Genomic DNA, 54,434 nt, shown 5'->3' with positions numbered 1-54,434 from the left:
AGCACCGAAGAAGAGAAAATTCTGGAGGTTCTGGAACAGGCCAAGGAGTGCCGGTGGTTCAGTGAGCATGATGTCAAACAGGCACTGACGTCAGAAGCTGTCAGCAGCACCAACCGCAAGGCGGTGTTTGTGGGGCAGGATGCTTATGTTGAAGCAGGTGGCACGGTCACCGCTGATCTCTTTGCTGATGAGGCCCTGTTCAATGACGGCGCGCTACTGGATCGCCTGTTTGCCGAGAAGCTGGTGGCAGAAGCAGCGAAATTGCGCGAAGCGGAAGGCTGGGAATGGGTGGAGACCCATGAAGACAGCTACATTCCCTATGGGTTCTCGGGAAGTGAAGGCATGCACCGTCTGGGCATGGTGAGCCGGGACTTCACCGAAGAACAGTCTGAGCGTTATGACGAGCTTGCCGAACTCTATGAGGCTGAGGCTCTGGACGAGGCTGGCGAGAAGGAGCTCGCTGCGCTCGAAGACTATGCCGCGCCGTTCTATTCCGACGCGCAGCGCAAGCTGTCCGGCGTGTTCCTCTATGTCGGCAACACCGGTGAGATCAAAACATCCCCGGCCTATGTCGCGGCAGAACATGTACAGGCTGCCATTGAGGCCGGTGTTCTGGCCCCTGTCAAAGAGCCAGAGATCGTCGAGACACCAAAACCGGCCTACTCACAAAAGTTCATCGACGACATGGTGGCGATCCGGCTGGCAGCCGTTCAAACGGCCCTGCTGGACAAGCCTGATTATGTGCTGAGCCTGTTTGCTTTCTCCGCCACCCCGGCCTCCGGTCTGACCAGCAACCTGTTTGGGTTTGGCTATGGTGGCGCTGAGCGGAACACACCCGAGATCGATGACCAGTTCACTCTCGACCCGCGCCTTGGTGGGGAACGAGATGAGGCGGCAGAGGCAGCTTATGACCAGTTCCAGGAGATGGCCGCACAGGGCAGCGTGGAGGCGTTCAAAGCGTTCCGCGATCTGGGCAAGAAGACCCGCAACGGAGAAATCACGGCTTTTCTGGCGCGGCGGTTCCTGACCCAGCGCCCGGAGTTCATGGCAGAGATCGAGGCTGAGATTGGTGCTGACATGCGCGCGATCTGGACCCCGTCGGCAGAGAACTGCTTCATGCGCTTGAAAGGCTGGCAGCTGGATGATCTCTACAAGGACCTGCTGGACCTGCATGTCGACACCGACATGTTCAAAGCTTTCGCGAAATCCAAGAAAGGTGCGAAGAACGAGGCGATGCACAAACTCTTCAACGACACAGAGCATCAGAGCGCGTTGGGCGTGACCGAGGCACAGAGAGCCCGGATCGATGCTTGGGTTCCTGAGTACTTCTGAACCTAACGGGGCAGGGCGCTTTGCGTCCTGCCTCTCAATCTCTGGCTGTGTCAGCCTCAATGATGAAAACTCAAAGTGGCATTGCGCAATCACCCCGTCGCGCATAGCTATCAGAGGTCGGTCACCCGGCTCATTTTCTAAAGCGATCACTTGATTAGAACGGATTTGGATAGACCCATGGACACCCCATCGAACAAGCTCGAGAAAGCGGCTCGCCGCGTTTGGAAATCCGCGCAGATGTTTGTCGGGTTTCATACGGATCAGACAGGCAAGCCGCGCGAACAGCCAAAGCTCTGGCCGCCAAAGAACGGGAGTGCATCGATCCACAACGACCCCAGCGCACAGGAGGCGATTGTTGTGGTCAAAGCCGCTGATCCGGAAGCAACGCAGGACGTGCAGATCAAGCTGCATCCAAACCGTATCGTTGTGCGCCGAGACGCGGATATGTGGTGGCAGGGTGTGGCCGCGGATGAGCATTCCGTGACGGTCCGCATGGCTGACAACACGATCATCGAAATCCGCCATGACGGGTCGGTGAAACGGCGCTCGACGGAAGATGAAACCCATGTTGAAGCCGATGGCAGCATCTTCAAGTTCACGGAATTTGCCGAGGCACATATGACGGGCGACGGTGTGGAAATGACACGGCGCACCGAGGATCGCATTGCCACGATCACAGCCGACGGTGTTGTCGATCGCGCGCGCAAGCGTTAGCCTGAACTCAATACCTCCAGACTTTCCTTTGGTCAAACTTGTGGCCCGCTTCGGTGGGCCTCTATCTTAGGACGGCGTTCCGCGGCCTCTGCCCTTGTACTGGTCCTGCCCCCAGGCGCGCGTTAGAAAGGTCGCTCGGGTCGTGGTGATGTCACTGCGAAGTCCACCCGCACCCTGAACTGAGTATTACGTTTGCGTCGGATCGAGGTGATCTTGCCGCCACTTGTCTCATCGCTTTGTTCAGATGTCCCGCGCGCAGCGATCCCAAGAAGTCTTGCCTTTCACCTGGTCTGTCAGTTTCAACCTCGTTGCCGTAGAAGATCCTCGGCTGCGGTGTTTCTGAAGGGATGAACATAAGCGGGCAGTCGGGGAAGACGCGCGGTGCCCGTGTCGGGCGCCGCGCTTCAACAGGGAATTTCCCCTGCGCCTGCGGCGCATTCCGCGCGGACAAAATTCCCTGCTGACGTCCCCTTGTTGCCCGCTTTTCCCATGTTCATCGAAACACGCCATAGCGAGGATCAAACAATGGCAACTCAAACTCTGAAACTGAACGTCAAGACCGGTGAAAAAGAAGGCAAGACTTTCTGGGATCGGTGCGGGGTTCTCTTCGTCAACACCGATGAGACCGGCAACATCACCTCGATCCAGGTCCGGCACAGCATGTTCCCCGGTGTCGAGATGGTGGCCTTCCCGAAGCGGGTCGATGACGATCCCGTCACCGAATGACACGAGGGCAGGGCGGCGCAAGCCGCCCTTTCTTCTGCTCCGGCCAGAGGCCGGACCACATATGCGCCACACGTGGCGCGCGGCCTAAAGGCCGGGCAGGGACACCGTCCCACCGCAACGCGGCATCCCTCAGCCCTGCCACACTCGCCGCGCGAGCGGCGGGAAACTGAGTGCGCTGAGGCGCGCGGAAAATGCCATACTGAGCTTGAACGTGCCGGTATGTGACGGGCGCTGTTCGGGCAGCTCACGCTTCGCGTGATTGCCCTGCACCAGTCCACCGGCACCCACGCCTGCTGGCTGGAAAAGGGGCGGGACCCTTTTCCCGGCGTGGAAATTGCCTCCAAGAGCAAAACTGTTCCGAGGGCAATTTGAGAAAATGCGGATTTCTGAAATCACCCCTGGTTTCCTCTTGGAGAGTATGACAGGATAAGGTAGTTGTGTTACAAATTACAAATGCAACCAAGGATTGATTGCGATTTGAGCGAGAGCAAGCCCACTGACACCACTGTCTTTTCCGTACGCTTGCCTTTGGATGCGCTGGAGCGTCTTGAGGCGGCTGTGACCGCGCTCGGGGCCAAGAGCCGCAACCAGATCATCCAACGACTGATCTATCGGCTGATCGGTTATCTCGATCCTGACCCCGCTGTTGTGGATCTCTGGCAGAAGCATTTGCGGCAAGTTCAGGGTGGATACACCAACCTCAACCAGCTAGCGAAATCGGCCAAGCGCGGCACTGTGATCTGGACGGATGACGACCGCCGCGACGTCGAAAATCTCCATCGTGCGATCATCCAGCACCGGCAAGACTTGAAGGCGATGATCACAGCAGCGCGCCGGAACCGAGAGCCAGAATCCGCCATTCGCCGGATCTTGCGTGATGACGATTGGGATGCCGCTGCATGATTGCTGCAACCCACGATCTGACAGCAGGTGACTTCTTAGAGCTTGCGTTCCGCGAAGCTCAGAAGGGTGTCAATCGTTCCAAACAGATCAATCAGCAGTTGCAGACCGCCAAGCGCATGAAGTTCATGATTTCGCGGGCCTCATCCATCAAGGCGCGGCTTGGTGCCGTGGTTGGAATGCCTGAAGCAGTTGTGAAACACGTACGTAAGGGTGGGGTGAAAAACGCGCATGAGTTGCGCCGCCAGATCAATTATCTGACTGTCCGAGCAGAGGGCGTGTTGGACATCCGGGACAATGGCGTGACCCCGCTCGATGCGGATCAGGTCAGCGATTTGATCGAGACCTGGGCCGAGGATTTCAACGGGAAAACCAACTACGGTTACACCCGTCACATGATCGTTTCTTTCCCCGAAGGCACCTATCCGGACGCCGCTCATGAGGCCGGTTTGGAGTTCGCTGATCGTCTGTTTGGGAGCGGTGATTTTGGCGATACCTGGGACTACCTGACGGTCTTCCACAACGACACTGACAACCCCCATGTCCACATCGTTGTGAACAACCGAGGCGTCGAACATGGGCAGTGGTTGGCTATGGGTATGAGCAGCGAAATGAACATCGACGTACAGCGCTCTATCCAGGTCGAGGTTGCTGAGGAATACGGAATTGAGTTGACCGCAACGACCCGCCTTGAGCGCGGATTGCGGCAGGAAGTTGAGACGGAAACGTGGAAAGTTCAGGCCGGAATGTCGGTTGTTGAAAGCACCCCGGAAGTAGAAGTTACGGCCCGCGACATGGCCGCCGATGTGATGACCCTATCCATCGCAAGAATGTCGGATCTGTTTGATGAGCGCGCCAACGCCATCAAAGACCGGATCGAAGAGTTTGCCATCCAACTCGTTGAAAGTGAGGAACCTATGGTATCGAGAATGGAACATCTACTGGACCAAGCCCATCATTTTGATGACTACGGTGAGCCGGGAGACCCGTCTTATGTGTCCCCCGAGGTCATGAGCAACTTGCGGCGACACATCGAATTAGGCGGTTCAGAGGAAACAATCGCGCCCGAGCTGAAGGCTCAGGTTGTTGCCCATATCAGCGACGTTCGGGACAACGAACAGAGCCATCCATATCTGTCTGCCCTTGCTGATATTGTGGATGACAAGGAGTTCCAGGCGACCCCAGATTATGCCCCGGCAGCACACCGCTACGAGGTCTATATGCAGGACACCTTGGGCGAGGGGGCCTATGAGGACTTCCAGACTCAGACCAAAGAATTGCTGCAATCCATCGACAAGATGGAAGGGCTGGCCCGTGAGGTTGACGACCCTCATCTGCGTGTCGCAATGGATATTCAGATTGGTGAGCTGAAGGGCGACGTTGCGGATCTGCGCACCAACGATCCAGGCCTTCAAGCCTTCATCATCGAGGACCGGCGCTATTCAACGATGATGGGAATGGGCACTGCCGAAATGGATGTCTTGGACTATCCAGAGGCCGACAAGTGGGCGGCGATCCGCAAGGAAGTCACCGACACGGCCAGCAGCTACGGCCTTGATGGCGAGGCGTTCGTTGCCCGCTTTGGCGATCATCAGAACGTCACTTTGGGCACAACAATGGGATGGCGCAGCGACGACATTTCGACCGCAGCGGCCCACTTCCAGGCTCAAGGATTGTCGGACAGCCACGACCGGGCAGAGGCCGTTGTTGACGAGCTGCACCAGCTTGCTTCTTCCAAGATCATCGCAATCTCGGAAGAACTTTCAGACGTTCACGCCCACGCAACGCACCCGCTCTTGCAAGGGCGCGGTGGCGATGACGGACACAGCCTATAAGGAGTTCACCCGGTCTGCCTGATGAGCGCGCCAACGCCGTAGGCAGATCCATCACAGAGTTTTCCATCAACTCGCAAAGGAAAAACTATGGTTTCGCGTACAGACTATCTTTTGAACGAAGTCGAACACTTCGCACCCTATTTCCAATTTGATCAATCCGCCCCGCGCGAGGATCGCGTTTCAGAGCAGATCGACATCATCAAGAAAGAACAGCAGGCGATGGGCTATGATCGTGCCGCCATCGCTTCAAAGAGCTTCGACATCGAGGACCAGGCCAACCGCCGTGTTGACGAACATACGGCGCAAAAAGATCTGGTCGAAGAACTGAAAATCGAATTGGAGTCTGGGGAGCGGTCAGGGGAGCCGGTTGATCTGAACGATATGCAGGCTTTGGTTTCTCAGCACATGACCAATGCTCAGGAATACGACCTGTATCATCCCTACTATTCGTCGCTCGCGGATCTGTCCGGCGACAAAGGCTTTCAGGATTCCGACGACTACCTGTCGCCCGGTGATCGCTATATTCAGTATATGCAATCCGCTCTGGGGCAGGCCGGTTTCGAGAACTACGAACAGCAGACTAAGGACATTGTGAACTCCATCGAGAACATGGAGGCTCTTGCACGAGAGGTCGAAGATCCGCATCTGCGCGCTGCAATGGACGTGCAGATCGGAGAGCTGAAGGGCGATGTTGCCGAGCTACGCCCATACGACACCGACCTGCAGGCGTACACTGTTGCTGATGACAGTTACACCACATCCATGAATGCGGCCGAGTTGGACAACCTGGACCCGTCCGAGGCCGAAAAATGGCTGGCAGTGCGTGACGACATTGTTGCAACCGCCAACAGCTTCGGACTCGATGGAAACAAGTTCCTGGCTCGCTACAACGATCATGACAGCGTTTCAGTCGGCACCACGGCGACTTGGCGAGACGCGGACATTTCCACCGCTGCCGCCCATTTTAACAGCCAAGGTGTTCCGGACAGCTACGAGCGCGCCGAGGCCGTTGTCGGTGAGCTGCACCAAGTTTCGTCCAGCAAGATTGCAGCCGTGGTGCAAGAGATTGCTCATACCCGCGAACAGACCACCCACGTCCATGAAGATGATGGCCACAGCCTTTAACCACGGAGGACTTGATAGATGATTGTTCGCACTCTGATCTTGCTCGCCGCCGTCGCAGGGACTTGGTACGCAACCAAAACGCACACAGAAAAGCGCCTCACAACTGAGTGGCGGCTTGCGGTAGTGAAATGCGTTGCCGGGAACGCTGAGATTGCTGGATTGGAACAATGTGTCGTCCGGACCGCCCGTCCATCGGCTGTTTCTTCAGGTGCAGGAGGCCAATGATGCTGGCGGCAAATCGAAACCACTGTGCAGCGTCTACAACTGCACAGATTGCTCCGATGATGGGGCATAACAACCCGCCGCCCGAGAAAGTCATCAAGCCGTCGCCCGACAGTGTGTTCGGGCTTCGGGCTGCATGGCTCCGGTTCGCGGAAAAGAGAGAGATAATCCGTCTTGCTAAGCTGCACGTCCGGATCGAGCGGAAGGAACAAGCCCTGAAGGAACTGCGGGCCGAACGCACCACGATCATGAACCGGTGCATCCGGCGAATGCGCCGAGCTTCTGGCAAGAACTGAAAGTACGGGTTTACCCGTCTTGACGATCCAGCCGATGAAAGCCATCTGATCTTATCTATTGAAACGAAAGGTAAATCTATGGCGTCAAACCAACGCAATGACACTGATTGGGTTGCCCCGCTGACCGTAATTGTGAGCATTGCACTACTCTTACCGGCATTGTGGCTGTCCCAGTTAACGGGCGCATCTATCGGAGACAGCTTATGGGCTTTTGCCAGATGTGTTTCAGTGATAGCGGCATTCGGTGCGCTGATCTATTTCCTGAAATGGTTCAGCTACGGCTTTCTCATTGCAATTTCTTTGTCTTGTGCCTGGATTCTAACCCGCCTGGTGAGATCCGGTTACACCGACACTAACTGTCCCTCTGATGGATTTTTCCGGCAGGCTTGCGACTACCCTTGGTATCTTAATGGCTGGATACACGGGCCGCTTTTTGCCATCGGCATAATAGGATGTCTTTGGTGGGCCTATATCGAATGGAATAATCGGTACTACTGACACCGAGATACCCAATGCCGCGATCCACTTACGGCATTGGGTACTTCTGTGTTTGCCGCTAAGGCACCTTGGCTGTCCCACCAGATGATCTTGAGTAGATCACCGCGCCGTCCCCGGAACACAAACAGATGGCCGGAATAGGGATCGAGTTCCAGAACCTTCTCGGCCTGCGCCGCCAACGTGTTGAACCCGCGCCGCATGTCCGTCACGCCTGATGCCAACCATACCCGTGTATTCGACGGCACCGGGATCAAGGTAACAGCCCTTCCACCAGCACCAGAACAACAGACAGAGACGTTGTACCTTCCACCAGAATACGGCGGCCATCGGACAGCGTGATGTCCACGCGTTGTGCAGAAACCGGCCCAGCCAATGCCGGTGCGGAAACCTGTATATCATGATGTGACGGTGTCGGCATTGCCCCCTCAATCTCTATCGGAAGAAAATCAGAGGCTTCATCAGCGCACATTCCCCATCGCAAACAGGGGCAAAACGAGGGTCGCGCAACCACTTGTGGATCAGATTGGTGTTCATCGAATACCGCCGCGCTACCTGCGCAACCGATACACCCGGTACTCGCGTCTGGCCACAAATCGAGCGCTTCTCGTCATCAGTCCAAAAACCGCTTCTTTTGATCCTTCTTGCCCGCCATAGAATACCCCAAGATGTCCACTATCGATGGTGGACACTATCAAGCACTCCGTAACACCATCTGGACGTGTCGCGGTTTGATGCCGCTCCTTTGATAGCATTTATTGCAACAAAGGAGACGAACTATGGGACTGAAACGGACGGATACATTCCAGTGCGGTTTCTTCTTAGATGTCGGCAAATCATAGCGCATGCCCTCCTAGAGTTTTGACGAAGTATCAAAATGATGCCACCCTAAAGTTGTTGTTTATGATTCTATCTACCTCAAAGGTTTATCCCCTAATTGTCTGCGCATCTTATCTGCCCCTAACGGCTAATTTATAGTCGACCCCTTGTGCGCGCATACGATCTATACTTTGGAGAGTCTCCATGAAGCGTCTTTCAGTGCTGCTAACTCATCCTTATCGCGCACGGCTTTTTGCAGAATCCAGCAAAGTGCGACTGATTGCTCCCAATATCGGATTGGTCGAACCTGAAGACTCCGCGAGCGTTTCTCAGTTTCTGTGCATAAAGGATGGGGATCGCTTAGGAACTATACGATCCTTCCTAGCAGACCACGATGTCGATATCGTTGTATGTTCGTCGCCGCGCGATGACATGGCTCATGAGGATTCGAGCCTGGTCGCGGAGTTATCTGGTACAAGAACACGTTGTATAGGAATGGATGCAGAGAGTTCCGAGGTATTCTTTGATAAATTGTGTACGAACCGATTTCTCGAAGCAATCGGTTCACTTATTCCCCCTAATGTGGACATAAGTACTGCGCTTCTCCCTGTTCCTATTATTGCTAAGCCGCGGAAATCATGGGGCGGAAAAGGAATTGTGAAAATTGAGTCAAAACAGGATTTTGAAGCGCACAGGTCTGAGAATCACGCCAGTTACGTCTATCAAGCCTATTTAACTGGCATAGAGATTAGTGTGGTTTTGGTCTCAGATGGAGCAGACTATCTCCTATCACCGATAGTGTTTAAGGGGGGCGTCCGGAAAAGCTACAGGCATGCACTCAAGCGCCTGCGCATCACGCCCTTTGAACCTTCCGAAAATGTAAAAAATGATCTTGGAAGGCTTGCTGCTAATGTCACCAAACTGGTCACTAATCCCTGTTGTTTGGAGATAGAAGGAATAATTCACGAGGATCATCTCTATGTCACAGAAATCAACGGTCGATTAACCGGAGTAACGCACCTACTGGCGACAGTTGGTTTTAACGTGCCAGACAAGCTGCTTCAGTTTGCGGAAGTAGATAGAACACCTCTCAGTGAATTCGAAGTAACTGGTATCGCCGCCGAAATTCCGTTCAATGGCCAACTCAGCAAGGACGATAAAACATCGATATCCAATAGTTCGTATCACCAGCGTTTCTTCGAAAGGGTTGATGCGCTCGGCCATAGGATCCGAGCCTTGGCCAAGGTTGGTGACTCCACTGAGCTCGTCGAGATGGTTAGCTCACTAGGAAACCTGGACTTACTAGCAACCGGTGTTGAAAAAGACTTTGAACTATTCACTGAGAACGGTCCCAAAGATTTATCAGCGACGGGGCTGCATTGATGCCCAACATGCCTCTCGCCTCAACTGCGCTGGCCGCAGCTAACGCCAGATTTGGTAGTGGCCTATTACAGGTTGCTATCCCATGGATGGTTCTTGCTGAAACGGGTCAGGCTTCTGTGGCAGTCGGTATTCTGTCTTTGCAGATGCTGCCGGCGGTCTTTTCGCCATTTTTTGGTAAAATTATTGACCGCGGGGTCAGCAAGGGCCTTCTAATGGCGCTCGTAGCGTTGCAAGCTGCCTGTGTATGTGGAACTCCCTATTTTGTATTCCTTGGGTCTTCCAGTGCAACGGCGATACTGTTGATCGGATTGGGATCTGCGACAACGTTGCTCGCAATTCTCAACGAATTCGTCTTCGTGCCCTCTATTTCCAAGAGCACAAATGTCGAACGAAACTATGGCTCATATTTAGCTGTGGCAAACGCCTCTTTGGCCGCCGCGCCGATTGCCGCCGGTTTTCTGATTTCGTTTCTAGGTATTTACCCGACATTCATTGCTGCAACTGTCTTCTATGCGGTTTCTGGTTTCCTCAACTATTTGGTTCTAGGCCAGATCCAAGAAAGTAAATCCCAATCCGACCACGTGGAAATAGAAGGCACCGAAGTTTCTTTGGCATCATCACTCAAAGTGATCTTACATGATCCGAACCTTCGTGGGTTGATGCTCTCCCAGTTCATCTACAACTTGGGTATGGGCGGCATAATTGCCCTGATTGTCGTGGGAGTATCAGGTCCTGATCTGAAAACAGCAGTTTCGCCAGGTGCTCTGATATCATTTGGAGCCATCTGTGGGGCAATAGGGGCGTGGGTCAACAAGTACCTAGCCGTCGGATCGGATATCACATCACGCATAGTCATCATCAAATGGTTTGGGTTGGTAGGCGTTTTGGGGCTCTTTTCACCCAATGTCTCTCTCGCAGCGTTCGCAGGTTTTGGGTTACTGTCACTTTGCCAAGCTGCGGCCAACACCTCGACTCTAGCTATGAGAAGTCTGATCATTGCTCCCCATCTGCGAGGTCGTACCAATGGTCTTCTGAGAATGTTCGCTCTTGGAAGCGCCGCCATTTCGCCCGTTCTTCATGCAACAATTATTAGCGTTACTGACGACCTGTTCTACTCAACTCTGTTGGTTTTCGTATGCGCGCTTCTTTCAGTAGCTATTTTTCAGCTTTCGCGAGTTCCCATCACTGATCCGGAGATGAGCTAATGTCGAAAGGTACTATCTGTCTGATTGCTCCCAGCGACAGGATACTGCAAGCCGTCAAAGATCTAGACGCTAGTTGCCTTATCTTAACGGATTTCAAAGCTTGTACCAGTCAGGTCCTAGCAGCAGGGTTCCCTACTATCGTTGGGGATCTGAGCAACTCTGACTACTTCATCAGGCAAGCGAGAGCTTTTTCCGACAATACTAAACTATGCGGTGCGATATCATACACCGAGCGGGGCCTTGGGTTGGCCGGAAGAATATCCGAAGAATTATCGTTGACGACAACGACCTACACGGTAGCTGAAAGAACCTTGGACAAAGCGATAATGCGGCAAGTCTTGCCAAGCACTCTTTCTCCAAAATGGTCATTGGTTTGTTCGCTTAGCGAATTGAAACAGTTTCGGCTAGAATGCCAGGGAGATATCATACTCAAGCCTCGAAACGGTGTCGGATCGGGCGAAGTGCTCCTACTGAAAAGCGACAACGATATTGATCGACTGCCAGAAGGAATGCTACCGGCATTGGCCGAGGAAAAATTAGTGGGGCAGCTCTATTCAATCGAAGCCCTGAGTTTTGACGGGACTCATCACATCATCGCCATCACAAAAAAGCGGGACATGGGAGACGCGGCCGCCAACAGCTTCGTTGCTGTTCAGCAAACGCTGCAGAACCCGTCGGTCTTGGAAGCCCCGGAATTTCGGGGTATTGAGCAATGTGTCCATGAATGCCTGAACCGAATTGGCCTCAAGGATGGCCCAAGTCATACGGAACTAATTCTGTCGGACGGCGGGCCCAAGATTGTGGAAACACACAACCGAACTGGTGGTGATAAAATCCACGAGATGGCGCTCCTTGTGACCGGTGTCGACATGGTTTGGTCATCTTTGAATTGGTATGTTAATCAAGCGGCGCTTACTCAAAGATTTCAGGAGAATCTGCACAAAGCGGCTTCAATTAGATTCTTCAATACCAAGCCCGGAAGAGTAACCGAGATAAAGGGCCTGTTAGGGCAGCGGTATCGCCCAGGGGTTGTAGAAGTCGTTTGCAGAGCCGCATTAGGAACATCTGTTCCATCAATTCTCTCTGCCAAAGATCGCATTGGCTATGTACTCACCGTCGCCGACAGCCCGGCAGAGGCCGAGAACATTGCGGTCGATGCAATGGATGAAATCACGATTACGACGGTGGGTGCAGAATGAGCTCACAAAAAAAAATACTTGTTCTTTTTCCGTTGACTGCGGAGGCTGCTGAGCGTTTCTTTCGAGCTAGCAAAAAGCTAAAAATAGATGCTTTTTTCGCGGTTCAAGAAAAGGCGAGCGCTTACCGCGCGCTGAAACAACTAGAGCTAGAAACCGACCGTGTAACGGCGTTCAAGTCTCTTGAGGAAGCTGAATCCCACTATCTATCAGGCAACCTAACAGAGCAATTCGATGCTGTGGTTCCTGGAGGTGAGTACTGTGTGCCAAGCGCGGATCGACTTTGTACTGCATTTGGTTTTCCGACAAGCCTGAATGGGCAAACCCGCGGTGTGAGAGACAAGTCTTGGATGCGCAGAATTGCGTTGCAGGCAGGAATCTCACAACCAGAAGTTTTTAAGATCTTTTCCCAAGTGTGTCACAGAGATGCGCTAAAAGCCCTAGACTATCCCGTTGTTGTCAAACCTGTCGATAAGTGTGGCGGGCAGCAGGTCAGGATATGCGCCGACCCTCGACAAGCCGAAGCTGCAATTGCGGAAGTTCTTAAACCCAGCCGATCGACGTCTACCGGGATTGAGCACCAGTCGACTGGCTTGATAGAGGAGTTGATCGGCGGTTCGGAATTTAGCGCGGAGTGTGTAGTAAAAAACGGCGATTTGAAGACAGTCTTAGTTACTAAAAAGTTCACCGACAACAGCCACAATTGTATAGAGATCGGGCACGTCGCGGGTTTCCATATTGAGCGGGATGAACTCCGAGACATCGAGTTGTTTTGCTCACAGATAATTGCTGCTTTCGAGGTAAACTCAGCGGTTCTACACATAGAGTTTAAAGTTGCAGATGGAGAGCTGTACCTCATTGAAATTGCTGCACGAATTGCAGGGGGATTGATTCCCCGAATTCACAACCTGCACAGCGGTTATGATCTTGAAATGGCTCTGATCTCGGTAAAACTCGGACTTGAGCCCGGCTTGAAGCCGCATCACAGCAAAGATCAGGCGATTGGAGTTCGGCATCTGCGAATAGCAGAATTAGATTTCAAGCTACCATTTGAGGTAACTGAGGTCGAGGAAGTAATTCATCTGCCGCGTTTAGCGGACTCAAACCTCCCAACTTCGACGAGTTCCCGTCTGCTATCCATCATTTTTAGTGGGAAGGAAGAACAATGCATTCAAGCATTTGAACTTAGCTGAATCCATCTAGCTTCCTTTCAGGAGGACTAAATCAATGCCTTCTATTAGTAGTGCCTCTCATTCGGAAAAATTTGTGAGCCGAGATAGCTACGATTCTGCCGTATACCAAGCCATGCTCGCGCTGAAAGGCTGCAGCGATCCAATGGTTTGGCGAAAGCACTTGGTATCATCAGGAAACAGCCAAATCGACATACCGCTGCATATGGGAGGCCGCGGGTTTTCATCACAGCAAATGGCAGAAGTGTTCTTTCGCTTTGGTCAGTTAGACGTTGAATTGAGGGATGTCCCCGGTGCTGGGCATGCGCGGTTATTGATTTATACCGAAAAAGAGAATGTCGCGGATCTGCTCGCCCCAATTTGCGATGGTGATTGGTTTTTCGGGATAGCAATGACCGAAGAGCAAGCAGGATCAGATTTAACTAATCTAAAAACTCGTGCCAGCAGATCGGGTTCCGGATTTACCATTACTGGAAAGAAGAAGTTCAATGGCCGCATGCTCACCGCGAGCCATTTTATTGTATTAACACAAGCTGACTCCGACATCTCAAAAGATGGCCTGGCCTTGTTTCTTGTCCCATCCGAGTTAGCGCAAAAATCAACGATAGACGGTATGGGGCACTCAAACTTCTCTTGGGGCTCGATGCAGATAAACCAAGTTGAGTTACCCCCTGAATCCCGTTTAGACAGTGTGATCCCCGCCCACGTAATTCTTCAAAACCACTTCTCTTATTGGCGGACGATGATTGCCAGTGTAGCGATCGGATGCGCCGAATATGCTATCAGATTGGCAAAAATGCACATGAGCAAGCGGCAGATTCAGGGTCGCAGACTTGCCGAGATGTCTCATCTTCAACGGGACCTTGCTTTTCACTTCGCTTCTATCAAATCGACGCAGTTGTTGAGAGACTGGGTGCTGAATTCACCAGATTGCGAGCTCTCACCTTCTAAGCTGTCATCGATGGTAAAAGCCGAAAGCGTTGAACGAGCGATTTCGGCCGTAGACTTTGCGATGAATGTTCACGGAGCTCTTGGGTATTCTTCCGAACTAAGCCTTGAAAAACGATACAGAGATTTGATGGGGTTGAGGTTTGCTGATGGCGCTTCAGATGCGCTTCGTTGCTCTGTCGGTCGAGCGATTTGCAAGGAGTATTTGAGTGCGGATCACTTCGAAAAAAGAACGTAGCCAACATTCCTTAGGAGAAATCAATGTTCATAGAAGATGCAATTCGGAACGATTTGGTGTCATTGGGAGAAAACACTCAGGTTGATCCGAGTGTGGTAGTGGTACCTACCGAAGATGATGGTCAAAACTATGGGTTAATCGAAATCGGTGACGGTTCAGTCGTTAGAGCAGGAGCTATTCTTTGCTCCGGTGTCTGTATCGGGCAAAACTCAATGATAGGGCACAACTGTGTCGTGCGCGCTCGAGTAAAAATTGGAGATGAAGTTGTCATCTCACATTTTGTATCCATAGAGCGAGATACCAGAATTGGAAGTGGTACAAGAGTTTCGGCCCAGACCCATCTAACCGGCGACACCTATGTAGGAAAAAACTGCCATATTGGTGCCAACATCGTCACCATCAATGATCGGAATTTGGAACGAAAAACTGAGTTACGGGCGCCGGTCTTTTGCGATGGTTCGCGCGTCGGAAGCGGCTCTGCAATAATGGCAAATGTCACCATCGGAGAAGGTTCTCTTGTTGGAGCAAACTCACTCGTACTAAGTGACGTTCCGGCACGGGCAACGGTTTTTGGATCACCGGCAAAGGTACAAAACCAATGACTAAGCTAAGTGCTTTTGCGGTGATTTTTGATGCTTCTCAAAGCGTTTTACTTTGTCATCGGCGGGATCGAGACCTCTGGAACTTGCCAGGCGGTGGTGTTGATGCAGGCGAGAGCCCATGGGACGCAGCTGTTCGAGAGGTGAAAGAAGAAGTCGGGCTAATCGTCGAGATCAAAGCCCTAAGGGGGATTTACAACAAACCCACACATGACGAGCTCTCTTTTTTGTTTGAATGCAGCGTCATCGGAGGGCACCTCACTTTGACCGATGAAGCAGACAAAATCGAGTATTTCCCATTTGATGAGCTCCCCAAAAACACCTCCGAAAGGCAGGTCGAAAGAATCCAAGACTGCAAATCCTTCAGCAAGCTCTTGTTGGCCGATCAGCGAATGGCATTCGCGAGCAGGGAAATGTGCGAAACCGAATTCGCGATTCTAAGCGATTTTTCTGGAGATCGATAGAATGGAGAACTTAGCTGTCCGCGTGAGCGCCCTTTGGCAAGATAGGCTGATTGGCGACATGGAGGCGTTCGATCCTACACATCTAATCTCGATGATCGATCCTGGCAAAACACTTCCAGAGATTCCGGCTGTCAAGGGCATTGATCGTTTAAGCATAAACGCAAGGGATCACACTGATCACAACTATCAATATGGCACAGATGCGGGACTGTCGGAGATAGACACCTTCCTTGACCAAATTATCCAAGAAGCAATTCTCCATCCCGTGAGGGTAGTCGTACACTGTCAACTCGGCGCGAGCCGGAGTCCGGCGATCGCATATAGTCTCTTGGCTAAACACTACGGTCGCGGAAATGAGGATGTCGCTTTTAGAGCGCTCCTGGGCATCACTAACAAGCCTTGGCCTAATAGAGGCATCGTGGCCTATTTCGATAAAATGCACGCCTACAATGGAGCATTACTTGCCCCACTAGATGAATATCGGACCATTCACCCGAAGCGACACGCTGCCTATCGACGATTGAATGTGCGACTGGGAAGAGTGAGATACGACTAGTGGACAGCGAACACGGCTATCGAGAAGCCTTCAGGGCGTTTCCGGATGGGTATCGTCGGTTACCAATTGGCAAACTACATGCGGCTACCTATGAAATACTCAGACGCGAAGGGCTATCTGCTTCACATTCTAGGCAGTGCGCGAAAGTCTTGAGCTTTTCAGATCTTAGAGGAAATGATACGCACGGCTTTTCAACGCTTTTGCCACGTTATGTGAATGACATCCGGACGCACAGTATCAACACTGCCCCGGAAATCAAAGTTTCACACATTTCCGGAACGTGCGTTGCTGTTGACGCGGATCGTGCCGCTGGAGCTATTGCACTCAATGAGGGGCTCGACTTAGCTTCGAACCTAGCCAGTTCAAACGGCGTGGGCTTGGCATTTATTTCAAACGCAAGGCACGCTTCCGCTCTAGGATATTATGCGTTGCGTGCCGCCAAGCAAGGAATGTTCTGTTTGGTGCTTGCCGCAGGTCGTGGACTGATGGTTCCTCCTCGGTCATCCCAACCCTTGTTAGGCACGAACCCGATTTGTTTTGCCGCTCCAACTACAGATACTCCTACGTTGTTGTTTGATGCATCCACAACCGCAGCATGCGGAAATCGCATCAAATTGGCTAATATTCGAGGTATCCCACTACATAGTATGTGGACACGAGGGAGAGAAAAAGACAACACAACACGGTATGAAGCCGATGCGCTCCCCTTGCTTGCTCCGATGGGGGTCACCGAAGATCAAGGAGCGCATAAAGCTTTCGGTTTAGCATTGCTGGCGGAAATTCTATGCAACGCCATCTACAAGCCAAGTGGCACAAACATAGGAACCAAATCAAAAATCGGTCACTTTGTTCTGGTCATCTCGCCTCATGACCTAGATGCGACCACAGAGTATACTGGCTCCCTGCTTGGTTTGGTTGAGGAGCTTGTGCCTGATGGGGGATATTCTCGGGTATTGTATCCCGGTCTCCGGTCACACGAAACCGCTGAGCAAAGATTAGAAAACGGTGTCCCTGTTGACCCGAAGTCCGAAAGATGGCTTTGCGAAGCTCTTAGACGACATGGCGTCAACCTACATGATCCAGACTTTACGTATGAACTAGATGTTTCTGAACTCATGGGATGATGTTTCGACTGTGCTAAAGCGTTCCGCCCAAAACCTGAATCGCAGGAATTCCCATCTTGCTGATTTTGTGAATCCTCCTTTTCAGGAGGATGGATCATGTCGGCACCTTTACCTGGAACCGCCAGACTGAGGTTTGGCCCACCTCGCCTGACTGCATACTGGTTGTGGGAGAACGTCGTGACGCTGAACAGCACTCCGGAATCGAGTTCAAAACAGGAGAACAAGTTTGCTGAACGTCCCCAAACTGATTGGATAAAAGTTGCATCCACTTCGCCGATAGGGCCATTTTTTGGGGAAAAACGCCTATAGTCCCGTGGTTCTTTACCCCGCTGGTATGCTGTCACGGTTTCCGAACTCATTGCGCCTTTTCCCTATCATGGTAACCGCCCGATTTGGACCGCCTGTTTGATGGCGGCCTGATCGTCTAAGACCCGTGCATAGCGACGTCGTTAATGACGTATCTTAGTAGGAGGGCGCATGCCGGGAGAGGTGCTTGGGGCCGAACGTCGGCGACGTTGGAGCGATGACGCAAAGCTGAAGATCGTTTCCTCAGTCGGTATTGACGGTGCCACAGTCACCCAGGTGGCGCAGCGCCATGATGTCACTCGACAACAGGTTTACGCCTGGCGACACGAGTTGAAAAAGAAGGGCCTGTGGTCGGCGGATGGGGGTGCGATCTTCCTGCCAATCGACCTTCCGGCCATCGAGGCACCGCCGCCTGCATCGGAGCGGGTGGTGTCCGTTCCAATAGAGCTTCGTCTGGCCAATGGGCGGTGCCTTCGGTTCGACAGCGCCATGGATACCGCGGCGCTGACCCGGTTGATCCGGGCGGTGGAAAAGGCATGATCGGTCCAGGAACGGGTGTTCGGGTCTACCTCGCCTGTGGGGTGACCGACATGCGGAAAGGGATCGCTGGGCTTTCGGCCATCGCGCAAGACGTTCTACGCCAAAAACCCACCAGCGGGGCGGTGTTCGCCTTCCGGGGCCGTCGTGGTGACCGGATCAAGCTCTTGTACTGGGATGGCCAGGGGTTTTGCCTTTATTACAAGGTGCTTGAGAAGGGCCGGTTTCCATGGCCATCCGCCGAGGGAGGGAGCGTGCGGCTGACCTCGGCACAACTGGCGATGCTGTGGGAAGGCATTGACTGGCGGCGTCCGGACTGGGGTGCTCCGCCTACACGGGTGGGGTGAATTACCGCTCTGATATTGCTTGTTTTTATGGTGCTTTCCGGCGGTTCATGGTAGTCACACCCATGTCCGAGAGCCCTCCACATCTGCCTGATGATCCGGCCATTCTGAAGGCCATTATTGCCTCTTTGGAGGCCGAGAATGCCAAGCTCTCGGCGACGCTGCGGGCCCATGATCTGCTGGTTCAGACTCTGCGCACACGGATCGCCAAACTGCAAATGCGGGCCTTTGGCAAAAGCTCCGAAAAGATTGAGCGCGAGATCGAGCAACTGGAACTGGCGCTTGAGGATCTACAGGTTGCCATGGCCGAGGTCGATGATGCGTTGGTGTCCGATGACGATGCTGAAGAAGCTATCACCACCCCAAGGGAAGCGCCCACAGAAGAGAAGGCCCCGCGTCGCCGTCTGCGTATTTCCAAGGATGCGCCTCGTGAGCGCCGGGAGCTCGACCCCGGGGACAGCTGCCCGGATTGCGGTGGCGGTCTGCGCGTCTTGGGCGAAGACGTAAGCGAGCTGATCGACATGATCGCAGCGCAGCTGAAGGTCATCGAGATTGCCCGGATCAAGAAGTCCTGCCGCCGCTGTGAAAAGATCGTGCAGGAGCCTGCGCCAAGCCGTCCGATCCCTCGCTCCATGGCAGGACCCGGCCTCCTGGCCTATATCCTCACGTCCAAGTTCGACGATCACGTCCCATTGTATCGCCAGCATGAGATTTTTGAACGCATGGGGGCCGACATACCGGACACCACACTGGTGGATTGGTGCGGGGCTGCGATGCGGACGCTCAAGCCACTGATCGAGCGCATCGTGTCCGACGTCATGGCCAGTGATCTGCTACACGCAGACGACACTCCGATCCGGGTGCTTGACCGATCCGCCAAATCCAAAGGGCTGGGTAAGGGCGTCAAACAGGGGCGCATCTGGACCTATGTCCGCGATCAGCGGCCATGGTCTGGGACGGCACCGCCCGGGGCGGTCTATTACTTCTCACCGGATCGAAAGGGTGAGCACCCCCGTACTCATCTCGAAAACAGCAGCGGTATCCTGCAGGCTGATGCCTATTCCGGCTTCAAATCCCTCTATGAGCGCGGCGCCGACGGAAGTGCCCGGTTCCGCGAGGCCGCCTGTTGGGCGCATCTGCGAAGGGACTTCCACGATGTCTGGACGGGGACGAAATCCGGGATCGCCAAGGAAGCGCTCGACCGGATCGGCAGGTTCTACGACATCGAGCGCGAGGTCTCGGGCCAATCCGCCGAGGCACGCCGAGCCGTCCGGCAGGAAAAGACAAAACCGCTCGTCGAGGACTTCAGGCAATGGGCTGAAACCCAACTGACCCAACTCCCCGGCAAGGGGGATCTGGCCAAGGCCTTCCGCTACGGCCTCAATCGCCGGCCTTCCTTCACCCTGTTCCTTGATGATGGCCGTGTGGCCATCGACAATAACGCAGCCGAACGCGGCATGCGCCCCATCGGCGTCGGTCGCCGCAATTGGTTGTTTGCAGGTTCCGATACCGGCGGCGAAACCCTCGCCCGCGCCATGACCGTGATCGAAACCGCAAAGATGAATGGCCTCGATCCGCAAGCTTATCTCGCAGACATCCTTGACCGTATCCACGATCACAAAATCAACAGGCTTGATGAACTGCTGCCCTGGAAGGGGTCCTTTGCGGGACGGGGCGAAATGACACTCTAAGGATTTTTTGGCGACACCACCGTTCATGCAAAGCGAGGCGGGTTCAATAAGAGAGCCAAGGCGGTCATTTCCGTTTGTGCTGCGCGCGCTCGCAGCTTGAAATTTGCGGCATGAGCGAAATCGGTCATACCGCCGCGCGGCGAGAAAAACGGTCATTGGTGCGGCCCGCAGCATGGATCAAGCGGCGGACTTACAGGTCGCGGACAAAGCCGCCATTGCACAGAGTTCTGGCAATGGTAGCTTTTGATTTTTAACTATTCCGGCTGACCTGGCTCAAATCGTTAAGACTGGCCATGCTGATGCCACATATCAGTGACGATCTCCCACCCATCATCTTCGGGTTCAAGGATGAACAAGTAGGTGCCTGTGGCATCCATGCCCTGGCTTTCGATGACGGCTTCGACAGATCCGATCATGACGGCCAAAGACGCATCGTCAGCCACGAACAAATGGTCAATCGTGTGGGTGACCTTGCCCTCATTCGTGGCAACGAATTCAAAAAGCTGTCGAGGTCCTTCGAGGCCTTGGGTAACAGGGGTGCCTTGGGCAATCCAAAGCGTGTCTTCCGCATAGAGAGAGACAAGCCCATCGGCATCGTGTGCAGCTGCAAACTCATTGAAGCGATCATTGACCGCGCTGAGGCTGGTTTGAGCGTTGTCGTCAGCAAGTGCCATGGTTGCGGTTGTTGCCAATATGGCCAAAGCAGTGAGAGTCTTCATGGGGTTTTCCTTTTCATGAAGTTGGAGAGTGAAAGTTTGGAGCTCTTGGGTCAGCCCGAGAGCATTCGGTGAAGGGTTCGATCCTTGTTTACGAATTGATGCTTGAGCACGCCCCCGAGGTGCAGAACCAACGCGGCTGTTGCTCCATAGGCAGTCCATTTGTGGACGGCCAATGCACCGAGAGAAAGCCATTCGACACGCGCAATTGCGGGGATGGTGAAGAGGCCGAAGAAATGCGTTGGAAACCCGGAAAACAGCGCCATGGTCAGCCCTGACGCAGCCATCAGGACAATCGCCAGCAATAAGAGCCAGTGAGTCAGACGTGCTGCCAAGTCTTGCCACTTTGACCCTTCCGAAGCGGGAGCCGGAAATCCCTGATGCAGACGATAGATGACCCGCCAGGTGCCCCACAGGGCGAGGATCACACCCACAGGTTTGTGGATGTTCAGAAGTGGGATTTTCTCTGGGTCTGGCAAACCGCCATAGGCAAGATAAAACCCGAAGCCAAGCATACCGATGAACAGGATGGCCGTGCTCCAGTGGTTTACGCGGGAGATCCGATCATAAATCATAAGAGGTCATCTCTTGCCCTTTTAGGTCTCTTCGCCGCGGGTCATGATGACCTCGCGGGTAATCTGCCAACGGTCGTCTTCGAACACAAAGTCAATGCTCAGGCTGACCAGTTGCTTGCGATTGGTGACATTGTTCTTACGGCTGATCAGGACGTGGCCTTGGGTCTCGTTCGCTTCGACAATGTGGTATTCAGCCCAGGGATCATGATCGATTTCCTGGCCCATCGCCTGCCGCACATGCTCCATGAAGGCAGGCTTGTCGTTCTGCATCACTGCGCCGCCTTCGACCATCAGGTATGTCTGCATATCGCGATGATAGGTCCGGTCGAGCGTCTCGAAGGAATGGCCGGAGACATCACCGATCAGGGCATCAAGGGTTGCCTTCACGGCAGGCACATTGGGGTGTGTTGTCGACATCGACATGATCTTTTTCCTTTGTAGGGTGAGGAGATTGCAGGCGTGTTAGGCCAGTTGTTCTGCGGTCCTGGCGCGCAAGGTCACGCGGGATAGTAAGAGCGTCGCGATGGCGCAGGTTGCAATGACGCCGACCATCGGCAAGGCGGTGCCGTCAAAGAAGGGTTCAGTGAGGGCGATCATTGCGCCCGCCGTGACAACTTGCAGCGTGCCAGCCAGCGATGAAGCAAGACCTGCGATTTGACCGTGTTTATCGAGCGCCATCACCATTGTAGGCGGAACGACAAACCCAAGGCTGCCAAAGGTGATGAACAACAGCGCGATGATGACCCAAAGACTGCCAAACCCGGCGAGGATCAAAGCCATCAGGCTACACGCGGCCAACGCAAAGACGGTCGTTGCCCGTTTGATCATCGCGGCCATGCCGATGCGTTCCGCAACCTTACCAACCCACTGGGTTGCCAAGAAGAAGCTCAACCCGTTCAAAGCGAATGCGAGGCTGAACTGGACGGGCGTGAGGCCGAACTGGCCGGTGTAAACAAATGACGCGCTCGCAAAAAAGACAAAGAAGCTGGCCATACCCAGGGCCCCAATAAAGGTCAGCCCCAAATAGGTGCCGTCCGACATGAGCGTTCTGATGCCTTGCACAAAGCTTGTTGCGCGAAACGGTCTCCGATCCTCTCTTTCCAGGGTTTCCGGCAAAGCGATCCGTGTCAGCCCCAGACTGAGTAGAGCGAGGGCCGCTAGCACCAGAAAGATCGAGCGCCATCCGCCCAGAGCCATGACTCCGCTGCCCAAAAGCGGTGCAACCATGGGCGAGACACTGATGACCATCATGATCATGCCCATGAGCCGCGTCGCTGCTGCACCCGTATCAATATCGCGGATTATGGCACGTGGGATGACCATCACCACCGCCCCGCCAAGGCCCTGCACAACTCTGGCGGCCGTGAGAATTTCAACGCTTGACGCCAGAAAGGCCGCGACCGTTCCGGCAATGAACAGCGAAAGGCCGAGATAGAGCGGTAGTTTGCGACCAATCTGATCCGAAGCGGGGCCATAGAAAAGCTGTGCGATGCCGAACCCGATCAGGTAGGCGGTCAATGTTCCCTGAACAGCGCCGATACTGGTACCGAGATCGTCGGCAATGGTCGGCAGCGCGGGCAAATACATATCGATTGTCATCGGTCCTACGACTGACAAGAGGCCAAGGACAAGGCCGATTTTCAAAGTGGAGGGCATGGGGGTCCGGCGTGTCATTGCATCATCCTTGGCATGAGGGTTTCAGGCAAATGTGCCGTTGGCGGGGAAAGTTTCGGTCATGCCGCGCATGAACTTCAGACCACCTACAAGAGAGCCAAGCTGCGGACGCAGGAAGGGCACATTTGCGATATCAACCATGCGCAGCTCACCCTCTTCATTGACGAGGAAAAGGCCGGGCTCCGCGAACGGTCCCTCGACATCCATGCCATGACGCGGGCTGGAGATGTAAAGGCCCAGTGACTGCATCTGTTCGACGCTCAACCCGTAGCCGACGGCGTAGTCCGGGTTCACTTCTGCGATCTGATCGGTGGCGCGAGCTTCGCTGTCGGCGGAGATAGCCACGATTTCGATGCCCAACTCCTTAAGGGGGGCAACAATCTCGTTCACTTCGCGCAGGTAGCGGGTGCAAATCGGGCAATGCTTGCCACGGTAGACAACAATCAACTGGCAATCATAACCGTCCCCGGCTTTGCCAAGCGTGAGGCGTCCCCCGTTCAGTTTGGGAAGTTCTGATTGCGGGAATCTGTCGCCCGGCTTCGGCTTGTTGACGTGCATGTCGTCGCTCCTTGACTTAACTAACGAACGTTACATATATATACTGACTGAGGCGTCAAGGACTTTTATTGTGAACGATACAAAAAAAATGGGACGGCCGCGGACCTTCGATGAAAACGACGCGCTAATGGCGGCCATGAATGCCTTTTGGGCAAAGGGCTATGACGGCACCTCGATGAAGGATCTGTCCAAAGCGATGGGAATTAGCGGGCCAAGCATCTACTCCGCCTTCGGAGACAAGCGCGAACTGTATCTAAAGACCATTGATCGCTACGCGGATGTTGATGGCTGCGCGCCCATTGTCGAGTTTGAAACCGCCGGAAACATCGAAGAGGCGGTGCGCAATTTTCTGGAAGTGGTTGTTAATTATTCAACCCAGCAGGAAGGTGCCCCACGCGGCTGCTTCTTGGCATCCTGCGTCGCAATGACCGTAGGTGAAGTCGAAGGCGTGGCCGAACGTATGGACAAGGCCATCCGGGACACCGATGCCCGCCTTGCAGGGCGTTTCGAGGCGGAGAAAGCGAAAGGCAACCTTCCGCCAGACTTCCCATCGCAAGAACGCGCAAGGCTGTTGCACGATATGCGCCAAGGCCACGTCCATCGCAGCCGCGCGGGCTGGTCTGCCGAAAGCCTGCTGGAAGACCTGGACGATCGCGTCCGCATGATCCTGATGACCTGACCGACGCAGTTTCGGAATGCGGGGCGAGGTCATGGGAACGCCCCGCATCTGTTTGTTGCATCACCCTTCTTCCGTCGGACCGCCAGCTTCTTTCCACGAGCCGAAGCCGCCGACATTGGTCACAGATGTGTAACCCATATCGACGAGTGTTTTACCAGACAGGGCGGCTTGCCCGCCAAGGCCGCAGACGAGGTAAATGTCTGCGTCTTTCTGTAGGGCTTCGTTGTGGAAGCCCATGTCAGGATCGGCAGCAAATTCGATGAAGCCACGCGGAATGCGGACGGCCCCGGCAATTGTGCCGGTCTTGGCGACATCTGCGCTATCGCGCACATCGACAAAAACGCTGCCACCAGCGGCATGAACTTTGATTGCTTCTTCCGATGACAATTTCGGAACGATAGCGTTGGCTTCTTCAAGATATGATTGAGCGGTTTTCATGACTCTTCTCCAGTTGACGAGTGAAAGAGAGCCGGCACAAGTGCCAGCTCTCAGGGGAGGGGCGGCCCCGTAGGGCCACCTGAACTTGGTATGTGAGCTATTTGTAGGCGATCATCGAAACCTCGACCAAAACCGGGGCTCCGGGTTTTCCGCCCGGCAGGGCACCGACTTCGACGGCGGCACGAGCCGGGGGTACTTCACCTTGACCCCAATAGGTGCCGTAGATCTCATTGAACGCGCCATAATTCCCCATGTCGGTGATGAAGACCGTCGCCCGGACAGCATCGTTGAAGTCGTAACCTGCTTCGTCCATGACACTCTTAATGTTGTCCATCACGATCTTGGTCTGATCCTGCACGTCGTTTTCGCCATCCCGAGCATGAGCTGGAATCTCACCGCCGAGATAGGCGATCTGCCCCGAGACATAGAGGAAACCGTTCGCGGTTTTGATCCCCGGTGAATAGGGCGCAATTGGTACATTCCCGGCGGGATAGACACCTGTTCGTGCGTCTTCGGCGAAGCTGGCGCCAGTACACATGAGCAATGCTACAAGGCTGGTGGTCAGTTGTTTTTTCATTCTAGGTCTCCCTGTTGATGATGTGGTTACTTCGCAGCCTCGATAATCATGTTGGCCACGACATCGGGGTAAGTCAGCATCGGCACATGGCTGGTATCGACTTCGACAGATTGCGCATTCAGCTTGCCAATCTGGTCACGCTGAATCGCAGTCAGGGTCATGCGGTCCTGGGTCGAAACAACCGCGAAGTTCGGCTTGTCTTTCCAGGCAAGTTGCGTGACCGGCGTACCAAGCGAGGCGCTGTTGATCGGGCCCTGAGACGCGGCAATCGCGGCAATCTCCGCCTCTGGCAAATCGAAGGCGAAATGCTCGGCGACGCCCTTGTCGGTAAGGCGGTAGTACCCGGATGCGTCTTTTTCCAGATGATCCAGACCGTCCGCATGGGGATAGTCAGCGATGTATTCGCCAAGGGACTGCCCTTCGTTCGGGGCAAAGGCGGCGACGTAAACGAGAGAATGAACCTTATCTTGCGCACCCGCCTCGGTGATGACCATGCCGCCCCATGAATGACCGACCAGAACGACGGGGCCTTCGAGACGCTCGATTGCACGCTTGGTGGTTTCGACATCCGCGTCAAGTGAGCTGAGCGGGATTTGCGCGGCGATTACGTCGAGTCCGGCTTCCTCCAGTAGCGGGGTGACACGGTTCCAGGCTGAGCCATCAGCAAACGCGCCATGGACGAGCACAACGGATTTGGCGGTCAATTCTTGGGCATAGGCCGCTGAACCCAATCCGAGGGCAGCGGCGGCGATAGTGGCAGAGAAGGCTTTGAGGGCAGTGCGGCGTTTCATTGCAGGTCTCCTTAATATAGCTAGTACACTAGGTATATAAATAAAGCTAGCCCACTAGGCAAATGGCATATTGAACGATTTTTCCGACTTTTTGGCGCAGGCCGTCATTGCCGCACCATGATGCTGACATTTGGCAAGAAAGGTTCTGTCACTCACTTCGACAGAACGATAACCTTGCCTTCAGGTTGAAAATCAGATGATCTCTGCGCGTAGCTTTTTGATTTCTGCCAAGAGCGCATGCGCCTTCGCATCCGAGATATTCAAGGCGCAGCCCAATTGTTCCGGAACGCTGTAAGCGCGGGCGCCGAGCGAGCGACCCTTCTCTGTCAGGAATACATCCCAGCGACGCTCATCGACGGAACCGCGCTTCTTCTCAACGAGGCCCAAACGCTCGATGCGCTGGATCAACGGCGTCGTGGTTGCGCCTTCAAGCTGAAGACGATTTGCAATCTCCTGAACACTCAACCCGTCTTTTTCCCACAGTACGAGCATCGCGAGATATTGCGGATAGGTCAGCCCAAGATCTTCCAGCAGGCCCGCATAGACTTTGGTGATCGCACGAGATGTCGAATAAAGCGCGAAGCAAAGCTGATGATCGAGCAGCGGCGGAGATTTTTGAAGTGTATCGGTCATAAACGCGGTCCCAAAGTCGGAACCGCTTTTATATGGCTAGCGGACTAGGCAATCAAGCTCTTGCGATCCTGTTTGTATTGATCGGCAGATGAAGTCTGCCGATCACAGGGCTCAAACGGGACCGTCATATTCGCCACGCGCGGGATAGTCATTGGCAATGACAAAATCCAACGCGCCAACGAAGTCGCCAAAATGCGGGCGCACGAAGGGCATGGTCTGCACGACGCCAAAATACAGCGACTGATCGGGGCTTACGAGGAAGATCCCAGGTTCGGAAAAGAGCGCCGGCTCGTCCACACCAATGGAAGTCTTGCCGCGAGAGGTCGAAATGTAGAGGCCCCAATCACGCGCCAGATCAAGCGGCAGGCCGTACCCGAAACGCAGGTTTTCCGATTTGATCTTGTCCTGCATCATGCGGGCGCGCTCCTCGGTGTCGGAACTGACCACCACCACCTTGACACCACGTTTCTCGAACTCTCCCGCCTTGCGATCAAGCTCCGTCAGGTAATTCGCGCAGATCGGGCAATGATAGCCGCGATAAAAGCAGATCAGCGTTCCGCGCTCTGCGAATTCCGAGGTCAGATCGAACGTGCCGTGATCCAGGGTTTCGACCGACAGGTTTGGCGTCTTTTTGCGGGGCATCAGCATTTGAGGGGTCCTTTCGAATAGATTGAGAATGCTTGACCTCTCCAATAAGCGTCCCTACAGGTGTATTAATCTTAAATTTCCAATCAAAAGGACGAAAATGGCTAAGATCGACCGCCTGACCACGTTGTTGAACAATTTCAGGCTTCAGGCGTCTGTTGCTTCGGTCGAGCAAGCAAACCTTGTGGCGATGCGTGATCCGGCCACCGGCGAGGACTGCCTGATCTTCACACCGCGCGCAGTGGGGATTGATCCCGATGATCGGGCAATCCTGTTTTCCCTTCACATTGATTTCGGCACGAATGCGAGCCCGCTATGTGCGGCTCTGCCCGAGAAGGTCATTGAACAAGTGGCCCCCGATGGAGAACTGTCCAGCATTGTCTCGCTGCTCGCATCCGAGCAGCAAGCCAATAGATGCGGCTGTCCTGCCGTTCTAAGCCGATTGGGTGAGGTGCTCGTTGTTCGGATGCTCCGCCTCCAACTTGATCGCGGTGTAACCACACCCGGTCTTCTTGCTGGTCTGGCCAACCCGCGAATCAGTCAGGCCATCGTCGCGATGCATGAAAACCCCGGTCATCTTTGGCAAAACGCCGATCTGGCGGAAACTGCTGGCCTTTCCCACAGTCGCTTCAAGGAAGTGTTTTCCGAGCTGGTCGGCATCACCCCCGCCAGCTACTTGCGACAGTGGCGCTTATCCTTGGCACGTCTCGATCTTGAGAAAGGCGAGCGAGTTGATCGAATAGCACACCGGTATGGCTACCGTGCTCCCGATGCGTTTTCGCGCGCCTATCTCAAGGAGTTTGGAGTACGGCCAAGAACTGACGCTGTTCGTAGGAAGAATAGTGTTAGTTGACCCAACAATGATGATGGTGGGCTTGCTCTAAACCGATCTGGAGCGTAGCAAGGGTGCTCCCTTGGGGCACGAGTAATCTGGGTGCGTTACCTACCATGCCCGGTCTTGCGGAGGTTTTGCTAGGTGATGACCCGCGCGAGCTTCACAATATTGAGCGGATTATGGATGCGGCTAACCAAGGCCCGCAGAATACGCGACTATTTGGTTGGACACGGGATCAAAGTCGTGCGCGAATGCATGATGGGTGGTGAAATTGTATCTGCAGCGGTGTCACATTTTGCAGCGTCCACGCCCCTAGAGTTAATTTTCAAACTCAGATTTGCATGCCTATCACACAGAGCCAACCGGCACGATTGCGCCTTCGGCTTGCGATGGGCGAATGTACTGCCGCACCGCTGCGAGACTTGGCGTTGAGCCCGATTTCGAAAGCCTTGGTGATTCTGTGGCTGGCTTCGAGTAAAAACAGCGGCGATCCAACCAAAGCAGCCATTCATGCGCGGTGCAGCATTCGGCAAATTGGGCTCAAACCCGACCTTTGCCGCACTCGACAAAACCGTCGGTCTCAACCAGGCCCGCACTGGTTTCCAATGGTCTTCAGGCGCATCGAGCAAATCTCGCATGACTTGCCAGCGGATGGCTGGGTTCTGATCTAGAAGCCATGACAAAGAAGAGTTTTCCAGTTCCACCATTTGCTACTAAGTATGCGGCTAGGGCGATTTGTCATTCCAACTCTGCGACATCACCGATGTGGGTAATCCATGGCAGGCGCCGTCGAACCCAAATCTGTCGTCGTGGTGGGCCAAGGTCGGCACGCTGATCGAGGCCGCCAACCCTGAGAGAGTAGTTGGGGTTGTTGTCGGTGGGCAAGCGAAAGACAGGGCTGCCGCAGTCGCCGCAGAATGCGTGACCCCGGCGTGAGCCGCTATCTGCGGTCTTATAGTAGATCTTTGGTTCGCCTTGCGTGATCCGAAATCCCTCTGGCGGTGCCACTATGGTTGCTCGAAACGCAGAGCCTGTCAGGATCTGGCAATCGAGGCAGTGGCAGATCTGTACTTTCCGCGGATCGACCTCCGCCTCGTACTCGATCTTGCCACAGTGGCAGCGTCCTGCGACCTTCATTCGATCCTCCTAACGCAAGCCCTTCCAGAGGCGCGGCCGCCGCACTAGTCCTCACCTTCGCGGTGGCAAACGGCTTCGAGCTTTATTCCGTGAGGATCCAGCCAGTAGGTGGCAAAGTGTGTGCCGTATTCTGGAAACTCGCGCGGTTCATGTAAGATCCGCGCTTTCTGCGAAAGTGCCCATTGATATGCCTCATGCACCACGGCGCGTGTCTCGACGGCGAACGCCAAATGTTGGAGCCCTGTTGCATTGCGTGAATAGGTTCCCGGCTCTTTAGATTCATAGAAGAAAAGCTGCGTGCCGAGCGTACCGTCTGGCCCATAGTTGAATTCCGGTGCTGTCTCAAACCACTGCTTGAGGCCAAGGATGGGCATCAGTTCATCATAGTATCTCTTGGCGGCCAGCAGATCAGGGACGGCGATACCGATATGATCTATGAATCCTGTCCGTCCCATGATGTTTCCCAACCTTTCCGTTCGAGTCCGTCGAACCTCCCGAGACAAAAAACGGTGATTTGATAAGCTCCCCGCATGTCAGCCTCGGACACATGCGTATGATCGTTACCAGCTGTTTAGCCCATCCAACAGCTCCACTGGAAGGTCCCGAACGTTCACCTCTTCCAACAGCCACAGATTGACAGCTATTCGTGACGGCGGGTCCTCGTCAGACTCACTAAGTCTGCTCCAATCTGGTGTTTCCGACCAGGTAGAGCAGCCACATTTACTGCAGAAATGATGATGGTTCATACCGGATGGCGCGTAGTCTCGATCTTCATCACTAGCCTCGACTACAACCTGATCGGTTTCATAGTAGCCCCACAATACGCCCCGCTTTGTACAAAATGTGCATGTGCAGGCTGTCGCCTTCTCGGGCAGGTGCGGGACCTTGATGCGTGTAGCGCCGCAGTGGCAAGACGCTGCAATCATGAAACTAATCCTCTCCTCGAACAGCATATCCGACAAACTTCGTCGTCTCGAACAGACCTATCAATCGAAACTCTACCACAGGCCTCCTGACAAAACCGGTCAGCAACGGCCATCATGTGCAACCGCCGCATGACATATGAGTGGGAGTGCATTGTGAGTTTGCCAAGGCCGAAGGACTTGGCCACCAGCTGTAGCTGGTTTGGCTTTTGCTCGGCTGCGCAAAAGTCGATATAACTATGGCATGCACATCTATGGCTTCGACCACATTGTCCTCTGCGTCCGCGATGTTGACGCGACCTTGGAATTCTATCAGCGCGTTTTGGGGATGGCCGTGCATGAGGAGCGTGCAGGCAAGTGGTCGCTTCATTTCGTCTCGAACAAGATTAGTCTTCAGGACGCGGATGAATTGCCAAGCCTCGCCGAGAGAACCGTCCCGGGCAGTGGAAACTTCTGTGTTGTAGCCGATACTCCGATTGATGACGTGGTTGCGCAGCTCAGTTCAAACGGTGTTGAAATTGTCGAAGGACCTGCGGAGAAAGCGGGCGCGGTTGGCAAGTTGCTGTCTGTCTACTTCCGCGACCCGGACGGCAACCTTGTCGAGGTCAGCAACAGATTGCTCTGACAGATCTGCTTGTAAACCCGATAGACGCCGGTGCGTCGATGCCACTTCACCAGACATTTCGGCTATTGCGCCAAGCGCTCTTGGATTTCGTCCTCCGTCAGATCTTCAATCGTCTTGCTGAGGATCCAGGCATGTCCAAATGGGTCCACGACACGTCCTTCCCTTTTGCCGTACGGCCGATCCTCAATCGTGATCACCACGTTCCCGCCCAAATCCACCATCTTTCGAGCGAGATCATCAGGATCGGGCACGGTAAGATGCAGCAAAACCGAGGCTCCTTTGGAGCTATCCGGTGAGGCGAGCCCCCAGTCCGCTACCTCTTGCGCCATCGTAAAGACGGACGTGCCAACCTTCATTGCCGCATGAACGACGCGGCCGGAACCGTCGGCGAAACGCTCAAGGCGCTCTGCGCCGAAGGCTTTGTGATAGAGGTCAAGCGCGGCATCGACGTCGTGGACGATCAGACGCGGTTCAAGTGCCATGTTTTCATTCAAGTTTGTCATGCCTTAAGCATAGACGGCGGAACCACATGGCGTCTTGAAGGAAATTCAAGCCTGGATTGGCACGTGATTGGGTACTGCCTGGTTCGGTGGCTTGTACCCCGACGGCGTCATATCGCCGAAGCGCCGAAACGCCCGGACCATATGTGGCTGATCCGCAAAACCGACATCAGTGGCTGCGTCGGCCCAGGATGTCGCCGAAGATCGGCTTTGAAGGAGGCGCTGAAACCGCTCAATCTGTGCATAAGTCTTGGGATTCATGCCAAGCCGTTCGCGAAAACGCGATATGAATGTCTGTGGCGTGGTGTCAAATCGGTTGATCAGGCCGCGGACCTGCCATCCCTGCCGCAGCAGTGCCGCTGATTCACTGATAATGACATCCCAGTTTTGCATGGCGGGCGCTTTTTTGAGAAATGCAGACTCCAGCACGTCAAGTCGCGTATGCAATCCGTCCGCTGTCGCTAGTCTCTCACGGAGCGACGGCTCGCCTTCCCAGGTCAGAATGTCCAAATCGACAAGACCCACGCCAATCTCAGTCATCGGAAGACGAAAGAACGGAAATGCCCCGCCCGGCGAAAACAAAACGCCGCAAAGGCTTCTTTGCTCAGCACGATCAATGACGACCGGCGAAAGCGCGGGGCCCTGCAAGACCATCCCGGATGCCCGCTGCTGCAGCGCACCATTGCTCGCATAGTGATGCAAACAGTCTTCATGCAGATTGATGAACATCTGTGTTCGGCCGTTTGGCAGCACGCGTTCCAACTGATGCTGGTGACGTGTTTCGCACGTCCAGAATGCCTCAATGAAGGGCAAGAGAAGTTGGTTTTTTGGAGGCCGGGATATTAGCAATGATAGATCTCCGATCCATATCTTCTTCAAGGACTAGACCGCGCGAATGAGCCGAGAGATCTGTGGTGGTCTTCAATCCGGGCCACACGCCTCTCTGCTTTCAGCAGCACCTGCAATTCCCTATACCACATGACATGCAGCGATCTGGCCGTCTTCTTCAGCTCCTTCAAGTGCTTCGAGAACATCGAGGCGCGGTGACGGCTGCATCGCTGGCCGAGCGGTTCGAAGTGTCTGAACGCACGATCTACCGCGATATGGACACGCTGCTAGAGCTGGGCGTCCCCGTTGAGGGCGAAGCGGGCACGGGTTTCATTCTGCGGCCGGGCTACTTCCTTCCGTCAATGGCGTTCAATCAGGACGAGGCCGATGCGGTTCTTCTTGTGTTACGTTTTGTGCAGGCGCGAGGCGATAATGATCTTGTAGAGGCAGCGGAGACGGCCCTGTCCAAGATCGCGGAAGGAATGGGGGAGACCACCGAGGCGAAGATGCGTGGAAATGGTCTGACGGTTGGCCCTTCCGGCAGGGATCAGCGCTGCGAATTGGCGAGCGTCAGACGGGCCATCCGGGATCGGCGGAAGCTACAGATCGCCTACCGGACCAAAGATTTGGCATCTTCCACGCGCACAATCTGGCCTGTCGCCATCGGCTTCTTCGACGGGGCCGAGATGCTGGCGGCGTGGTGTGAGATGCGCGATGCTTTCAGGCATTTTCGCATGGACCGCATCGAAGCGCTGACCGTTCTGGAGGACAGCATTCCTCGGTCAGGGGCCAACCTTTTGACTGCGTATCGCTGCATCGAGCCGGGCGCGAATGTCTGAGCGATGTTCCTGACAGGTTCTGTCGGACGACCGGATTAGGGTCAGACTGTACCAACGAACAGGAGAGCCAATATGCATATCATTCTCGGCGGAACCGGGCAGGTCGGGTCGGCAACGGCGCGGGCCCTATTGGATGCGGGACAGGCGGTTACAATCGTGACCCGCGACAAGCATCATGGCGCGGAGCTGGTAAAGGCTGGCGCACAGATTGCCGAAGCCGACATCCGCGATGTTGAGGCTTTGCGAAGTATCTTCCGAACAGGTCGGCGGGCGCTCCTGCTCAACCCACCGGCTGACCCTTCGGGCGATACCGATGAGGAGGAGCGCGCGAATGTTGCCGCCATCCTTTCAGCTCTCGACGGCACCAGGCTAGAGAAAGTTGTGTTGCAATCGACTTATGGCGCGTTCGAGGGAGACCGCTGCGGCGATCTGACAGTGCTCTATGGCTTCGAGCAGGCGTTGCTGGCGCAGCCAATCTCCGCCGCGATCAACCGGGGCGGCTATTACATGAGCAACTGGGTTGGGATGGCAGAGCTGGTGAAAGAGACGGGCTTCTTGCCGAGTTTCTTCCCGGCGGACCTGCCGATCCCGATGGTCGCACCCGCGGAATTAGGCCGTGCCGCCGCCCGGCGTCTGATGTCAGGGCCTGAAGACGTGGGGATCGCGCATATCGAAGGCCCGAAACGCTACTCTGCGAACGATGTCGCCGCAGCCTTTGGAAGTATCATCGAGCGCAAAGTCAAGGTGCAGGAAATCCCGCGCGAGGCGTTGGAAGAGACTTTTCGCTGCTTCGGGTTTTCTGATGAGGCTGCGGCGTCATACGCCTGCATGACCCGTAAGGTGATCGACAGAAAGACGGACACGGCAGATGAGCCAGTCCGGGGGGAGGTTGCCTTGGACGAATACCTTGCTGCGGTGCTTGGTTGATCGCCCATCAAAGCGATGTTTTGGTTTGTGCCAATTGGATTGCCGCCTCGTCTTGGCGGCGGAGGCTCCATTTCAGGCCAGCCACTCGTCTGTATCGTGGTCGGGATGCTGGCGAGATGTTCGCCTCGCCAGGTCGGTGCCTTCCGGGTCGTCTTCTTCGCTCGTACCGAAGTTTTCCAGAGCGGCGAGCTGTGCGACTTGAGGCAACTTCCCTTCAATTCCCAATTCGAACGCGAGGGCGATGTCCGCTGGGTTGTCGAAGGCTCCGATCGAGACAGAGATGCGCTCACTTTCTTCGTTGTGATAGAACAGCGGTGTCCCACAGTTCGCGCAAAATCCGCGCGCAATGCCTTCCGAACTATAGAACTTCGACGGTTCGCCTCGTGTCCAGGTCAGATCGCTGACGAGAACACCGATGCGTGCTCCGAAGAAGTTCCCGGCGGCTTTCTGACACATCCGGCAATGGCAGACATGAGGATTGTCGCTTAGGGCGGCGGCGCGGAAACGAACCGCACCGCATTGACGTCCACCTGATCGCGCTGAGTTGCCGCTGTTCACTTAAGGGTCCCTGCATATTCTTCGAGTTGATCGGCCACGGTTCCCCACCCATCGTAGAACCCCATGTCCTCATGGCTTTGACGGGCTTCCGGTGACCGGTGCCTGGCTGTTGCCGTGTAGGTCGTGCCACCATTTCCATCATCGGCGAACTCGATGATCGCTGTCATGAACGGATCGGCGGCAGGCTTCCAGCCTTCGCTATAGGTGTCGGTGAAGACCAGGCGTTCGCCTTCGACGACTTCGAGATAGACGCCTTCGTTCTCCATCTTGTTGCCTTCGACGTTCATCGTCGTGTTGAACTTGCCACCGACCCGAAGGTCGATCTCGCAGGCGTCGACCCCGTGTGGCTTGGGCACAAAGAAGTGCTTGATGTGCTCGGGTGTGGTCCAGCACTCCCATAGCAGGGCGCGCGGTGCGTTGATCGTGCGGGTGAAGGTCAGGTCAGTTTCCGGGTTGAGTTTCATTTGTTGCGCTCCTGCATGAGGTTTTTAATGTAATCGTCAAAGCGGTCGAGCCGTCCTTCCCAGATTGCATTTTGTTCGGTTAGCCAGTCCTTCGCGTGCGTGAAGGCATCGGGGGCCAATTCGCATATCCGCGTCCTGCCTTCCTTTTTCGACGTGACGAGCTTGGCCGCTTCCAGCTTCTTCAGATGCTCCATGAATGATGGCAGCGCCATGTCATGCGGCTCAGCCAGTTCGCTCACAGTCGCCTCGCCGCGTGCAAGGCGTTGAAGGATCATACGCCGTGTCGGATCACCGAGCGCTGAGAAGCAGAGGTCAAGGTTCGAATCATACTTAGACATATCCCTAAGTAATCCTATTCTCTGCGCGGAGTCAATAACAGTAAGGAAAAACCCTAACTGTAGGCGAGCGAACGATGCTGGCGACCGCTAGGCCGATCATTGAGACTGGCGCTTCGCATAGGCGAGGTGTTCTCGGCGCTAGGTAAGGGATCATTCAAACCCGTCCATCTCTATTGCTGCCAGTAGGCTTAGAAATGGCCTCCCAGAGCTGCGGATACTCGCGAACAACTCCAAAACTGTCCGTTACCAGAGTCGCTGTGTAGTCGTGGGAGGGTGAGCGATAGGCGAACTCGGTATCTGAGAGCCGTTGATACGCCTGCACTAGGGGCTTGAAACACCACTCTTCTGTATCAAGCCAGACAGCCGTTGTTTCTTGCTCTTCGCCCACGTCCAGATTCAGTCTTCTGATCGCATTCGTATTTGTGGCTGGTGTGAACCCGAGATCAACATCGAGAAGACCTGTGAACCCAGTCATCTCAATTTCATCCATGAACCAGATGCCCGCCGCATCACGTGAAATCGAGAGCTCCTTGTTTTCGGAGCCTACCCATCCGCCTACCCATGCAGAGCAACTCGACCAATCCGAATTGCAGTGAACCCGGTAGTCGAGTTTCGCGGGCTGGATGCCGTCCTGGTACAGCGCAGTTCCTAATATCAATTGGCCATCGTCACGCCGACCGAATGAGCAAGCATCCATCCCCTCCACGTTGATCCGACGCCACAAAACCGTGCGCGGAGGTTGTGCTAAGCGACCAGTCATGAAGAAACCATATCATCCGCAGAGTATGGATCAAAATTGCCAAAGGGGACATTCGCTGCGACCTGACGAATGATCACGTTGGGCTCAGAACGGCCTAATGCCAATGCGGCAATGTTGTTGCAGCAGGCAGATTCAGAACGGCCATCCGGCATTCACGCCAAGCCCTTGATATCGTGACTTGTTAAGCGATGAGCTACCTTTGGAAGGTCAGGGGCCGTAGTTCATGCAACTGGCGGCGAACTCTGACTGCGAGCCCAACCTGTACCCTGGATTTTATTGCTGCATGCGCTTGCAGCAGTAACGACACTGCAACTGCCGAATACCTTGTGCGGCCAAGCAGCGGAAAAAACTGTCATTCATGCAAATAGCAGCGATGCTCGCGGCGGCGGCTCACAGTTCGCTCAACAAAACCGTCCTTCACTTCATCCGCAACAGCTATCGCCTAGCTGAATTGGTGGACACGGGACCGTGGCATATGAACAGTAAACACAACAGTCGCCTTCCAACGGATTCAAAACTGTTTTGCACGACTTGCATTCATAGAACCACTGGCAAGCATCCGTTGGCATTTGCTCGGTTTCACTGTGGCCGCACTTCGGGCAAATCAGGGTGCTTTCTAGGACTACAGTTTGTTTTGTCATAGTCTCACATCTGCATGATCAGGTAATCGTTAATCCATGCCTCGTTAAACACAACGACCCAACCCACGCCGGTGATTGGAGTCGTTCCTGCAAGCCACCATTTCAACGTCGGCAAGGAACCGCGCCGATAAGATACCATCCATGATATCACGACGAACGCCGTTGACATCGTCAGCACATAGTAACTCGCTGCGGCAACCTTCCCAAAGATTGCCAACCAACTGCCACCCAGCCCCAGTAACATCATCGTCATGGGCAAAACGCAGCAAGTCGCGACGCCAAGCGCTGATAGCGATCCCAAATAGCTGAGGCTAAGGTACTTCTGCATTCTGTTTCCCTGATGGACTACGTCGCGCGGAGTTGTAGAGACAACAACCTCTCGTTTAACTTCTGTAGCCACTACAGGATCAAGACAGGAAATCTCACATGTTTGCGATTGGGGAGGCATCCCGGCAAAGCGGTGTCGGAATTGATACTATCCGCTACTACGAACGCGAAGGGATCGTGCCGAAACCAGAAAGGGCATCGAATAATCGACGCATGTACTCCGCGCACGATGTTGGACGGCTTCGTTTTCTAAGGAAGTGCCGAGACATGGGTTTTTCGCTTGCCGATGCAAAGGTGCTTCTCAACCTATCCGAAGGTGATAGCGAGGATTGCCAATCCGTTAAGGAACTGGCCGAGCTTCATATCTCCAATGTGCGTATGAAGATAATCGAACTTAAGCGATTGGAGGCCGCCCTGAATGAACTTACGGCCAACTGTAACATCGGGAACGTTTCTTGCCCGATGCTTGCGCAGATACGGACCTACTAATGGCACTTTGAGGCTCGCAGTCGCCCTATGCCAACGCAGCATGACCCAAGATTCGGGCCGCGCAGAATCTACCGTTCGTTAGAGAGGTCAACTCGTTGATTTAGCAATGTTTCAATCACTCAATGAACATTTGTGCCTTGCCGCGGTGTTCTTGAAGCACGCGGCGATTTCGGACAGTGAGCCCTACCTGCCGTGCCTGAGCAATCAATTTGCTGCATACGCATTCGGCAGGTTTTATCGGAAGCCGACCTCTGATTTCCGAACCACAGAGCAATGGTTCTGCTTATCTTTGTCCCAAATTGGGCTGGGCAGACTTAGATCTTCTGTTGCTTTCCGTTGTATCAAGGCTTGTATCGTGTGTACTCGAAGTCCATATACACAGGGCTTACGTTTTTCTTTTTCGACCTGCTGTCTCCCAAACTCGGCGTTCAGTCTTTCGATTCAGACCGACCACGCCGAGTCGCCGCAATAATGCGGGCGGCAAGTATTAGGAGACTTCCACCATGGCAAATGGCACAGTAAAATGGTTCAACTCGACCAAAGGTTTTGGCTTTATCGAACCTGAAGATGGCAAGCGCGATGTGTTCGTGCATATCTCAGCACTTGAGCGTTCCGGCATCAGCGAATTGAAGGACGGCCAGAAGGTCACTTTTGACGTCGAAGCTGGCCGTGACGGGCGCGACAGCGCCGCCAATCTGGCACTGGCCTGACCTTTTACGGGCACCCTTATGGGGTGCCCGTTTGCACAATGGGCTGCTAAAAGCCCTTGGAGAACAAGTCAGTTGCAACAGCAGGAATTGACCCGGGCGCTCGCGCAATACCGTGTGCCCGATACGAAGCGTAGCGTTATTGAACTGACAATCACTGTCATCCCCTTTTTCGCGCTATGGGGCGCAGCGTGGATTGCGCTATCCCTTAGTATCTGGGTCACTGTTCTATTGGCCATCCTGAACGCCGCATTTCTGGTCCGTATCTTTATCATTATGCATGATTGTGGTCATGGATCCTTCTTTAGAAACCGCACCGTTTGCAATTGGACCGGCCGGGTTCTGGGTGTTCTCGCCCTGACACCCTATGACGTCTGGCGGCAAAGCCATGCGATTCACCATGCCTCAACCGGTAACCTTGATCGGCGTGGTATGGGTGACATTCCTACATTGACCATTGAGGAATACCTGAAACGGAATTGGTTCGGGCGTGCCGCTTACAGGTTAATCCGGAACCCCTTCTTCCTGTTCTGTATCGTACCGGTCTACACGTTCTTTTTTCAAAATCGCTTGCCCTTTGGTTTCATGCGGTCAGGCTGGCTGTATTGGGCAAGTGCAATGGGAACAAACGCCGCGATTGCGGTGGTCCTGGCTCTGATTTTTTGGACCGGAGGCCTGGATGTACTGGTTTTTGTATTCCTTCCAACCATGATCGTCGCCGCATCGATTGGTATTTGGCTATTCTATATTCAACACCAGTTTGAACACACGACTTGGGAGCGGGAAGAAGTGTGGAATCTTCAGAACGCCGCATTCTATGGAAGTTCTCACTACGCCCTGCCAGGCATCCTGCGGTGGTTCTCTGCCAATATCGGTGTGCACCATGTTCACCACCTTGCCAGCCGCATACCGTTTTATCGGCTAAACGAGGTATTGCGTGACCATTCCGAGTTGGAAAATTGCCAGCGTATTACTCTATATGAGAGCCTTCATTGCGCACGATTGCATCTTTGGGATGAAAAAAGTCAACGTCTGCTGACTTTTTCCGAGGCTTTGTCGAACGCCAATTCCAATAGGCATCTAGTGTAGCCTGGCGCGCACCAAAAAGGCTTCGACAGTATCACCGCCGAGGGCGCGAATGGCCTCTAGTCGGTGAAGGCCTTCAATCAGCACGAACCTCTTGTTGTCCGCGCGTATCTGGATCGGGGTCTTCTGGCCGTTCTTCAGAATATCTTCGGCCAGCGTCAGGACTTTTTGCTGATCAAGTGTTTTTGCACGCTTCACAGGTACATAGATCAGGTCGAGCGGGTATGGTTTCTTCTCCAGCATAAGCTACGTGTGCAACCTTTCGTGCATTTGTTCCGGTTCAGAGTTCTCTACAAAAGCGGGGGCTGGAACGTACGTCATAGAACCGAACGAACAGCGTCGCGCAGTTCCTGATGCATAATCCAAGTTGCTGGCTCATCGTCACTTTCGATGTGAGAAAATGCCAGGACCTGAGCGGCGCCATCATTCTGTACCGATCCGGCTTCGGGTAGGTCCAGTTCCAGATATTCTGCGATCAATAGTCCGATTTTCTTGAAAACCTTGATGGAGGCCTCGCGTGATTTGTAACCGGCTGCCTGAGACAAGTGACCAATGGTCAGACCTTCCCTACCTGCGATAGTAAGTGCTTTGAGCATTGTGACCTGCGCAGGGGTGAGCCTGATCTGGCGCAATGCCTCTGCATATTCTCTTGCACTGGGAACGAGCGTGCCGGAGTTTCCTTCCAAACGTCGTTGACCGCTACGTTTCCTGTCTCGTTCTTCGAGAATTCCTTTTAAGGCTTCAATGGCCAACTCTGGTGTTTCACCAACTGCATCGGCAATCATTGCCTGCGTTTTAGCTGGTGGCTTGGGGAATGCGCGCGCAACGCTGTTACCGCTCAGAATGCCGGCCTTAATCAAGTACTTGCCAAACTGTTCCTCAATCACACCGGCTACGTCAGCGTTCCGCGACTTACGAACACTGCGTTCCTGAAATGCTCTTTGTTCTAGGTCGTGAATTGCCGATTTTGGGTGTCGGAGGCTAACCTGAGGGGTGCTTTTACGCATCAGAGAAACACCACCACAATTATGGCCGCAACAATCACCGCCAATGCGACAAACATCTTTATGCTGTAGGACCAGCGTTGCGCCTTTTCGGCTTTGAGTATTTTACCCAGGTTTTCGTCAATCGAGTTATGGTTCACGGATTCGTCCTTCCGGATATGTCAGGCGGTATTGGTTCCCACCAACCTATTGTCGCGGCACATTTTCGGTGCACTTATCGTTCTGTCGTGTAAACGGCCGATTACATTCCCAACCATCACCTCTTCGATTCAAGTGAGCGTTTGAAGGGACAAGGATCGCAACGCACCTGTCCCGGTTTGCGCGAAAACCACGTTCGCATTTCCATCCGGAATACGTTTCAGGTGCAAGATATGCATGCTGTGGAACAGCCACAGGCTCACAACCGCTCTCCGCTGCCCTGTAACCTCTGAGGCACACCCAACCATCCGCGCTGTTATTGTCAGTCAGGCGGCCGTTGCTCGGGACATTAATCGCAACACAATCCTGATCCTCCTTACGAAATCCCCAGTTGCAGTGTATTTCCTGCACGCCAAACCGGGTTTCGACGTACCCATTTTGAGGTGCCATCACTTCTTCACAGAGTTCCCCGACACGCTGGAACAGCCGATTGCACTCCCACTGATCTCCGGTTGATGCAAGATAGGCATTTTCAGGAACTCTTATTTCCTCACAGAGTTCTCCGACATTCTGGAAACCGTGATTGCATTCCCAGCCGCTACCATAGGAGCTACCCGTCAAATATGCGTTTTCTGGTACGTCTGTTCTTTGGCAGGATCCGTTCTTGTTTTCGAAACCTTCGTCACAAACAGACCCATCGGCATTGCCCGCGACCTGGGCGGGAAGCTGCGTTCCGGAGAGCAACACCAAGAGTGTCGGGATCAAACAAAGAATGCAGCGCGTAAACACGATGAATGACTGATTGAAAAGGAGCCTGAGACCTGATCTATCGGGCATCAAACACGCAATTTATAAGCCATGTGCAGTTCATACGGCGCCTTCTTTCATGGTTCACGCGATGACTGGGGCTTGTCAGGTGACAGTTGCGAATGCTTGCGAGGAACGAGCTCATAGCGAAGACCCCAGCGAAACCCGTTCCTATGCTGGGGCACATGCTACAGTTATTCTGAAGGCCATTGGATCATCGAAGCCGGCAGCATCGCGGCGACGAGTAACTTTCACCAATGCACTTTTGTGGTCCTTAGCCAGAATAGAGTCAAGGAAGTTTCCCTTGTCGCAATGCAAGTACCGCCAGGGCAGGTAGTTTTTGAAACTGCCGGTGACCAAGATCCTTGGTGAACTACCGAAAGAAATTGTCTGGCCTGAGTGCGGCGAAAGAGGAGTATGTGATCAAGGCTTCCCCGTGACTATGAATGACTGGCCTGATAACATTGGCTGCAACGCAGCGATTTTCGCGCCGCTTCTGCACAAGTACTCGCGGCGTGATCAAATGGCCGCTCGGTCCCGCACCCTGTAAATTGCGCCTGAGCCGAGAAAACTGTGCTGCGAGCGTACGCAACAAGATTTTGACACTTCCGCTCAGGGCACGCTACGTCCCACTCCTGCGTAAAAGAACTAGAACCACTATGGATTGGCGACCGACAGCGCCGCTCGCCAAACTGTCTCAGATGTCTATGCGCTCTGCAATGCTTAGCGCGTCTTCCAATTCAACGCCCAGGTATCGCACGGTGCTATCGACCTTTGTGTGCCCAAGCAGAAGTTGGACCGCGCGGAGATTTCCTGTCTTGCGGTAGATCTCAGCTACTTTGGTTCGGCGAAGCGAATGCGTGCCATATCCGCTCGGTTCCAATCCGATTGCGGTCACCCAGTCTCGAACCAGCCTGCCATACTGGCGCGCCGAGATGTGTGGTCGATCATGGAATCGGCTTGGAAACATGAACCGGCTAGCAAACATTTCCGGTGATTTTACCCATACCAATACAGTTTCTCGCGTGTTTTCCGTCAGTTCGAATTGAACAGATCGCTTGGTTTTGCTCTGGATCACCGAAACACGCTCACGGACGCGATCGTCTTTGACAAGATCGGTCACAGCGAGTTTGACCAGATCGCAGCCGCGTAGCTTGCTATCAATCGCGACGTTGAACATTGTGAGATCACGCAGATTTCCAGAAAGTTCGAGCCGGGCACGGATCGCCCAGACCTGTTTTGGGAGTAGCGGTCGTTTCTGACCGATGATCCGCCCCTTGTTCCAAGCTCTGGGTTTTGGGGTTACTGCAGGTAGTTGGACTCTTGGCATATTTTGCACTCCGATCCACCCTCCGCACCCAAGCAACAGCACCGCGCTGACCACCGAATAGTACAAGCGGCGTGAATGCCTGCTGTCCGACTATGAATACTGGCATGGTTTAAGTGTGTGCATTAGGCGGCTTGAGCCCATATCACTACGCATAAGAACGGTTCGAGTCCAAACCGCGCGTACGCTTCGTCTTCAGCACCGATTACCGATCGGGTTCCACGTTAAAAGGCCCGGGTCAGCACCAATAAGATAAAATGAGATATGATCAGAAAAGCTGGTAAGACCGGCGTCAGGTTATCAGCGACGCCGAGCTAACCCAGGGCTTACTGATACGCCATTTCGCCACGCGCTCAACCCCTTGCAGCGTCGACAAATCCGCTCTCCGAACCCTTCGCTCCAGAATGGCGTTCTGCAACGAAGACACGGGCGTTCTTGCGGCACGTCATTGTGGGCGCGAGCCATGATCGTATCTGCGTCGTTGTCGAAGTCTTCCATGAGTTCTTAGCCTCGATTTCTGTTTTGGTTTATACAGCGACTGGAAAAGAAAGTTCCGAGCCCTAAGCCTTGAGATTGAAGGAGCTGCCTGGTTCAGACTGTCCGATGGGACGGCCTGTAATCCGAGGGGTTTTAATAGGACGAACTGGCATTCCTTCGTTCTCAGCAGCTTGGACAGCGAAAGCATACCGAGAACCGCTTGCGCATCCTCGTGGTATGGCTCGTTGATCTGATGATCCGTCGTCTGCCTCAGAAATGAGCGACTCCGAGTAGAGGTGCCGAAGTTGAGTCTCAGACACACCATCCGCTTCCATAATCAATTGCACCATGGGATCGGCCAAAAGTTGGTCGAGCAAGAACTGCGACAACTGCTTTGAAGACAATTTATCCTTTGCGCGGGCTCTCTCCAAATCAGTAAGAGAAACGGTCAAGGTTCGCGCCAGACCGGGGTGAGATTTCCGTGGAAGCAGAAAGATTAGCACTGATGCTTTCCAGGCTTCTGGATCCAAATAATCTGGTGGTGCGGAAAGCTCAGTTTCTATGTCGTATTCGCCCGCCGGGAGTAATTCGTCAAAGCCAGGGAAAGTAAACGGCCTGGAAAAGACTGCGATTGTCTTGCTGATTAGTTGGTTCATTTGGGTAGTTCTCCTTTGCTGATACCGCTCGCTCGGAGATGTAAACAAGAACAAGCCACCCGCTCCCGGCAGGGTATTATCAGTTTTGAGGTTTAGGCTTTGATTTTTCGGGGACGGCGTCCTGCCCTTTCGACGTCACTTCTTTTTTTGACGCGTCCGCATCGTTTTCCTTCAGTGCGGCAGCCGCTCTGGTCGTCAGGTCTTTGAAAGACATCATTTTGATCCTTTGATTGTCCGCAACACCCACGAGCCCAGATAGGGTGTGAAAAGTGAATGCGGCTACATCCAATATAGGGATTGGGTGCCTCATTTACTACGTAAAGCCGTAGAATAAGACGGGTGGCTGAAGCAGAACCGAGGCGGCGGCAACCCTGGCGCGCTACTTTCGCTTCGAATATGGGCGATCAGTGTTCGCTGGGGTGCAGTCAACCAATGCGCCATCACCATGGAAGACTTTTGCTACATCAGGTGCAGCCATGCCGCGCGAGAGCGCGCTATAGTTCAATTTCAGCTTTACCTCGCCACCAGGGCGAAGCAGACAATTGGTGTTTTCAACAACGATATGATCACTGGTGGCTCCGACGAACGTGACGCCAGCAGGGAATATTAGACCCGCTGCATCGGTGTCCTGGAGTCCAATGCCAAGGATCGACCGAGTTTTCGAAGGACTGTCTAAAGTCACACACTGCATAGAAGGTATAGGATAATTCAATTGCAAGGAATTTGGATTTGATTTGGTCTTCGTTTCGATCACTTCCGCCCAAAGCGTGAAAACATCTGTGTAAAGCCCGTCGATCGCGTACCCCGAAACGGGATCGGTACCCAGCAGGATGGCCTCACCCAGACGCAGGTTGTTGATTTTTCCGGTCGCCCCCTTGCCAAGCGCCCATGGCAAACTGGCAGAACCGCCGCCTGACACTGTTTCCAGAGCGGGTCCACTTGCAAGTTCGGTGTCGGCGGCAAGCGACGAAAGCAATTCCATTGCTCCTGCAGAGGGTGCCACATGACCCAGACAGGCAAAATTTGCGCCAATCCCCTTCAGAGAAATCCCTTCCATTCTAAGAATTTGAGACACAGTGCCCTCAAGGTGTTCAGGCAAGATGCCCTCCCGCATATCCCCCATTTCCACCATCAGGATAATATTGTGAGTAATGTTCTTCCCCAGCGCCTCGATGGCCAGGCTGGCGATAATGTCCATCTCAGTGTTGAAGCTGACATCGCAGTTATCAAGGACTTGCGCGACCTGGCTCAGCATGGGCGTTCGGATCAAGGATATGGAGCACGAGATTCCAGCATCGCGCATACGCATGATATTGCTGATCCGCGCGTCCGCCAGCCCTGTCGCGCCACCTTCAAGCATAGCATTCGCAATCTCAGGATGACCGCAAACGGCTTTTGTCACACCTGTCACCGTAATTCCGCGGGGTCTAAGGTGGTCGACCAGGAACCGTGTGTTGTACCGAATTTTGTCCAGATCAACGTCGATACGCAGCTTGCTCATTCAATCGTCGTAGCACGTACGGGTTGCAAGCGCGGAAAGGCAGATAGAACCATATTCACCAAGTTTTTTGGAGGACGGTTCAATGCGTCAGTGACCGGGAGATACAATTTGCAGTTGTAGTCTGTGATGGCCTTTGAAATCTCAACATCATTCATTCCTTCATGGTTGATCGTCATGCCAATTACCTCTGTGTTCGCAAAAGCCTCGATCAGGGTGATTTCATCGCAAGGGTCGGGCATAGTCATGTTGGGGAAATCACATCGACGTTTTCGTTTAGGCGCGTGTTGAAGAATAACTGCATGTGGCTGACTGCCTCGCAGAATGAAGGCTGATGTGCAAAAAGCCGGATGGCTTAGCGCGCCCTGGCCCTCGATCACTATGACATCCGGGTGCTCACCCTCGGATGCCGCAACGACAGCGCGCTCAAGTTCGCCACAACAAAATTGCGGCGGCACCGAATCCATCGCGACACCATACTTGGCGCCCTGCATCAAACCAGTTTGGCCGGTGCCGACCAAAACTGTTTTGATCCCATGCGCGTTAAGTGCGCCTGTCAGGATTGTCGCGGTTGTACGCTTTCCAATTGCACAATCGGTGCCGAACACCGCGATGCGGATCGCCTGGACGTCTCCAATACTGCCATCTAACAGGCGCAGGTCGGGATTTGGCCGCGGCTTGCGAATGTCGCGTATCGTGACATCGTGAATTTTGGCAAATCCGGCGAGCTCCTTGTCATCGCTAAGAAATTCATGCAGCCCACTGACGATGTTCATTCCGAGCGTTATCGCATCCACAACAACTTCGCGATCCTCAAGGGACATTCTGCCGCTGGCCGGCGCCATTCCGTAAATAAACGTGTCCGGGATCGTAGCTTCATTAGCGACGGCGGCATCAGGTGTTGTCACGTTAACTTCCGACCCACCAAGGAATGCTGATGCCCGGACTTCAAGCAGCTCGAGTGGCGGCATTCCAGGCGTCAAATGCTTCGAGGCGGTGATATCGAATTGTTAAGGCTGAGCGACGGCGTGCGGGGGCACAGAAGCAATTCCGAACGGCTGAATGGGTTGTCACGAACCTCTGCAAACCTCCTGGGGACCGAAACCCCTGCATCGTTCGTTCCCGCTTACGGAATGGCAGGTGGCTGTTTTCGGCTCGATTGTTCAAACCCTTGTGTGACCAATGATCCAACCCCGGCGCGACTTCTCGCTTGGCGGCGCCATATGAGCGCAGTTTGTCCGTGATGATCCGCTTGGGAAGAATACCAAAACGCTTTACCAGGCGGCGTAACAGCCGTTTTGCAGCCCGTTTGTCCCGTTTCGGTTGGAGTATTTCGTCCAGCACGATGCCATGTTGATCGACCGCGCGCCAAAGCCAATACTTGCGACCTGAGATTCTCACGGCAACTTCATCCAGATGCCAGACATCACCTGGGCAGCCCTGTCTCTGCCGCAAGTTTTGAGCTATCGCCGGCCCGAATTTGAAGACCCAACGGCGGACGGTCTCGTAAGAAACATCGATCCCACGTTGTAGAAGCATCTCTTCAACTTCCCGTAGGCTCAAATTGAAGCGAACATAAAGCCACACCGCGTGAGCGATGATCTGAGGAGGAAATCGGTGGTGCTTGTAGCTGATCGACGATGAATTCATCGATGTCACCTATGTCCAAATCCAAGCATGAGCAACCGAACGACGGTTAACGTGACAACACCGGCCCGGGACATCGCATAGGCCACCCTGGCGGCGAGAAAACTCACCGGAGGGACCGAGATACCGATTGCGATTGTTCGGCAGGTGTGGACATAGGTTCCACCTGTGCCTGTGCAGGTGTTGCAGGCGAACCAGTCTAGCGTTTCACAAGTTTCATAGCTAGCCCTTAGTTTTGGATCAGCGGACTTGGGTAGATCGAAATTTGGTACTTAAATGTAGCGGCATATAGCATAAAAACAAATTAATTATTCTTTTTAAAACTATAGTTTTTCTTATATACTTGGTGTTGGATCCCAAGGTGGTTCTGTCGCAAATTTCTTTGAAGGACGAGAAAACAACTCAAGGGCTCAAATCTTTGCAACAAAACTGGCGGAGCGCGGCGTTTCAGTGGACCACACCACACTGAACCGCTGGGTGACACGGTATTCTGGCGCAATCGCCGAAGCGGCACGTCGCCGCAAAGGGCCATGCGACCGTTCTTGGAGAATGGATGAGACTTACATCAAAGTAAAAGGCGCGTGGGTATATCTCTATCGGGCTGTCGATAAACACGGCAAAACACTTGATTTCATGCTGTCCGAGCGGCGAAACAAGCCGGCTGCTACGAAGTTTTTCGCCCGAATGCTGGAGATCAACGGTTTGCCGCGAAAGATAGTCATCGACAAAAGCGGTGCCAACACCGCTGGTATCATTGCTATCAACAAGATGCTCAAGGGCTTTGGTTGCCCCATTCCGATCGAGATGGTGAGGCGGAAATACTTGAATAATATCGTTGAGCAGGATCACCGTTTCATCAAGCGCCGCACTCGACCAATGCTGGGTTTCAAGGCATTTGCTTCAGCAGCAGCAACGCTCGACGGAATCGAAGTGTCGCATATGATCCGCAAGGGCCAACTCACGCCCGGACTCTGTCCATTTCAACAGTTCGCTGAGCTTGGCACCTGACTCACAATCGATTGCTGAAACAACTCAAGGGCTCAAATCTTTGCAACAAAACCCTCCGCCATGATCTCTTCCAGGTCTCGATAGGAGACACCGTAGCGGACATAAAAGAAGACCGCGAACAGGATCACATCCTTTGGATACTGAGCACCTTTGAAAGAAATCATAGACCAACCTTAAACTGGATAATGCCGTTTGCCACACAGGCGCTATCGCTACGAAGGTCAATGGTCAAAACTTTGCAACAGATCCTTACAACAGAGCCCTTGCTGAAAGCATGTACAACGAAGAAACGCCTTTGGAACATAAGCGTTTACAGGTCGCCCTTCCTGTTTATGCGCACAATTCATGTTTTTTGCCTTTTACTTTAGTTACACCACCAAATCTAATTTATATCCGATAAGTATCCCTTATCATGTTATTTGAAATCTGACCCAAATTGACGCAGAATGGGTAAATGAAGCCCCCTGCCCCATACCTCCCCGCCACCCCTGCCCTCTCGGACACAGATCAGGAAGCGCTCACTGATCTTTATGTGCGTGGCACACCGGAAAACACGTTGCGGGCCTATGAGCGGGATCTGCTTTATGTCACCGCTTGGAAGTCCGCGCGGTTCGCAGCGACGCTGGACTGGCCGGAATCAGAGGCCACCGCCCTCGCCTTCATTCTCGATCACGCCCGCGACCTGAATGACGCACCAGAAACGGATGTGGCGCGTGAAACCGCAGAAGCGCTGATTGCCCAGGGGCTGCGCAAGTCTCTCGCCTGCCCTGCCCCCTCGACGCTGGACCGGCGCATCGCCTCCTGGCTTGCCTTTCATCGAATGAAGAACCTGACCAGCCCTTTCGGTGCGCCGCAGGTGAAGCAGGCCCGTGCCAAGGCGCGCCGGGCAGCAGCTCGGCCCCCTGCCCCAAAATCGCAGCACCCGATCACCCGCGATATTCTCGAGCAGCTGCTGGCCACCTGTCGGGGGTCCCGGCGGGATTGCCGCGACCGCGCCATCTTGATGCTGGGTTGGGCTTCTGGTGGTAGACGGCGCTCGGAGATCACCGGGTTGATGTTTGAAGACGTCTCGCTGAAGGAATTCGACGAGAAGGGGCTGATCTGGATTTCACTGCTTGAGACCAAGACGACAACCAAAGGTGAAACGCCGCGGCTGGTGCTGAAAGGCCGCTCCGCCCAGGCGCTGGTCCATTGGATCGAAGTTGGGCAGATTAAGAACGGGCCACTGTTCAGACCAGTCTCAAAAGCGGATCGTGTGCTGAAACGTCGGCTTTCGCCGGATGCGATCTATCAGATCGTCAAACATCGCCTCCAGCTGGCAGGGTTACCGGAGGACTTCGCCTCGCCGCACGGTTTGCGTTCTGGGTTTCTGACCCAGGCCGCACTGGACGGCGCCCCGATCCAAGCCGCCATGCGCCTCTCGCTGCATCGCTCCATGGCCCAGGCACAAAAGTACTATGACGACGTCGATATCGCCGAAAACCCGGCGACGGACCTGTTGGGGTGAACTGGCGCTAAACGAAGAAGGCGGTAACCCATGGGTTACCGCCTTTGAAATCAAGAAATCTGAGCATGGGTAACCCGCGGGTTACTACTCGTTCAAAACAGCTTCGAAAGCTTCAACCGCTCTCTGGAGCTTCGACCGGTCAATCGAACTAAAGTCCTGACCAGACAATATCCTGCACTCTCCTTTTCGCGCAGTGACTTTTGAGCCTCCCACGTGGAACTCATACTTCACGCTCTCGGCTTTCTCACGTCGCTTGCCACTACCCGATTCAGCATCAGTATCTGCCAAGAAGGCATCCAGCGCCTCATTTTGCTCACCGGCTGTGGATGCGCGCACCAACACATCTCTTAACCCAGCAGCTGAACCCGATGACGCTCGAAGTTTACGCGCAACCTCAACGCCAAGGTTTCTGGAGACACTCTTTGGAAACAGCAACGCACCCTCAAGTTCATTGAGCAGATAAACAAAGCTGCGAATGTAGGAGCGTTTCATCTTGTGCAAAGATGAGTAAAGCCTTCCGACCAAAGCTTCTGCATCCCCTGCCCCCAACTCTGAATCTTTGGCAGCAAGAATTGCGACTTGCGCCATCTCAGCGAAAGTCAGGTCCTCCCGAACAACGTTCTCCTCAACCATGTCAATGTAGAGGTCGATGCGATCGCTCTGGGATTCGGCAACTCGCGCTGTAACACTGGCAAACCGTTCATCACCGGTCTCTTCATAAAGCTGCTTAAGAGCAGTTACTCGTCTCCAACCTTTTTTGAGCTGGAAGCGACCATCTGAATCTTTGTAAAGTTCTATGGGCTCCTTCTGGCCACGTTCCTGAATTGAAGCCTTGAGTTCATCCATCTCATCGGAACTTGCGACGGCCGAGAGATCCAAGCGATCTCTTGGCAGATCTGTCGTATGGATTTCATTGATGCCTACCGCAACCAAGACTCGCCCTTCGTCACGAGCTCTACGATACTCCTTGGCATCGGAGGCATTTTGCCGTCGCTGTTCGACACGGTTCTCAGTGCTTTCATTTAAGCTGTTTGCTGTCTCGCGAACCGCAGCCCCCATCGGACCCACTTCGCGGCGGCGTGTTTTCTTGAGGTCATCTTCATCAATCGGAGTGAAGCCAAACTTATTACCGCTCATTCTACCCGCTCCTCAACTTTAGTACGTGCCTCCCAGGCCCGTAGGACAACATCCTTAAATTCGCTATATGCACTATCAAAGGACTGACGCGCCCGTTTCCATGTGTCTCGAGTCATCTGTCTGTAGTCTTGCTCGTAAACAGACATCTGGAATCTGCCTGACTGCTCGACGGCACGCGTCATTTCGATAGGATTTTGACAGACGTCGGCTCCGAAGACATTTTTAAAGGCGTCCATCATCGCGACATGCAAAGAGTTGCTAGCCTCGAAGCGAGTCATGAGAACGCGTATATCATCGAACCGTTTAGGAAGAGTAATACCGGCATCCTTTGCAATACGTTCGAACCCGCTGGTTATGTCTTCCAAGGCATCGCCAAGCTGACCAAGATAACTCGTTGTACTGTCATACTCCCAATAGCCAGGACCAGACGGAATATAGAGAATGTCAGCAGCAAAGGCCGCATTCAAAGACTGGTATCCAATTGCCGGCGGGCAATCGAAAACAATCAAATCATATTGGTCGTCAGGCAACTCATCGAGATATCTTGCTACGCATCCAAAAAAACTCCACGCCTTGTGAATGGACCTGTACTGAGCGGACGCAAATTCAACGAAGGCCGCGTTCGCACAGCTCGGGATGATGTCGATCGTCGACCATGAAGTTCTTTGAATGAAGTCTTGTACACGTTGCGCGCCAATCGACTGAACATCTTCAGGCAATTCGTCGGCAGTAGGGTAGGGGCAATCTGCGGGATCATCATATTCGTCCGCGATCCGGTTCGCCTCACGGCAGAGATCGCGGCACATAATGCCCCAGACAGTATTCCACTCTCTAACTTCAGCCAGACCCATTGAATGCGTGAGTGTCGCCTGGGGGTCGAAATCCACCACCAGAACACGGTAACCATCAAGCGCGGCCGCATTCGCCAAGTGCTGGGCAACGACAGTTTTGCCGACACCACCCTTAAAGTTCGAAACCGCTACCCTCATAGCCCGGCCTGCCGGCCTTTGAGGCAGAAGGCTTTTACCTCTAAATCTCAGGCGCCGTCTCAACTCATTTATCTCAGCCAGAGAAAACCATCTTTGCCGCCCATCATCTTCAGTCGCCCCTTGCGGAAGAGACGGGTCTTCTGCCAACTTCTTTCTCAAGGTGTCCGCCGGGACATCAAACATGAACTGGCTAATTTCCCAGATCGAGAATGGTCGAAGCACTTTCTCGTCAGCGGGAGAGAAAGTAGCGCGGCGGACGGCAGCCTGTTGAGCCAGGCTTCGTTCGTTCATAGCTTGAAGGTCGGTGTGGTCACGCATGGTGCTGCTCTTGTTATATCACGAATACCTTCTAATAACGCGATTTTCGAAAACTGCAAAACGTAAAGAACGGAATTTCCGCTTTTTCGCCTCCGACTCTGTAAAAACGGGAGGTATTTCGAAAGCGAAGCTATGTTTTGGTGACAGGCAGCGATCAATTACCAGATATATGGTGACACTCGACCCCCAATAGGGTGACAGTAGAGTGTCACCCATATCCTATTAACCGAATTTTCTTTTGATTTTGAAGAAAGAATCGGCCATCCTGTTTTTCAAAGCCCGTTGACAAACTACGGGATTTCATCACACTGAACCCAATTGATGGAATCGGTCAGCGAAACCGATCCGCTCGAGGCACAGTGGCAGTATCAAAATGGAAATAAAACGATTTACAGGATATCAGGCCGGTTCTCAGAAGTACGATCTTTTGACTGCAATCTCTGTTGCAGGATTGAATGGCACACCCGGCTTTCAATGTTCGATGATGCGGCTCATTGCGTTGATAACGGCCCGATACAATTGGCGCACTGATGAGCTGACGGTCGGGCAAAAAGAAATGGCCCGCCTCTGGTCCGTGGACGAACGAACCGTCAAGCGAGAGATTAAGCGATTGACGGATTCTAATATTCTTCTACAGCTTAGGCCTGGGGTTAGAGGCCGCGTTGCAGCGTATCGACTCAACTACGCAGAGATTTATCGCCTGAGCGAACCGGTTTGGCAAAATGTTGGTTCTGATTTTGTATCGCGCATGGAGACACAAAGCCCAAAATCAACCGAAAAGGTTGTTCATGTTCAGTTTGGCCAAGAAAGACCAGCAGCTGTTGAACATGAAGGACAAGACCTTCAGGACCCGTGGGGCCGGGCGCTTCGGCGCCTATCAGAATCTGAAGCATTATTGTTTGAAAGCTGGTATCGCGAACTCAAATTTGTTGAAACGCAAGATCAAACGATCACCTTGCGCGCACCCAGCAAGTTCATCGCGCAATATATTCAGTCTCACCATTTGAAACCTTTGCTTGGAGCGATCCAGCTCGAGTTTGGGCGAATTCATAAAGTGTGTCTGCTCGGCTAACAATCCAGTTTTGAAGCTCGCGCGCTGTGCCTTGAGACCACCAAAGTTGCTGATTTCAACCGTTGAGTTCGGCCTCGAACACCCCAATGATTTTCAGGATGTCATCGAACAAGGGGGTATCCCCGATGATCATTTCTTGCATCCCCACATAGTCCCGGCGCAGCGCTGCTTTCAGCTCAGGGTTTGGTAGCAGTCTTAGAGATCCAGGCCTGGCATTCTCGTAGTTAGCCCAAGCTGCTTTGAAGAAGACGGACTTATGGTGTGCAACCTGATCCAGCAGGTCGATCTGTTCGATAGCGCGAGAACGGGACTCGTGCGTGATCAACTGAGCCATGTCGTAATAGTGGCGCGACATACGGTCAGCCAGAGGTTTGGTGATGTCTTGATGATAGAGCATATGCAGGATCGTGGCTTTTTCCCAGAATGTGCGTTCAACACCCAAGACCTTCACATCAACGTCGCCCGCCCCCAACAGGTCTGGAAAGGCCTGATGCACATAAGGCGATATCTTGCGGGACTCGGCTGGTAGGTGAACCCCACGGGCGCCAAATTCGAACCGTACCACCGGTTGGATGTAGCCGCTGGCCGCACTGGTCTCCGATGGATAGGCGAAAAGCAAAGTTTGGGCATCATTTGGATCGACTGACAGGGAAAAATGCTGATCCAGCGCGGCGCCAAACTTGACCTCGGTTTCTTTCAACAGCGGACCTGAGACTACCTTAGTGGCCGTATCCTGAAGTTCCTGCAGCAGTTGCTTTTGTTTTTTGCCGGAAAGGGCAGGGTGCTCGGGGTCACGTTCGCCCTCAAACCCGAGCTGCGCCCGGTCGAGAGACAGATCCACGTCTTCTGAGAACCGATGGATGATGTCATAGGCCTTGGATAGCGATGTCCCGCCCTTGAAGATCATGTGAGCGCCAAAAGAGGGCAGGGCGAATAGATGTTTCAGTGACCAACAGACCCAGAAATCCTTCTCGACGATTGCTTTGGACAAACCAAGCTGTGCGGCCGATTCCTGAAAAGCCTCCTCACGGTTCTTTGGAGTATCGTTGGCAAACTGGTCCACGATCAGTTCCGCGCCACGATTTGCTGCACCACCGGGTGCATCCAGGCCGGTACATATCTACTTTGTTTTGCGAGCAAGGCGCGGTCCTTAATATCCAGATTGCGGGCCAACGTGTCGACAACACGGCTATCCACCCGGTTTTTGCCAACATAGCGTAACGCCTGAAATACGGCGCCGGTTTTCTGGCCTGCACCAACTAGCGTTTTGGATGATGCATTTCGAAACTGGATGACTTGTCGACCAATTGTCTTGGTGCGGGTCGGGCCGTCGG

64 protein-coding genes and 4 pseudogenes (2 of these 68 running past the window's edge) are annotated in these 54,434 nt (G+C 53.8%); 30 read left to right on the top strand and 38 right to left on the bottom strand.

Annotation, left to right across the window (positions count from 1 at the left end):
- The 7 genes from ACR0EL_RS16460 to ACR0EL_RS16430 form a co-directional block, all read left to right on the top strand.
- Positions 1–1,332, top strand: partial view of a ParB/RepB/Spo0J family partition protein gene (locus ACR0EL_RS16460; RefSeq protein WP_480501169.1) — the 3' portion only. The gene continues 534 nt to the left of window position 1, outside the view; only the last 1,332 of its 1,866 coding nucleotides appear in the window; the start codon falls outside the window, past its left edge; the stop codon is at positions 1,330–1,332.
- Between the two features lie 177 nt (positions 1,333–1,509).
- Positions 1,510–2,046 (top strand): hypothetical protein, encoded by a 537-nt coding sequence (locus ACR0EL_RS16455; protein WP_480501168.1) that lies wholly within the window; start codon positions 1,510–1,512, stop codon positions 2,044–2,046.
- Between the two features lie 525 nt (positions 2,047–2,571).
- Entirely contained in the window at positions 2,572–2,772 is a 201-nt protein-coding gene (locus ACR0EL_RS16450) for a hypothetical protein (protein ID WP_480501167.1), read from the top strand.
- A 477-nt stretch (positions 2,773–3,249) separates the two neighbouring features.
- Positions 3,250–3,675, top strand: coding sequence for a hypothetical protein (locus ACR0EL_RS16445; RefSeq protein ID WP_480501166.1), 426 nt, complete (start codon positions 3,250–3,252; stop codon positions 3,673–3,675).
- Entirely contained in the window at positions 3,672–5,507 is a 1,836-nt protein-coding gene (locus ACR0EL_RS16440) for a relaxase/mobilization nuclease domain-containing protein (protein ID WP_480501165.1), read from the top strand. Before ACR0EL_RS16445 ends, ACR0EL_RS16440 begins: the two co-directional genes overlap by 4 nt.
- Before the next feature lie 87 nt (positions 5,508–5,594).
- Complete coding sequence (locus tag ACR0EL_RS16435) at positions 5,595–6,632, top strand: hypothetical protein (protein ID WP_480501164.1); 1,038 nt, start codon at positions 5,595–5,597, stop codon at positions 6,630–6,632.
- Between the two features lie 224 nt (positions 6,633–6,856).
- Positions 6,857–7,150, top strand: coding sequence for a hypothetical protein (locus tag ACR0EL_RS16430; protein ID WP_480501163.1), 294 nt, complete (start codon positions 6,857–6,859; stop codon positions 7,148–7,150).
- 560 nt (positions 7,151–7,710) lie between these two features.
- Here ACR0EL_RS16430 and tnpB (ACR0EL_RS16425) read toward each other — a convergent pair.
- Both tnpB (ACR0EL_RS16425) and ACR0EL_RS16420 read right to left on the bottom strand, forming a co-directional pair.
- A pseudogene (gene tnpB, locus ACR0EL_RS16425) lies at positions 7,711–7,902 on the bottom strand (IS66 family insertion sequence element accessory protein TnpB); the annotation flags it as partial.
- Entirely contained in the window at positions 7,899–8,066 is a 168-nt protein-coding gene (locus ACR0EL_RS16420) for a hypothetical protein (protein WP_480501161.1), read from the bottom strand. The gene ACR0EL_RS16420 and the pseudogene tnpB (ACR0EL_RS16425), both read right to left, overlap by 4 nt.
- Before the next feature lie 602 nt (positions 8,067–8,668).
- Here ACR0EL_RS16420 and ACR0EL_RS16415 point away from each other — a divergent pair.
- The 12 genes from ACR0EL_RS16415 (at position 8,669) to tnpC (ending at position 20,245) form a co-directional block, all read left to right on the top strand.
- A complete protein-coding gene (locus ACR0EL_RS16415; RefSeq protein WP_480501159.1) occupies positions 8,669–9,847 on the top strand; it encodes an ATP-grasp domain-containing protein in 1,179 nt (392 codons plus the stop codon).
- Entirely contained in the window at positions 9,847–11,052 is a 1,206-nt protein-coding gene (locus tag ACR0EL_RS16410; RefSeq protein WP_480501157.1) for an MFS transporter, read from the top strand. The genes ACR0EL_RS16415 and ACR0EL_RS16410 overlap by 1 nt, the downstream gene beginning before the upstream one ends.
- Entirely contained in the window at positions 11,052–12,251 is a 1,200-nt protein-coding gene (locus ACR0EL_RS16405; RefSeq protein WP_480501155.1) for an ATP-grasp domain-containing protein, read from the top strand. Before ACR0EL_RS16410 ends, ACR0EL_RS16405 begins: the two co-directional genes overlap by 1 nt.
- A complete protein-coding gene (locus ACR0EL_RS16400; protein WP_480501153.1) occupies positions 12,248–13,441 on the top strand; it encodes an ATP-grasp domain-containing protein in 1,194 nt (397 codons plus the stop codon). The genes ACR0EL_RS16405 and ACR0EL_RS16400 overlap by 4 nt, the downstream gene beginning before the upstream one ends.
- Before the next feature lie 34 nt (positions 13,442–13,475).
- Positions 13,476–14,624 carry an acyl-CoA dehydrogenase family protein gene (locus ACR0EL_RS16395; protein ID WP_480501150.1) on the top strand — a complete coding sequence of 383 codons (1,149 nt, stop codon included), beginning with the start codon at positions 13,476–13,478 and terminating at the stop codon, positions 14,622–14,624.
- A gap of 23 nt (positions 14,625–14,647) precedes the next feature.
- Positions 14,648–15,226 (top strand): DapH/DapD/GlmU-related protein, encoded by a 579-nt coding sequence (locus tag ACR0EL_RS16390; RefSeq protein WP_480501148.1) that lies wholly within the window; start codon positions 14,648–14,650, stop codon positions 15,224–15,226.
- Positions 15,223–15,687: an NUDIX hydrolase gene (locus ACR0EL_RS16385; protein ID WP_480501146.1), complete on the top strand. Its 465-nt coding sequence runs from the start codon at positions 15,223–15,225 to the stop codon at positions 15,685–15,687. The genes ACR0EL_RS16390 and ACR0EL_RS16385 overlap by 4 nt, the downstream gene beginning before the upstream one ends.
- Position 15,688: 1 nt before the next feature.
- Positions 15,689–16,243, top strand: a complete 555-nt coding sequence (locus ACR0EL_RS16380) for a hypothetical protein (RefSeq protein ID WP_480501144.1) — start codon at positions 15,689–15,691, stop codon at positions 16,241–16,243.
- A complete protein-coding gene (locus ACR0EL_RS16375; RefSeq protein ID WP_480501142.1) occupies positions 16,243–17,367 on the top strand; it encodes an Ldh family oxidoreductase in 1,125 nt (374 codons plus the stop codon). Before ACR0EL_RS16380 ends, ACR0EL_RS16375 begins: the two co-directional genes overlap by 1 nt.
- Positions 17,368–17,844: 477 nt before the next feature.
- Positions 17,845–18,213: an IS66-like element accessory protein TnpA gene (gene tnpA, locus ACR0EL_RS16370; RefSeq protein WP_480501140.1), complete on the top strand. Its 369-nt coding sequence runs from the start codon at positions 17,845–17,847 to the stop codon at positions 18,211–18,213.
- Positions 18,210–18,557 (top strand): IS66 family insertion sequence element accessory protein TnpB, encoded by a 348-nt coding sequence (gene tnpB, locus ACR0EL_RS16365; protein ID WP_480501138.1) that lies wholly within the window; start codon positions 18,210–18,212, stop codon positions 18,555–18,557. Before tnpA ends, tnpB (ACR0EL_RS16365) begins: the two co-directional genes overlap by 4 nt.
- Positions 18,558–18,619: 62 nt before the next feature.
- Positions 18,620–20,245: an IS66 family transposase gene (gene tnpC / locus ACR0EL_RS16360; protein WP_480501136.1), complete on the top strand. Its 1,626-nt coding sequence runs from the start codon at positions 18,620–18,622 to the stop codon at positions 20,243–20,245.
- 281 nt (positions 20,246–20,526) lie between these two features.
- Here tnpC and ACR0EL_RS16355 read toward each other — a convergent pair whose 3' ends face one another.
- From ACR0EL_RS16355 to ACR0EL_RS16335, 5 genes are read right to left on the bottom strand one after another with little or no spacing between them, the layout of a single operon-like run.
- Positions 20,527–20,964: a YybH family protein gene (locus tag ACR0EL_RS16355; RefSeq protein ID WP_480501134.1), complete on the bottom strand. Its 438-nt coding sequence runs from the start codon at positions 20,962–20,964 to the stop codon at positions 20,527–20,529.
- A 50-nt stretch (positions 20,965–21,014) separates the two neighbouring features.
- Positions 21,015–21,536: a cytochrome b gene (locus tag ACR0EL_RS16350; protein ID WP_480501132.1), complete on the bottom strand. Its 522-nt coding sequence runs from the start codon at positions 21,534–21,536 to the stop codon at positions 21,015–21,017.
- Positions 21,537–21,557: 21 nt separating this feature from the next.
- A complete protein-coding gene (locus ACR0EL_RS16345; RefSeq protein ID WP_480501130.1) occupies positions 21,558–21,959 on the bottom strand; it encodes a hypothetical protein in 402 nt (133 codons plus the stop codon).
- A 39-nt stretch (positions 21,960–21,998) separates the two neighbouring features.
- On the bottom strand, positions 21,999–23,210 hold the full coding sequence (locus ACR0EL_RS16340) for a multidrug effflux MFS transporter (protein WP_480501128.1): 1,212 nt from the start codon (positions 23,208–23,210) through the stop codon (positions 21,999–22,001).
- Positions 23,211–23,234: 24 nt separating this feature from the next.
- Positions 23,235–23,768 carry a redoxin domain-containing protein gene (locus ACR0EL_RS16335; protein ID WP_480501126.1) on the bottom strand — a complete coding sequence of 178 codons (534 nt, stop codon included), beginning with the start codon at positions 23,766–23,768 and terminating at the stop codon, positions 23,235–23,237.
- A 70-nt stretch (positions 23,769–23,838) separates the two neighbouring features.
- Between ACR0EL_RS16335 and ACR0EL_RS16330 the strand changes: the two genes are divergently transcribed.
- A complete protein-coding gene (locus tag ACR0EL_RS16330) occupies positions 23,839–24,447 on the top strand; it encodes a TetR/AcrR family transcriptional regulator (protein ID WP_480501124.1) in 609 nt (202 codons plus the stop codon).
- Positions 24,448–24,507: 60 nt separating this feature from the next.
- Here ACR0EL_RS16330 and ACR0EL_RS16325 read toward each other — a convergent pair whose 3' ends face one another.
- The 5 genes from ACR0EL_RS16325 to ACR0EL_RS16305 all read right to left on the bottom strand — a co-directional run bounded on the left by ACR0EL_RS16325 (position 24,508) and on the right by ACR0EL_RS16305 (position 27,534).
- On the bottom strand, positions 24,508–24,885 hold the full coding sequence (locus tag ACR0EL_RS16325) for a rhodanese-like domain-containing protein (RefSeq protein WP_480501123.1): 378 nt from the start codon (positions 24,883–24,885) through the stop codon (positions 24,508–24,510).
- A gap of 97 nt (positions 24,886–24,982) precedes the next feature.
- Complete coding sequence (locus ACR0EL_RS16320; RefSeq protein ID WP_480501120.1) at positions 24,983–25,462, bottom strand: RidA family protein; 480 nt, start codon at positions 25,460–25,462, stop codon at positions 24,983–24,985.
- A gap of 26 nt (positions 25,463–25,488) precedes the next feature.
- Entirely contained in the window at positions 25,489–26,253 is a 765-nt protein-coding gene (locus ACR0EL_RS16315) for an alpha/beta fold hydrolase (RefSeq protein WP_480501118.1), read from the bottom strand.
- A 192-nt stretch (positions 26,254–26,445) separates the two neighbouring features.
- Positions 26,446–26,886, bottom strand: a complete 441-nt coding sequence (locus ACR0EL_RS16310) for a MarR family winged helix-turn-helix transcriptional regulator (protein WP_480501116.1) — start codon at positions 26,884–26,886, stop codon at positions 26,446–26,448.
- 111 nt (positions 26,887–26,997) lie between these two features.
- Complete coding sequence (locus tag ACR0EL_RS16305; protein ID WP_480501114.1) at positions 26,998–27,534, bottom strand: peroxiredoxin-like family protein; 537 nt, start codon at positions 27,532–27,534, stop codon at positions 26,998–27,000.
- A 28-nt stretch (positions 27,535–27,562) separates the two neighbouring features.
- Here ACR0EL_RS16305 and ACR0EL_RS16300 point away from each other — a divergent pair, with 28 nt between their 5' ends.
- Positions 27,563–28,384, top strand: a complete 822-nt coding sequence (locus ACR0EL_RS16300; RefSeq protein ID WP_480501113.1) for an AraC family transcriptional regulator — start codon at positions 27,563–27,565, stop codon at positions 28,382–28,384.
- Positions 28,385–29,104: 720 nt separating this feature from the next.
- Here the strand turns inward: ACR0EL_RS16300 and ACR0EL_RS16295 are convergent.
- From ACR0EL_RS16295 to ACR0EL_RS16285, 3 genes are all read right to left on the bottom strand, one after another.
- Positions 29,105–29,503 (bottom strand): GFA family protein, encoded by a 399-nt coding sequence (locus ACR0EL_RS16295; protein ID WP_480501111.1) that lies wholly within the window; start codon positions 29,501–29,503, stop codon positions 29,105–29,107.
- A 44-nt stretch (positions 29,504–29,547) separates the two neighbouring features.
- The gene (locus tag ACR0EL_RS16290) at positions 29,548–29,958 is read right to left on the bottom strand and encodes a VOC family protein (protein WP_480501109.1); all 411 of its coding nucleotides are present in this window, start codon (positions 29,956–29,958) and stop codon (positions 29,548–29,550) included.
- A 105-nt stretch (positions 29,959–30,063) separates the two neighbouring features.
- The gene (locus ACR0EL_RS16285; RefSeq protein WP_480501107.1) at positions 30,064–30,429 is read right to left on the bottom strand and encodes a GFA family protein; all 366 of its coding nucleotides are present in this window, start codon (positions 30,427–30,429) and stop codon (positions 30,064–30,066) included.
- Between the two features lie 241 nt (positions 30,430–30,670).
- Here ACR0EL_RS16285 and ACR0EL_RS16280 point away from each other — a divergent pair, with 241 nt between their 5' ends.
- Positions 30,671–31,051 carry a VOC family protein gene (locus ACR0EL_RS16280; RefSeq protein ID WP_480501105.1) on the top strand — a complete coding sequence of 127 codons (381 nt, stop codon included), beginning with the start codon at positions 30,671–30,673 and terminating at the stop codon, positions 31,049–31,051.
- 62 nt (positions 31,052–31,113) lie between these two features.
- Here ACR0EL_RS16280 and ACR0EL_RS16275 read toward each other — a convergent pair whose 3' ends face one another.
- The 3 genes and pseudogenes from ACR0EL_RS16275 to ACR0EL_RS16265 form a co-directional block, all read right to left on the bottom strand.
- Entirely contained in the window at positions 31,114–31,533 is a 420-nt protein-coding gene (locus tag ACR0EL_RS16275; protein ID WP_480501103.1) for a VOC family protein, read from the bottom strand.
- 66 nt (positions 31,534–31,599) lie between these two features.
- Positions 31,600–32,076 carry a helix-turn-helix domain-containing protein gene (locus tag ACR0EL_RS16270; protein ID WP_480501182.1) on the bottom strand — a complete coding sequence of 159 codons (477 nt, stop codon included), beginning with the start codon at positions 32,074–32,076 and terminating at the stop codon, positions 31,600–31,602.
- Positions 32,077–32,091: 15 nt separating this feature from the next.
- Positions 32,092–32,364 (bottom strand): annotated as a pseudogene (locus ACR0EL_RS16265) (DUF6597 domain-containing transcriptional factor); the annotation flags it as partial.
- Positions 32,365–32,534: 170 nt separating this feature from the next.
- Between ACR0EL_RS16265 and ACR0EL_RS16260 the strand changes: the two are divergent.
- Entirely contained in the window at positions 32,535–33,218 is a 684-nt protein-coding gene (locus ACR0EL_RS16260; RefSeq protein ID WP_480501101.1) for a helix-turn-helix transcriptional regulator, read from the top strand.
- Positions 33,219–33,290: 72 nt separating this feature from the next.
- Positions 33,291–34,145: an NmrA family NAD(P)-binding protein gene (locus tag ACR0EL_RS16255; RefSeq protein ID WP_480501099.1), complete on the top strand. Its 855-nt coding sequence runs from the start codon at positions 33,291–33,293 to the stop codon at positions 34,143–34,145.
- 72 nt (positions 34,146–34,217) lie between these two features.
- Here ACR0EL_RS16255 and ACR0EL_RS16250 read toward each other — a convergent pair whose 3' ends face one another.
- The 6 genes from ACR0EL_RS16250 to ACR0EL_RS16225 all read right to left on the bottom strand — a co-directional run bounded on the left by ACR0EL_RS16250 (position 34,218) and on the right by ACR0EL_RS16225 (position 37,234).
- Complete coding sequence (locus tag ACR0EL_RS16250; RefSeq protein WP_480501097.1) at positions 34,218–34,703, bottom strand: GFA family protein; 486 nt, start codon at positions 34,701–34,703, stop codon at positions 34,218–34,220.
- Complete coding sequence (locus tag ACR0EL_RS16245; RefSeq protein WP_480501095.1) at positions 34,700–35,167, bottom strand: SRPBCC family protein; 468 nt, start codon at positions 35,165–35,167, stop codon at positions 34,700–34,702. Before ACR0EL_RS16245 ends, ACR0EL_RS16250 begins: the two co-directional genes overlap by 4 nt.
- Entirely contained in the window at positions 35,164–35,505 is a 342-nt protein-coding gene (locus ACR0EL_RS16240; protein WP_480501093.1) for an ArsR/SmtB family transcription factor, read from the bottom strand. The genes ACR0EL_RS16245 and ACR0EL_RS16240 overlap by 4 nt, the downstream gene beginning before the upstream one ends.
- A 154-nt stretch (positions 35,506–35,659) precedes the next feature.
- Complete coding sequence (locus ACR0EL_RS16235; RefSeq protein WP_480501091.1) at positions 35,660–36,265, bottom strand: putative glycolipid-binding domain-containing protein; 606 nt, start codon at positions 36,263–36,265, stop codon at positions 35,660–35,662.
- A 422-nt stretch (positions 36,266–36,687) separates the two neighbouring features.
- On the bottom strand, positions 36,688–36,906 hold the full coding sequence (locus tag ACR0EL_RS16230; protein WP_254446079.1) for a GDCCVxC domain-containing (seleno)protein: 219 nt from the start codon (positions 36,904–36,906) through the stop codon (positions 36,688–36,690).
- A gap of 4 nt (positions 36,907–36,910) precedes the next feature.
- Positions 36,911–37,234 (bottom strand): hypothetical protein, encoded by a 324-nt coding sequence (locus tag ACR0EL_RS16225; protein WP_170452349.1) that lies wholly within the window; start codon positions 37,232–37,234, stop codon positions 36,911–36,913.
- Positions 37,235–37,332: 98 nt separating this feature from the next.
- Between ACR0EL_RS16225 and ACR0EL_RS16220 the strand changes: the two genes are divergently transcribed.
- From ACR0EL_RS16220 to ACR0EL_RS16210, 3 genes are all read left to right on the top strand, one after another.
- Complete coding sequence (locus ACR0EL_RS16220; protein WP_170637988.1) at positions 37,333–37,722, top strand: MerR family transcriptional regulator; 390 nt, start codon at positions 37,333–37,335, stop codon at positions 37,720–37,722.
- Between the two features lie 503 nt (positions 37,723–38,225).
- A complete protein-coding gene (locus ACR0EL_RS16215; RefSeq protein ID WP_170430361.1) occupies positions 38,226–38,432 on the top strand; it encodes a cold-shock protein in 207 nt (68 codons plus the stop codon).
- Positions 38,433–38,519: 87 nt separating this feature from the next.
- Positions 38,520–39,518: a fatty acid desaturase gene (locus ACR0EL_RS16210; RefSeq protein WP_480501088.1), complete on the top strand. Its 999-nt coding sequence runs from the start codon at positions 38,520–38,522 to the stop codon at positions 39,516–39,518.
- On the opposite strand, the gene ACR0EL_RS16205 is transcribed toward ACR0EL_RS16210, so the two are convergent.
- From ACR0EL_RS16205 to ACR0EL_RS16165, 9 genes are all read right to left on the bottom strand, one after another.
- On the bottom strand, positions 39,510–39,758 hold the full coding sequence (locus tag ACR0EL_RS16205; RefSeq protein WP_170452343.1) for a ParB N-terminal domain-containing protein: 249 nt from the start codon (positions 39,756–39,758) through the stop codon (positions 39,510–39,512). The genes ACR0EL_RS16210 and ACR0EL_RS16205 overlap by 9 nt on opposite strands.
- Before the next feature lie 74 nt (positions 39,759–39,832).
- Positions 39,833–40,522, bottom strand: a complete 690-nt coding sequence (locus ACR0EL_RS16200) for a hypothetical protein (protein ID WP_480501086.1) — start codon at positions 40,520–40,522, stop codon at positions 39,833–39,835.
- Positions 40,522–40,659, bottom strand: coding sequence for a hypothetical protein (locus ACR0EL_RS16195; protein ID WP_170743319.1), 138 nt, complete (start codon positions 40,657–40,659; stop codon positions 40,522–40,524). The genes ACR0EL_RS16200 and ACR0EL_RS16195 overlap by 1 nt, the downstream gene beginning before the upstream one ends.
- A 1,502-nt stretch (positions 40,660–42,161) precedes the next feature.
- Complete coding sequence (locus ACR0EL_RS16190; RefSeq protein ID WP_170743320.1) at positions 42,162–42,794, bottom strand: tyrosine-type recombinase/integrase; 633 nt, start codon at positions 42,792–42,794, stop codon at positions 42,162–42,164.
- Between the two features lie 557 nt (positions 42,795–43,351).
- Positions 43,352–43,924: a hypothetical protein gene (locus ACR0EL_RS16185; RefSeq protein WP_170743321.1), complete on the bottom strand. Its 573-nt coding sequence runs from the start codon at positions 43,922–43,924 to the stop codon at positions 43,352–43,354.
- A 79-nt stretch (positions 43,925–44,003) separates the two neighbouring features.
- On the bottom strand, positions 44,004–44,138 hold the full coding sequence (locus tag ACR0EL_RS16180) for a hypothetical protein (RefSeq protein ID WP_269149748.1): 135 nt from the start codon (positions 44,136–44,138) through the stop codon (positions 44,004–44,006).
- Between the two features lie 165 nt (positions 44,139–44,303).
- Positions 44,304–45,425, bottom strand: coding sequence for an alanine/ornithine racemase family PLP-dependent enzyme (locus tag ACR0EL_RS16175; RefSeq protein ID WP_170743322.1), 1,122 nt, complete (start codon positions 45,423–45,425; stop codon positions 44,304–44,306).
- Positions 45,422–46,330 (bottom strand): N-acetyltransferase DgcN family protein, encoded by a 909-nt coding sequence (locus ACR0EL_RS16170; protein WP_480501083.1) that lies wholly within the window; start codon positions 46,328–46,330, stop codon positions 45,422–45,424. The genes ACR0EL_RS16175 and ACR0EL_RS16170 overlap by 4 nt, the downstream gene beginning before the upstream one ends.
- A gap of 40 nt (positions 46,331–46,370) precedes the next feature.
- Complete coding sequence (locus ACR0EL_RS16165; protein ID WP_170389003.1) at positions 46,371–47,072, bottom strand: IS6 family transposase; 702 nt, start codon at positions 47,070–47,072, stop codon at positions 46,371–46,373.
- A 426-nt stretch (positions 47,073–47,498) separates the two neighbouring features.
- On the opposite strand from ACR0EL_RS16165, the pseudogene ACR0EL_RS16160 reads away from it, so the two are divergent.
- Positions 47,499–48,077 (top strand): annotated as a pseudogene (locus ACR0EL_RS16160) (IS6 family transposase); the annotation flags it as partial.
- A gap of 53 nt (positions 48,078–48,130) precedes the next feature.
- Here ACR0EL_RS16160 and ACR0EL_RS16155 read toward each other — a convergent pair.
- A pseudogene (locus tag ACR0EL_RS16155) lies at positions 48,131–48,241 on the bottom strand (IS6 family transposase); the annotation flags it as partial.
- A gap of 290 nt (positions 48,242–48,531) precedes the next feature.
- Between ACR0EL_RS16155 and ACR0EL_RS16150 the strand changes: the two are divergent.
- Entirely contained in the window at positions 48,532–49,584 is a 1,053-nt protein-coding gene (locus tag ACR0EL_RS16150; RefSeq protein ID WP_480501081.1) for a tyrosine-type recombinase/integrase, read from the top strand.
- An 84-nt stretch (positions 49,585–49,668) separates the two neighbouring features.
- Here the strand turns inward: ACR0EL_RS16150 and ACR0EL_RS16145 are convergent, their stop codons facing one another.
- Both ACR0EL_RS16145 and ACR0EL_RS16140 read right to left on the bottom strand, forming a co-directional pair.
- Positions 49,669–50,721, bottom strand: coding sequence for a ParB N-terminal domain-containing protein (locus ACR0EL_RS16145; RefSeq protein WP_480501079.1), 1,053 nt, complete (start codon positions 50,719–50,721; stop codon positions 49,669–49,671).
- The gene (locus ACR0EL_RS16140; RefSeq protein ID WP_170474763.1) at positions 50,718–52,028 is read right to left on the bottom strand and encodes an AAA family ATPase; all 1,311 of its coding nucleotides are present in this window, start codon (positions 52,026–52,028) and stop codon (positions 50,718–50,720) included. Before ACR0EL_RS16140 ends, ACR0EL_RS16145 begins: the two co-directional genes overlap by 4 nt.
- 373 nt (positions 52,029–52,401) lie before the next feature.
- On the opposite strand from ACR0EL_RS16140, the gene ACR0EL_RS16135 reads away from it, so the two are divergent.
- The gene (locus ACR0EL_RS16135; protein WP_480501077.1) at positions 52,402–53,100 is read left to right on the top strand and encodes a DnaA N-terminal domain-containing protein; all 699 of its coding nucleotides are present in this window, start codon (positions 52,402–52,404) and stop codon (positions 53,098–53,100) included.
- A gap of 55 nt (positions 53,101–53,155) precedes the next feature.
- Here ACR0EL_RS16135 and ACR0EL_RS16130 read toward each other — a convergent pair whose 3' ends face one another.
- Positions 53,156–54,163, bottom strand: a complete 1,008-nt coding sequence (locus tag ACR0EL_RS16130; protein WP_480501075.1) for a nucleotidyl transferase AbiEii/AbiGii toxin family protein — start codon at positions 54,161–54,163, stop codon at positions 53,156–53,158.
- Positions 54,164–54,165: 2 nt separating this feature from the next.
- Positions 54,166–54,434, bottom strand: the 3' end of a protein-coding gene (locus tag ACR0EL_RS16125) for a DUF6088 family protein (protein ID WP_480501073.1). Its footprint extends 328 nt past the window's final position; 269 of the gene's 597 nt are visible here — the last part of the coding sequence; its start codon lies beyond the right edge, outside the window — the gene reads right to left on this strand; it ends in the stop codon at positions 54,166–54,168.

The organism is Ruegeria sp. AH12 (genome assembly GCF_056541465.1).
This window is presented reverse-complemented; position numbering and strand designations above follow the sequence as displayed.

Bases quoted from the DNA above. Each gene is read 5' to 3' on its own strand.
- ACR0EL_RS16455 (WP_480501168.1), top strand. From the start codon at position 1,510: ATGGACACCCCATCGAACAAGCTCGAGAAAGCGGCTCGCCGCGTTTGG.
- ACR0EL_RS16450 (WP_480501167.1), top strand. From the start codon at position 2,572: ATGGCAACTCAAACTCTGAAACTGAACGTCAAGACCGGTGAAAAAGAA.
- ACR0EL_RS16440 (WP_480501165.1), top strand. From the start codon at position 3,672: ATGATTGCTGCAACCCACGATCTGACAGCAGGTGACTTCTTAGAGCTT.
- ACR0EL_RS16435 (WP_480501164.1), top strand. From the start codon at position 5,595: ATGGTTTCGCGTACAGACTATCTTTTGAACGAAGTCGAACACTTCGCA.
- ACR0EL_RS16430 (WP_480501163.1), top strand. From the start codon at position 6,857: ATGCTGGCGGCAAATCGAAACCACTGTGCAGCGTCTACAACTGCACAG.
- ACR0EL_RS16420 (WP_480501161.1), bottom strand. From the start codon at position 8,066: ATGCCGACACCGTCACATCATGATATACAGGTTTCCGCACCGGCATTG.
- ACR0EL_RS16415 (WP_480501159.1), top strand. From the start codon at position 8,669: ATGAAGCGTCTTTCAGTGCTGCTAACTCATCCTTATCGCGCACGGCTT.
- ACR0EL_RS16410 (WP_480501157.1), top strand. From the start codon at position 9,847: ATGCCCAACATGCCTCTCGCCTCAACTGCGCTGGCCGCAGCTAACGCC.
- ACR0EL_RS16405 (WP_480501155.1), top strand. From the start codon at position 11,052: ATGTCGAAAGGTACTATCTGTCTGATTGCTCCCAGCGACAGGATACTG.
- ACR0EL_RS16400 (WP_480501153.1), top strand. From the start codon at position 12,248: ATGAGCTCACAAAAAAAAATACTTGTTCTTTTTCCGTTGACTGCGGAG.
- ACR0EL_RS16395 (WP_480501150.1), top strand. From the start codon at position 13,476: ATGCCTTCTATTAGTAGTGCCTCTCATTCGGAAAAATTTGTGAGCCGA.
- ACR0EL_RS16390 (WP_480501148.1), top strand. From the start codon at position 14,648: ATGTTCATAGAAGATGCAATTCGGAACGATTTGGTGTCATTGGGAGAA.
- ACR0EL_RS16385 (WP_480501146.1), top strand. From the start codon at position 15,223: ATGACTAAGCTAAGTGCTTTTGCGGTGATTTTTGATGCTTCTCAAAGC.
- ACR0EL_RS16380 (WP_480501144.1), top strand. From the start codon at position 15,689: ATGGAGAACTTAGCTGTCCGCGTGAGCGCCCTTTGGCAAGATAGGCTG.
- tnpA (WP_480501140.1), top strand. From the start codon at position 17,845: ATGCCGGGAGAGGTGCTTGGGGCCGAACGTCGGCGACGTTGGAGCGAT.
- tnpB (WP_480501138.1), top strand. From the start codon at position 18,210: ATGATCGGTCCAGGAACGGGTGTTCGGGTCTACCTCGCCTGTGGGGTG.
- tnpC (WP_480501136.1), top strand. From the start codon at position 18,620: ATGTCCGAGAGCCCTCCACATCTGCCTGATGATCCGGCCATTCTGAAG.
- ACR0EL_RS16355 (WP_480501134.1), bottom strand. From the start codon at position 20,964: ATGAAGACTCTCACTGCTTTGGCCATATTGGCAACAACCGCAACCATG.
- ACR0EL_RS16350 (WP_480501132.1), bottom strand. From the start codon at position 21,536: ATGATTTATGATCGGATCTCCCGCGTAAACCACTGGAGCACGGCCATC.
- ACR0EL_RS16345 (WP_480501130.1), bottom strand. From the start codon at position 21,959: ATGTCGATGTCGACAACACACCCCAATGTGCCTGCCGTGAAGGCAACC.
- ACR0EL_RS16340 (WP_480501128.1), bottom strand. From the start codon at position 23,210: ATGACACGCCGGACCCCCATGCCCTCCACTTTGAAAATCGGCCTTGTC.
- ACR0EL_RS16335 (WP_480501126.1), bottom strand. From the start codon at position 23,768: ATGCACGTCAACAAGCCGAAGCCGGGCGACAGATTCCCGCAATCAGAA.
- ACR0EL_RS16325 (WP_480501123.1), bottom strand. From the start codon at position 24,885: ATGAAAACCGCTCAATCATATCTTGAAGAAGCCAACGCTATCGTTCCG.
- ACR0EL_RS16320 (WP_480501120.1), bottom strand. From the start codon at position 25,462: ATGAAAAAACAACTGACCACCAGCCTTGTAGCATTGCTCATGTGTACT.
- ACR0EL_RS16315 (WP_480501118.1), bottom strand. From the start codon at position 26,253: ATGAAACGCCGCACTGCCCTCAAAGCCTTCTCTGCCACTATCGCCGCC.
- ACR0EL_RS16310 (WP_480501116.1), bottom strand. From the start codon at position 26,886: ATGACCGATACACTTCAAAAATCTCCGCCGCTGCTCGATCATCAGCTT.
- ACR0EL_RS16305 (WP_480501114.1), bottom strand. From the start codon at position 27,534: ATGCTGATGCCCCGCAAAAAGACGCCAAACCTGTCGGTCGAAACCCTG.
- ACR0EL_RS16300 (WP_480501113.1), top strand. From the start codon at position 27,563: ATGCTTGACCTCTCCAATAAGCGTCCCTACAGGTGTATTAATCTTAAA.
- ACR0EL_RS16295 (WP_480501111.1), bottom strand. From the start codon at position 29,503: ATGAAGGTCGCAGGACGCTGCCACTGTGGCAAGATCGAGTACGAGGCG.
- ACR0EL_RS16290 (WP_480501109.1), bottom strand. From the start codon at position 29,958: ATGGGACGGACAGGATTCATAGATCATATCGGTATCGCCGTCCCTGAT.
- ACR0EL_RS16285 (WP_480501107.1), bottom strand. From the start codon at position 30,429: ATGATTGCAGCGTCTTGCCACTGCGGCGCTACACGCATCAAGGTCCCG.
- ACR0EL_RS16280 (WP_480501105.1), top strand. From the start codon at position 30,671: ATGCACATCTATGGCTTCGACCACATTGTCCTCTGCGTCCGCGATGTT.
- ACR0EL_RS16275 (WP_480501103.1), bottom strand. From the start codon at position 31,533: ATGGCACTTGAACCGCGTCTGATCGTCCACGACGTCGATGCCGCGCTT.
- ACR0EL_RS16260 (WP_480501101.1), top strand. From the start codon at position 32,535: ATGCAGCGATCTGGCCGTCTTCTTCAGCTCCTTCAAGTGCTTCGAGAA.
- ACR0EL_RS16255 (WP_480501099.1), top strand. From the start codon at position 33,291: ATGCATATCATTCTCGGCGGAACCGGGCAGGTCGGGTCGGCAACGGCG.
- ACR0EL_RS16245 (WP_480501095.1), bottom strand. From the start codon at position 35,167: ATGAAACTCAACCCGGAAACTGACCTGACCTTCACCCGCACGATCAAC.
- ACR0EL_RS16240 (WP_480501093.1), bottom strand. From the start codon at position 35,505: ATGTCTAAGTATGATTCGAACCTTGACCTCTGCTTCTCAGCGCTCGGT.
- ACR0EL_RS16235 (WP_480501091.1), bottom strand. From the start codon at position 36,265: ATGACTGGTCGCTTAGCACAACCTCCGCGCACGGTTTTGTGGCGTCGG.
- ACR0EL_RS16230 (WP_254446079.1), bottom strand. From the start codon at position 36,906: ATGACAAAACAAACTGTAGTCCTAGAAAGCACCCTGATTTGCCCGAAG.
- ACR0EL_RS16225 (WP_170452349.1), bottom strand. From the start codon at position 37,234: ATGCAGAAGTACCTTAGCCTCAGCTATTTGGGATCGCTATCAGCGCTT.
- ACR0EL_RS16220 (WP_170637988.1), top strand. From the start codon at position 37,333: ATGTTTGCGATTGGGGAGGCATCCCGGCAAAGCGGTGTCGGAATTGAT.
- ACR0EL_RS16215 (WP_170430361.1), top strand. From the start codon at position 38,226: ATGGCAAATGGCACAGTAAAATGGTTCAACTCGACCAAAGGTTTTGGC.
- ACR0EL_RS16205 (WP_170452343.1), bottom strand. From the start codon at position 39,758: ATGCTGGAGAAGAAACCATACCCGCTCGACCTGATCTATGTACCTGTG.
- ACR0EL_RS16200 (WP_480501086.1), bottom strand. From the start codon at position 40,522: ATGCGTAAAAGCACCCCTCAGGTTAGCCTCCGACACCCAAAATCGGCA.
- ACR0EL_RS16190 (WP_170743320.1), bottom strand. From the start codon at position 42,794: ATGCCAAGAGTCCAACTACCTGCAGTAACCCCAAAACCCAGAGCTTGG.
- ACR0EL_RS16185 (WP_170743321.1), bottom strand. From the start codon at position 43,924: ATGAACCAACTAATCAGCAAGACAATCGCAGTCTTTTCCAGGCCGTTT.
- ACR0EL_RS16180 (WP_269149748.1), bottom strand. From the start codon at position 44,138: ATGTCTTTCAAAGACCTGACGACCAGAGCGGCTGCCGCACTGAAGGAA.
- ACR0EL_RS16175 (WP_170743322.1), bottom strand. From the start codon at position 45,425: ATGAGCAAGCTGCGTATCGACGTTGATCTGGACAAAATTCGGTACAAC.
- ACR0EL_RS16165 (WP_170389003.1), bottom strand. From the start codon at position 47,072: ATGAATTCATCGTCGATCAGCTACAAGCACCACCGATTTCCTCCTCAG.
- ACR0EL_RS16150 (WP_480501081.1), top strand. From the start codon at position 48,532: ATGAAGCCCCCTGCCCCATACCTCCCCGCCACCCCTGCCCTCTCGGAC.
- ACR0EL_RS16145 (WP_480501079.1), bottom strand. From the start codon at position 50,721: ATGAGCGGTAATAAGTTTGGCTTCACTCCGATTGATGAAGATGACCTC.
- ACR0EL_RS16140 (WP_170474763.1), bottom strand. From the start codon at position 52,028: ATGCGTGACCACACCGACCTTCAAGCTATGAACGAACGAAGCCTGGCT.
- ACR0EL_RS16135 (WP_480501077.1), top strand. From the start codon at position 52,402: ATGGAAATAAAACGATTTACAGGATATCAGGCCGGTTCTCAGAAGTAC.